At 72.4% G+C, this 54690-nt stretch carries 57 protein-coding genes and 2 riboswitches (2 of these 59 only partly in view); of the genes, 30 read left to right on the top strand and 27 right to left on the bottom strand.

Features of this window, described 5'->3' with window-relative positions:
* The 3 genes in view from qcrA to ctaE are tightly spaced (at most 44 nt apart) and all read right to left on the bottom strand, a layout consistent with a single transcriptional unit that may run on beyond the window.
* Positions 1–1087, bottom strand: partial view of a cytochrome bc1 complex Rieske iron-sulfur subunit gene (gene qcrA / locus BKA00_RS02920; protein ID WP_185023450.1) — the 5' portion only. It extends 11 nt beyond the left edge of the window; only the first 1087 of its 1098 coding nucleotides appear in the window; the start codon lies at positions 1085–1087; its stop codon lies beyond the left edge, outside the window.
* The gene (qcrC, locus tag BKA00_RS02915; RefSeq protein WP_185023449.1) at positions 1084–1995 is read right to left on the bottom strand and encodes a cytochrome bc1 complex diheme cytochrome c subunit; all 912 of its coding nucleotides are present in this window, start codon (positions 1993–1995) and stop codon (positions 1084–1086) included. The genes qcrA and qcrC overlap by 4 nt, the downstream gene beginning before the upstream one ends.
* Before the next feature lie 44 nt (positions 1996–2039).
* A complete protein-coding gene (gene ctaE / locus BKA00_RS02910; protein WP_185023448.1) occupies positions 2040–2687 on the bottom strand; it encodes an aa3-type cytochrome oxidase subunit III in 648 nt (215 codons plus the stop codon).
* 101 nt (positions 2688–2788) lie between these two features.
* Between ctaE and BKA00_RS02905 the strand changes: the two genes are divergently transcribed.
* On the top strand, positions 2789–3211 hold the full coding sequence (locus BKA00_RS02905; protein ID WP_185023447.1) for a type 2 periplasmic-binding domain-containing protein: 423 nt from the start codon (positions 2789–2791) through the stop codon (positions 3209–3211).
* Between the two features lie 54 nt (positions 3212–3265).
* On the top strand, positions 3266–4315 hold the full coding sequence (gene trpD / locus BKA00_RS02900) for an anthranilate phosphoribosyltransferase (protein ID WP_185023446.1): 1050 nt from the start codon (positions 3266–3268) through the stop codon (positions 4313–4315).
* Positions 4316–4334: 19 nt separating this feature from the next.
* On the opposite strand, the gene BKA00_RS02895 is transcribed toward trpD, so the two are convergent.
* The 4 genes from BKA00_RS02895 to BKA00_RS02880 are packed head-to-tail and all read right to left on the bottom strand — an operon-like array spanning position 4335 to position 8343.
* Positions 4335–5144, bottom strand: a complete 810-nt coding sequence (locus BKA00_RS02895) for an ABC transporter permease (RefSeq protein ID WP_185023445.1) — start codon at positions 5142–5144, stop codon at positions 4335–4337.
* On the bottom strand, positions 5144–6076 hold the full coding sequence (locus BKA00_RS40235; protein ID WP_221492992.1) for an ABC transporter permease subunit: 933 nt from the start codon (positions 6074–6076) through the stop codon (positions 5144–5146). Before BKA00_RS40235 ends, BKA00_RS02895 begins: the two co-directional genes overlap by 1 nt.
* The gene (locus BKA00_RS02885) at positions 6055–7260 is read right to left on the bottom strand and encodes an ABC transporter substrate-binding protein (protein WP_221492991.1); all 1206 of its coding nucleotides are present in this window, start codon (positions 7258–7260) and stop codon (positions 6055–6057) included. Before BKA00_RS02885 ends, BKA00_RS40235 begins: the two co-directional genes overlap by 22 nt.
* 48 nt (positions 7261–7308) lie before the next feature.
* The gene (locus BKA00_RS02880; RefSeq protein WP_185023444.1) at positions 7309–8343 is read right to left on the bottom strand and encodes an ABC transporter ATP-binding protein; all 1035 of its coding nucleotides are present in this window, start codon (positions 8341–8343) and stop codon (positions 7309–7311) included.
* 78 nt (positions 8344–8421) lie between these two features.
* Here BKA00_RS02880 and BKA00_RS02875 point away from each other — a divergent pair, with 78 nt between their 5' ends.
* On the top strand, positions 8422–9138 hold the full coding sequence (locus BKA00_RS02875; protein WP_185023443.1) for a FadR/GntR family transcriptional regulator: 717 nt from the start codon (positions 8422–8424) through the stop codon (positions 9136–9138).
* Between the two features lie 17 nt (positions 9139–9155).
* Positions 9156–9857, top strand: a complete 702-nt coding sequence (locus tag BKA00_RS02870) for a cache domain-containing protein (RefSeq protein WP_185023442.1) — start codon at positions 9156–9158, stop codon at positions 9855–9857.
* 39 nt (positions 9858–9896) lie between these two features.
* Here BKA00_RS02870 and BKA00_RS02865 read toward each other — a convergent pair whose 3' ends face one another.
* From BKA00_RS02865 to BKA00_RS02855, 3 genes are all read right to left on the bottom strand, one after another.
* Positions 9897–10184, bottom strand: a complete 288-nt coding sequence (locus BKA00_RS02865) for an Lrp/AsnC family transcriptional regulator (protein WP_185023441.1) — start codon at positions 10182–10184, stop codon at positions 9897–9899.
* A gap of 99 nt (positions 10185–10283) precedes the next feature.
* Positions 10284–11033, bottom strand: coding sequence for a rhomboid family intramembrane serine protease (locus tag BKA00_RS02860; RefSeq protein WP_185023440.1), 750 nt, complete (start codon positions 11031–11033; stop codon positions 10284–10286).
* A 34-nt stretch (positions 11034–11067) separates the two neighbouring features.
* Complete coding sequence (locus tag BKA00_RS02855) at positions 11068–12918, bottom strand: DEDD exonuclease domain-containing protein (RefSeq protein ID WP_185023439.1); 1851 nt, start codon at positions 12916–12918, stop codon at positions 11068–11070.
* A gap of 288 nt (positions 12919–13206) precedes the next feature.
* On the opposite strand from BKA00_RS02855, the gene BKA00_RS02850 reads away from it, so the two are divergent.
* From BKA00_RS02850 to BKA00_RS02830, 5 genes are all read left to right on the top strand, one after another.
* On the top strand, positions 13207–14484 hold the full coding sequence (locus tag BKA00_RS02850; RefSeq protein WP_338072091.1) for an NYN domain-containing protein: 1278 nt from the start codon (positions 13207–13209) through the stop codon (positions 14482–14484).
* A gap of 171 nt (positions 14485–14655) precedes the next feature.
* A complete protein-coding gene (locus BKA00_RS02845) occupies positions 14656–15696 on the top strand; it encodes a C40 family peptidase (RefSeq protein WP_230298494.1) in 1041 nt (346 codons plus the stop codon).
* Between the two features lie 494 nt (positions 15697–16190).
* A riboswitch (cyclic di-AMP (ydaO/yuaA leader) is annotated at positions 16191–16389 on the top strand.
* A 120-nt stretch (positions 16390–16509) separates the two neighbouring features.
* Positions 16510–16681, top strand: a riboswitch (cyclic di-AMP (ydaO/yuaA leader).
* Positions 16682–16690: 9 nt separating this feature from the next.
* Complete coding sequence (locus BKA00_RS02840; protein WP_230298495.1) at positions 16691–17536, top strand: CHAP domain-containing protein; 846 nt, start codon at positions 16691–16693, stop codon at positions 17534–17536.
* Positions 17537–17575: 39 nt separating this feature from the next.
* The gene (locus tag BKA00_RS02835) at positions 17576–18841 is read left to right on the top strand and encodes a hypothetical protein (protein WP_185023438.1); all 1266 of its coding nucleotides are present in this window, start codon (positions 17576–17578) and stop codon (positions 18839–18841) included.
* Entirely contained in the window at positions 18838–20241 is a 1404-nt protein-coding gene (locus BKA00_RS02830) for a M48 family metallopeptidase (RefSeq protein ID WP_185023437.1), read from the top strand. Before BKA00_RS02835 ends, BKA00_RS02830 begins: the two co-directional genes overlap by 4 nt.
* A gap of 7 nt (positions 20242–20248) precedes the next feature.
* On the opposite strand, the gene BKA00_RS02825 is transcribed toward BKA00_RS02830, so the two are convergent.
* The 4 genes from BKA00_RS02825 to ctaC form a co-directional block, all read right to left on the bottom strand.
* Positions 20249–21529, bottom strand: coding sequence for an Ig-like domain-containing protein (locus BKA00_RS02825; protein ID WP_230298496.1), 1281 nt, complete (start codon positions 21527–21529; stop codon positions 20249–20251).
* A 139-nt stretch (positions 21530–21668) separates the two neighbouring features.
* Positions 21669–22079 carry a cytochrome c oxidase subunit 4 gene (locus BKA00_RS02820; protein ID WP_179833731.1) on the bottom strand — a complete coding sequence of 137 codons (411 nt, stop codon included), beginning with the start codon at positions 22077–22079 and terminating at the stop codon, positions 21669–21671.
* Between the two features lie 3 nt (positions 22080–22082).
* The gene (gene ctaD / locus BKA00_RS02815; RefSeq protein ID WP_185023435.1) at positions 22083–23750 is read right to left on the bottom strand and encodes an aa3-type cytochrome oxidase subunit I; all 1668 of its coding nucleotides are present in this window, start codon (positions 23748–23750) and stop codon (positions 22083–22085) included.
* Positions 23747–24538, bottom strand: a complete 792-nt coding sequence (ctaC, locus tag BKA00_RS02810) for an aa3-type cytochrome oxidase subunit II (protein WP_185023434.1) — start codon at positions 24536–24538, stop codon at positions 23747–23749. Before ctaC ends, ctaD begins: the two co-directional genes overlap by 4 nt.
* A gap of 162 nt (positions 24539–24700) precedes the next feature.
* Here ctaC and BKA00_RS02805 point away from each other — a divergent pair, with 162 nt between their 5' ends.
* Positions 24701–25879 carry a cysteine desulfurase family protein gene (locus BKA00_RS02805; RefSeq protein WP_185023433.1) on the top strand — a complete coding sequence of 393 codons (1179 nt, stop codon included), beginning with the start codon at positions 24701–24703 and terminating at the stop codon, positions 25877–25879.
* Positions 25876–26184, top strand: coding sequence for a sulfurtransferase TusA family protein (locus tag BKA00_RS02800; RefSeq protein WP_185023432.1), 309 nt, complete (start codon positions 25876–25878; stop codon positions 26182–26184). The genes BKA00_RS02805 and BKA00_RS02800 overlap by 4 nt, the downstream gene beginning before the upstream one ends.
* 96 nt (positions 26185–26280) lie before the next feature.
* Here the strand turns inward: BKA00_RS02800 and BKA00_RS02795 are convergent, their stop codons facing one another.
* Both BKA00_RS02795 and BKA00_RS02790 read right to left on the bottom strand, forming a co-directional pair.
* A complete protein-coding gene (locus tag BKA00_RS02795) occupies positions 26281–27267 on the bottom strand; it encodes a PfkB family carbohydrate kinase (RefSeq protein WP_185033593.1) in 987 nt (328 codons plus the stop codon).
* A gap of 207 nt (positions 27268–27474) precedes the next feature.
* On the bottom strand, positions 27475–27837 hold the full coding sequence (locus BKA00_RS02790) for a HesB/IscA family protein (protein ID WP_067794315.1): 363 nt from the start codon (positions 27835–27837) through the stop codon (positions 27475–27477).
* Between the two features lie 235 nt (positions 27838–28072).
* On the opposite strand from BKA00_RS02790, the gene nadA reads away from it, so the two are divergent.
* Positions 28073–29227 (top strand): quinolinate synthase NadA, encoded by a 1155-nt coding sequence (gene nadA / locus BKA00_RS02785; RefSeq protein ID WP_185023431.1) that lies wholly within the window; start codon positions 28073–28075, stop codon positions 29225–29227.
* Positions 29228–29258: 31 nt separating this feature from the next.
* Here the strand turns inward: nadA and pspAB are convergent, their stop codons facing one another.
* From pspAB to BKA00_RS02765, 4 genes are all read right to left on the bottom strand, one after another.
* On the bottom strand, positions 29259–29828 hold the full coding sequence (pspAB, locus tag BKA00_RS02780; protein ID WP_185023430.1) for a PspA-associated protein PspAB: 570 nt from the start codon (positions 29826–29828) through the stop codon (positions 29259–29261).
* Between the two features lie 3 nt (positions 29829–29831).
* Positions 29832–30749 carry a zinc metalloprotease HtpX gene (gene htpX, locus BKA00_RS02775; protein WP_185023429.1) on the bottom strand — a complete coding sequence of 306 codons (918 nt, stop codon included), beginning with the start codon at positions 30747–30749 and terminating at the stop codon, positions 29832–29834.
* A 136-nt stretch (positions 30750–30885) separates the two neighbouring features.
* Complete coding sequence (pspAA, locus tag BKA00_RS02770) at positions 30886–31164, bottom strand: PspA-associated protein PspAA (protein ID WP_185023428.1); 279 nt, start codon at positions 31162–31164, stop codon at positions 30886–30888.
* Positions 31161–31967, bottom strand: a complete 807-nt coding sequence (locus BKA00_RS02765) for a PspA/IM30 family protein (RefSeq protein WP_221492988.1) — start codon at positions 31965–31967, stop codon at positions 31161–31163. Before BKA00_RS02765 ends, pspAA begins: the two co-directional genes overlap by 4 nt.
* A gap of 133 nt (positions 31968–32100) precedes the next feature.
* On the opposite strand from BKA00_RS02765, the gene BKA00_RS02760 reads away from it, so the two are divergent.
* Positions 32101–32676 (top strand): DUF3043 domain-containing protein, encoded by a 576-nt coding sequence (locus BKA00_RS02760; protein WP_230298497.1) that lies wholly within the window; start codon positions 32101–32103, stop codon positions 32674–32676.
* A 93-nt stretch (positions 32677–32769) separates the two neighbouring features.
* On the top strand, positions 32770–33771 hold the full coding sequence (locus BKA00_RS02755; protein ID WP_185023426.1) for an aldo/keto reductase family protein: 1002 nt from the start codon (positions 32770–32772) through the stop codon (positions 33769–33771).
* 63 nt (positions 33772–33834) lie between these two features.
* On the opposite strand, the gene BKA00_RS02750 is transcribed toward BKA00_RS02755, so the two are convergent.
* Both BKA00_RS02750 and BKA00_RS02745 read right to left on the bottom strand, forming a co-directional pair.
* Positions 33835–34032: a hypothetical protein gene (locus tag BKA00_RS02750; protein WP_185023425.1), complete on the bottom strand. Its 198-nt coding sequence runs from the start codon at positions 34030–34032 to the stop codon at positions 33835–33837.
* Positions 34033–34069: 37 nt separating this feature from the next.
* Positions 34070–34768: a DsbA family protein gene (locus BKA00_RS02745; RefSeq protein ID WP_185023424.1), complete on the bottom strand. Its 699-nt coding sequence runs from the start codon at positions 34766–34768 to the stop codon at positions 34070–34072.
* 248 nt (positions 34769–35016) lie between these two features.
* Between BKA00_RS02745 and BKA00_RS02740 the strand changes: the two genes are divergently transcribed.
* The 8 genes from BKA00_RS02740 to lipB all read left to right on the top strand — a co-directional run bounded on the left by BKA00_RS02740 (position 35017) and on the right by lipB (position 43993).
* Positions 35017–35961: a bifunctional adenosylcobinamide kinase/adenosylcobinamide-phosphate guanylyltransferase gene (locus tag BKA00_RS02740; RefSeq protein ID WP_185023423.1), complete on the top strand. Its 945-nt coding sequence runs from the start codon at positions 35017–35019 to the stop codon at positions 35959–35961.
* 16 nt (positions 35962–35977) lie between these two features.
* Positions 35978–36736: an adenosylcobinamide-GDP ribazoletransferase gene (locus BKA00_RS02735; protein ID WP_185023422.1), complete on the top strand. Its 759-nt coding sequence runs from the start codon at positions 35978–35980 to the stop codon at positions 36734–36736.
* 28 nt (positions 36737–36764) lie between these two features.
* Complete coding sequence (locus tag BKA00_RS02730) at positions 36765–38297, top strand: leucyl aminopeptidase (RefSeq protein ID WP_185023421.1); 1533 nt, start codon at positions 36765–36767, stop codon at positions 38295–38297.
* Between the two features lie 159 nt (positions 38298–38456).
* Complete coding sequence (gene lpdA / locus BKA00_RS02725) at positions 38457–39848, top strand: dihydrolipoyl dehydrogenase (RefSeq protein ID WP_185023420.1); 1392 nt, start codon at positions 38457–38459, stop codon at positions 39846–39848.
* Positions 39849–39884: 36 nt separating this feature from the next.
* Positions 39885–41393: a 2-oxoglutarate dehydrogenase, E2 component, dihydrolipoamide succinyltransferase gene (gene sucB / locus BKA00_RS02720; protein WP_185023419.1), complete on the top strand. Its 1509-nt coding sequence runs from the start codon at positions 39885–39887 to the stop codon at positions 41391–41393.
* A gap of 139 nt (positions 41394–41532) precedes the next feature.
* Entirely contained in the window at positions 41533–42420 is an 888-nt protein-coding gene (locus BKA00_RS02715; protein WP_185023418.1) for a TIGR01777 family oxidoreductase, read from the top strand.
* Between the two features lie 84 nt (positions 42421–42504).
* Complete coding sequence (locus tag BKA00_RS02710; RefSeq protein ID WP_185023417.1) at positions 42505–43242, top strand: Type 1 glutamine amidotransferase-like domain-containing protein; 738 nt, start codon at positions 42505–42507, stop codon at positions 43240–43242.
* A gap of 37 nt (positions 43243–43279) precedes the next feature.
* Complete coding sequence (lipB, locus tag BKA00_RS02705; protein WP_230298498.1) at positions 43280–43993, top strand: lipoyl(octanoyl) transferase LipB; 714 nt, start codon at positions 43280–43282, stop codon at positions 43991–43993.
* Here the strand turns inward: lipB and BKA00_RS02700 are convergent.
* Positions 43975–44475, bottom strand: a complete 501-nt coding sequence (locus BKA00_RS02700) for a DUF1877 family protein (protein ID WP_185023416.1) — start codon at positions 44473–44475, stop codon at positions 43975–43977. The genes lipB and BKA00_RS02700 overlap by 19 nt on opposite strands.
* A 204-nt stretch (positions 44476–44679) precedes the next feature.
* On the opposite strand from BKA00_RS02700, the gene lipA reads away from it, so the two are divergent.
* Both lipA and BKA00_RS02690 read left to right on the top strand, forming a co-directional pair.
* A complete protein-coding gene (gene lipA, locus BKA00_RS02695; RefSeq protein WP_185023415.1) occupies positions 44680–45606 on the top strand; it encodes a lipoyl synthase in 927 nt (308 codons plus the stop codon).
* Positions 45607–45653: 47 nt separating this feature from the next.
* Complete coding sequence (locus BKA00_RS02690; protein ID WP_179833709.1) at positions 45654–46349, top strand: DUF4191 domain-containing protein; 696 nt, start codon at positions 45654–45656, stop codon at positions 46347–46349.
* A 65-nt stretch (positions 46350–46414) separates the two neighbouring features.
* On the opposite strand, the gene BKA00_RS02685 is transcribed toward BKA00_RS02690, so the two are convergent.
* On the bottom strand, positions 46415–46891 hold the full coding sequence (locus BKA00_RS02685) for an RDD family protein (RefSeq protein WP_185023414.1): 477 nt from the start codon (positions 46889–46891) through the stop codon (positions 46415–46417).
* A gap of 154 nt (positions 46892–47045) precedes the next feature.
* On the opposite strand from BKA00_RS02685, the gene glnA reads away from it, so the two are divergent.
* The 4 genes from glnA (at position 47046) to BKA00_RS02665 (ending at position 49849) form a co-directional block, all read left to right on the top strand.
* Complete coding sequence (gene glnA, locus BKA00_RS02680; protein WP_185023413.1) at positions 47046–48470, top strand: type I glutamate--ammonia ligase; 1425 nt, start codon at positions 47046–47048, stop codon at positions 48468–48470.
* Positions 48471–48688: 218 nt separating this feature from the next.
* Positions 48689–49123 (top strand): SRPBCC domain-containing protein, encoded by a 435-nt coding sequence (locus BKA00_RS02675; RefSeq protein WP_185023412.1) that lies wholly within the window; start codon positions 48689–48691, stop codon positions 49121–49123.
* A complete protein-coding gene (locus tag BKA00_RS02670) occupies positions 49110–49463 on the top strand; it encodes an ArsR/SmtB family transcription factor (protein ID WP_185023411.1) in 354 nt (117 codons plus the stop codon). Before BKA00_RS02675 ends, BKA00_RS02670 begins: the two co-directional genes overlap by 14 nt.
* Complete coding sequence (locus BKA00_RS02665; protein WP_185023410.1) at positions 49460–49849, top strand: VOC family protein; 390 nt, start codon at positions 49460–49462, stop codon at positions 49847–49849. The genes BKA00_RS02670 and BKA00_RS02665 overlap by 4 nt, the downstream gene beginning before the upstream one ends.
* A gap of 42 nt (positions 49850–49891) precedes the next feature.
* On the opposite strand, the gene BKA00_RS02660 is transcribed toward BKA00_RS02665, so the two are convergent.
* The 3 genes from BKA00_RS02660 to BKA00_RS02650 all read right to left on the bottom strand — a co-directional run bounded on the left by BKA00_RS02660 (position 49892) and on the right by BKA00_RS02650 (position 52223).
* A complete protein-coding gene (locus tag BKA00_RS02660) occupies positions 49892–50569 on the bottom strand; it encodes a hypothetical protein (RefSeq protein ID WP_185023409.1) in 678 nt (225 codons plus the stop codon).
* Between the two features lie 57 nt (positions 50570–50626).
* Positions 50627–51862, bottom strand: a complete 1236-nt coding sequence (locus BKA00_RS02655) for a helix-turn-helix domain-containing protein (RefSeq protein WP_185023408.1) — start codon at positions 51860–51862, stop codon at positions 50627–50629.
* Positions 51863–52049: 187 nt separating this feature from the next.
* Positions 52050–52223 carry a hypothetical protein gene (locus tag BKA00_RS02650; protein WP_185023407.1) on the bottom strand — a complete coding sequence of 58 codons (174 nt, stop codon included), beginning with the start codon at positions 52221–52223 and terminating at the stop codon, positions 52050–52052.
* Between the two features lie 243 nt (positions 52224–52466).
* On the opposite strand from BKA00_RS02650, the gene BKA00_RS02645 reads away from it, so the two are divergent.
* Both BKA00_RS02645 and BKA00_RS02640 read left to right on the top strand, forming a co-directional pair.
* Positions 52467–54602 carry a DEAD/DEAH box helicase gene (locus tag BKA00_RS02645; protein WP_185023406.1) on the top strand — a complete coding sequence of 712 codons (2136 nt, stop codon included), beginning with the start codon at positions 52467–52469 and terminating at the stop codon, positions 54600–54602.
* Positions 54603–54663: 61 nt separating this feature from the next.
* A protein-coding gene (locus BKA00_RS02640) for an OsmC family protein (RefSeq protein ID WP_185023405.1) crosses the window boundary here: on the top strand, positions 54664–54690 show its start. It continues 366 nt past the right edge of the window; 27 of the gene's 393 nt are visible here — the first part of the coding sequence; it begins with the start codon at positions 54664–54666; its stop codon lies beyond the right edge, outside the window.

Raw genomic sequence — 54690 nt, 5'->3', positions numbered from 1 at the left:
CCCAGAAGCTCGGTCCGATGGGTTCGTGGTAGTCGCTCGTGGCGATGAGGTACCCGTCCTCCACGGACAGCGGCAGCTGCGGCAGCGACCGCGCCGCCGGCCCGAAGATCACCTTCGCCGCGTCGGTGGCGTCGAACGTCGACTGGTGGCAGGGGCACAGGATGTGGTGCGTGGTCTGCTCGTACAGGGCCGCGGGGCAGCCGACGTGCGTGCACACCTTGGAGTAGGCCACGATCCCGTTGACGTGCCAGTTCTCACGGCCCTTGGCGGGCTTGAACTGGTCGGCGGGGACGTTGATGAGGATGGTGACGGCCTTGGCGTTCTGGGTCAGCACCTGGTCCTCGGGAACCTCCTCCTCGATCCCCTCGGGCAGGACGGTGATCATCGAGCCCGGGGAGGAGAAGTCGCTGACCCGCAGCGGCTTGTTGGTGCCGTCCACGACCAGGCGGGCGCCCTTCTTGCCCTCCGCCTGCGCCTTCTTGACGGCCTCGCCCCAGTAGGTGTGGCGGAGGCGCTTCTCCGGCAGCGGGCCGAGGTCGCGCAGCAGCACCAGCGGGGCCAGGCCGAGCGGCGCGGCGGCCAGCAGCAGCGTGCGGCGCAGCAGGGGCCGCTTGGTGATGCCGCTGTCGGCGGCGCCTTCCAGGAAGTCCTCGGTGAAGGCCGCCCGGGTCTCCTCGTCGGCGGCCATCTCGTGCCGCTCCTGCACGATCGGCTTGCTGGTCATCAGGCGGCGCACCCAGATGGTGACGCCGAAGGCCAGCGCGAGGAACGACAGCGCCATCAGGCCGCCGAGCCACAGGTTGCTCTCGCGTGCCCGGGTGACGCCGTGCATGCCGCCGTCGCGGCCGCTCCAGCCGATGAAGTAGGCGATGAACGCCACGCTGGCGGCGAACGCGACCAGGAAGAGCGTCGCGACGATCCGCTCGGCGCGCTTGGCCGACGCCTCGTCGAGCTGCTCGCCCACGCCCGCGGGCGCCGAGATGTCGTCCTCGGCGAGCAGGGCCTTCTCGCGCGCCGGGGACGGCGTGCCGATCACGCGTTCGCGCGGGGCGGGCCGGCCCGCCGTGTCCTTGTTGTCGTCGCTCATGACTTCTTCAGCTTCTTCGGCTTCTTCGCGGTGATCCACATGGCGGCCAGGACCAGCAGGCCGATTCCGACCAGCCAGCCGGCCAGCCCCTCGGTCACCGGGCCGATGCGGCCGAGGCCGTTGCCGCCGGGGTTCGGCTCCTCACGCGTCTGGACGAGGTAGGCGATGATCGCCTGCTTGTCCTTGGGCGTGAGCGTCGTGTCGTTGAACACGGGCATCGCCTGCGGGCCGGTCAGCATGGCCTCGTACATCTGGGTGGGCGTGACGTCGGGGTTCGACAGCGAGGGCGCGTACTTGCCGCCCGTCAGCGCGCCGCCCTGGCCGGTGAAGTTGTGGCACTGCGCGCAGTTGGTGCGGAACAGCTTCCCGCCGAGCGCGACGTTGCCGGTCTTCGGGTCCACGGCCGACGCCGGGGGGACCTCCGGGCCGCCGCCGAGCGAGGCGACGTAGGCGCTGAGGTCGGAGAGGTTCTTCTCCGCCTGCGCCTTCTGCCTCTCGGCCGCCTCCCGCTTGTCCTTCTCCTCGTAGTCGGTCTTGATCGAGGTGTTGAACTCGGGGATCGGCGTCTTGCGCGGCATCTGAGCGCCGGGGTTCGCCGCGGGCATGCGGCCCGAGCCGACCTGGAAGTCGACGGACGCGGCGCCGACGCCGATGAGGCTCGGGGCGATCGGGTTGCCCTTGGCGTCCTTGGTGCCCTCGGCGTTCAGCCCGTGGCAGCTCGCGCAGTTCTTGTTGAACAGCTGCTGGCCGTTCTTCAGGTCCTGCGCCGCCTGGGCTGTGGTCTGCGCCTCGGCGCGGTCAGTCCGCGGCGAGAAGCCGGCGTAGATCGCGCCGATCGCCGCCAGGGCCGCCAGCACGACGGCGTAGCCCGCCCACGGGCGCCGTCGCCATGCGGTGATCCTTTTCACGGAAGTCCCCGTTCGGGTCATGTCGGTCGGGTCGGTCGGGTCGTTCAGATGTCGAGCAGGTAGACGACCGAGAACAGGCCGATCCACACCACGTCGACGAAGTGCCAGTAGTAGGAGACGACGATCGCGCTCGTCGCCTGCTCGTGCGTCCACCGCTTGGCGGCGTAGGTGCGTCCCAGGAGGAACAGGAACGCGACGAGGCCGCCGATGACGTGCAGGCCGTGGAAGCCGGTGGCCAGGTAGAAGACCGAGCCGTAGGCCGAGGACGAGAAGGTGAGGCCGTCCTTGGAGACCAGCTGGGAGTACTCGTAGGCCTGGCCGGCGACGAAGTAGGCGCCCATGAGGAACGAGAGCACGTACCACTCGCGCAGGCCCCAGCGCGCCACGTTGAACACGCTTCCGTCACGTCCGACCTTGCCGGCCTCGGCCTTGAACACGCCCATCTGGCAGGTCACCGAGGACAGCACCAGGATGGTCGTGTTGACGGCCGACAGCGGCAGGTCCAGCGGGGCGCCCGGCCACGCGTCGTGGCCGGACTGGCCGATCGTCACAGAGCGGATCGTGAAGAACATCGCGAACAGCGCCGCGAAGAACATCAGCTCGGACGACAGCCAAACGATCGTCCCCACGCTGACCAGATTGGGACGGTTCGCCCGTGCGTGAGGTGTTGTCTCTATCGCGGATGCTGTCACGCCAGCATTATTGCGCCCCTATCCAGTGACTGACGCATGACCCCCCTCCTTCGGTTCCCCGAGCGTGTCACCGGTGCCGCGACCCGGTACCCTTCAGGTCCATGAGCACCGCCCCGGAGAGCCCGATGAAGGTCCTCGTCTACAGCGACGACGCGAACACGCGCGCCGAGATCCGGATGGCGATCGGGCGCCGACCCGCCGCCGACCTCCCGAAGGTCGAGTTCGAGGAGTGCGCCACCCAGCCGGCGGTCGTCGCGCGGCTCGACCAGGGCGGCGTCGACGTCCTGATCGTCGACGGGGAGGCGCAGCCCGCGGGCGGCCTCGGCGTGTGCCGCCAGGCCAAGGACGAGGTGTACGACTGCCCGCCCGTCCTGGCGATCATCGGCCGCCGCGACGACGGCTGGCTCGCCACCTGGTCGCGCGCCGACGCCGTGGTGGGCCTGCCCATCGACCCGATGGGCCTCGCGAACGCCCTCGCCGGCCTCATGCGGCAGCGCGTCCAGAACCGCCTCCCGGCCCTGTAGCCCGCGGGCCGCACCGCTTCTCCGCAACGCACCCACCACGACCCTGTAGGCGACATGGACGCGCGCACCAGCTGGCCCGCACTGCTCAACGCCCTCGTGTCGGGCGACTCGCTGTCCAGCGAGGAGACCTCCTGGGCCATGAACAGCATCATGTCCGGCGAGGCCACCGACGCGCAGATCGCGGGCTTCGCCGTGGCGCTGCGCGCCAAGGGCGAGACGGTCGAGGAGGTCACCGGCCTCGCCCAGGGGATGATGGACAACGCCACCCCCATCGAGGTGCCCGGCCGCATCGCCGACCTCGTCGGGACGGGCGGCGACCGCGGCCACACCGTCAACGTCTCCACGATGGCCGCCGTGGTCGCGGCCGCGGCGGGCGTGCGGGTCGTCAAGCACGGCAACCGGGCCGCGTCGTCCTCGTGCGGCGCCGCCGACCTGCTGGAGCACCTCGGCGTCGCGATCGACCTGCCCCCCGAGGCCACCGCGCGGGTCGCCGACGAGGTCGGCATCACCTTCTGCTTCGCGCCGCTCTACCACCCGGCCCTGAAGTACGCCTCGCGCACCCGCAGCGAACTGGGCACGCCCACGGTCTTCAACTTCCTCGGCCCGCTGACCAACCCGGCGCGGCCCCTGGCCCAGGCCGTCGGGGTGTTCCACCCGCGGATGGCGGGCGTGATGGCGGGCGTGTTCGCCTCGCGCGGCTGCTCCTCGCTGGTCTTCCGGGGCGACGACGGGCTGGACGAGCTGACCACCACGGGCACCTCCACGGTGTGGGTGGTGCGCGACGGGACGGCGACCGAGACGACCTTCGACCCCTCCGACCTCGGCATCCCGCCGGCGAAGCCGGAGGACCTGCGCGGCGCCGACGCGGCGTTCAACGGGCGGGTCGCCCGCGAGACGTTCACCGGCCGGCGGGGGCCCGTCCGCGACATGGTCCTGCTGAACGCCGCCGCGCTCATCACCGCCTACGAGGGGGCGCCGCCCGCCGCCGACCTCACCGCGACGCTGGGGGCCGCCTACGAGCGCGCCGCCGCGGCGGTCGACTCGGGAGGCGCCGCCACCCTCCTGGACCGCTGGGTCGACGCCTCCCAGCGCCTGCGGGGCTGACGCTCAGCGCCCGCCCCGCTCACGCGACGCCGCGGGCGCCGCTGGACAGCCGCTGCGCGATCCAGATCGGGACGACCGACAGCACGATCAGGGCGGCGGCGAGCACGTTGACGACCGGGGCCTGGTTGGGCCGGAACAGGTTCTGGAAGATCCAGATCGGCAGGGTCTGGGCGCCCGGCCCGGCGGTGAACGTGGTCACGATGATCTCGTCGAAGGACAGCGCGAACGACAGCAGCCCCCCGGCGAGCAGCGCCGAGCGCAGCGCCGGGAACGTGACGTGCCAGAACGTCTGGAACGTGTCGGCGCCGAGGTCGGCCGACGCCTCCTCCAGGCTGGTGCCCGTGCGCCGCAGCCGGGCGAGCACGTTGTTGAAGATCGTGACGACGCAGAACGTGGCGTGCCCGACGATCACGGTGAACAGGCCGAGCCCGATCCCGAGCGGCTTCAGCACGACCTGGAAGGCGTTGCTGAGCGCGATGCCGGTGACGATTCCGGGCAGCGCGATCGGCAGCACGACGACCAGCGAGACCGTCTCGCGCCCGAAGAACCGGTGCCGCGCCACCGCGAAGGCGGCCATGGTGCCGAGGACGAGCGCGGCGGCCGTCGCGCCGAGGCCCGCCTTGACGCTGGTCAGGACGGCCTCCCGGGCGCCCTCGTTGTGCAGCGCCTGCGACCACCAGCGCCCGGTGAACCCCGACGGCGGCCACCCGAACGCGGTGTCGGCGTTGAAGGAGTTGACCAGCACGACCAGCAGCGGCACGTAGATGACCGCGAGGCCGAGGAACATCACGACGCGCAGGGCGATCCGCGCGGCGGGCGAGAGGGTCATCACAGCTCCCTGAGCGCGCCGGTGCGGCGGGCCGCGGCGAGGTAGCCGAGCATCACCACCACCGGGATCGTGGCGACCGCCGCCGCGAACGGCAGGTTGTTGGCGGCGCCGATGTTGTCGTAGACGACGTTGCCGAGCAGCTGGCTCCGGCCGCCGACGATCTTCACGGTGATGTAGTCGCCGAGCGACAGCGAGAACGTGAAGATCGACCCGGCCACCAGCGAGGGGAACACCAGCGGCAGCACGACGGACCGCAGCGTGCGCAGCGGGCGGGCGCCGAGGTCGCCGGAGGCGTCCAGCAGCGAGTCCGGGAGCCGCTCCAGGCCCGCGTAGACCGGCAGGATCATGTACGGCAGCCACAGGTAGGCCAGCACGAGCACCGTCGCCGTGAGGCCGTAGCCGGGGCTGGAGAGCCCGAACGGCCCCAGCACCTGGTCGACCAGGCCGCCCTCCGAGAGCATCACCCGCCACGCGTACGCCTTGACGAGGTAGGCGGCCCACAGCGGCGCCAGGATCGCGATCACCAGGTAGGGCCGGTGCCGCGGCCTGGCGACCTTGGCCATGTACAGCGCCATCGGGAAGCCGATCGCGGTGTCGATGAGGGTGACGGCCGCCGCGACGCCGAGGCTGCGCAGCGCGACCGTCCGGTAGACCGGCTCGTCGAGGAGGGTCTGGAAGTTGGCGAGCGTGAACTGCCGGACGACCTCGCCGGTGAAGACGTCGGTGGTCCAGAAGGCGGTCAGGAAGATCGCGGCGAGCGCGCCGAGATAGACGACGACCAGCCAGGCGAGCGGCGCCGACAGCAGCAGCGACAGGCGCAGCCGCGGGCGGCGGTGCAGCAGGGCCGCCGCCCGGCGCCGGGGACCCGGCGCCGGGCGGCCGTCCTTACCGCCGGTGAGGGCGGAGCCGGTCATCCCTTGATCGCGGTCCACGCCTGCGTCCACTTGGAGTAGTCGACGCACTTGACGTCCTTGCGCCCGTCGAGGCACTGCGCGATCGGCGTCGTCCAGAAGTGCACCTGCGAGAAGTAGTTCTCGTCGGTGGCGTGGAAGGTGTCGCAGAACTTCTTGTCCGAGGTCTCCTGGCACGCCTTCGCGTTCGCCGGGGCCTCACCGAACCATTCGGCGACCTGCGCGTTCGCCTTGGGAGAGACGATCCAGTCCATCCACTTGTAGGCGCAGTTGGGGTTCTTGGCCTTCGCGCCGACCATCCAGGTGTCCGACCAGCCGGTGGAGCCCTCCTTGGGCAGGGTCACCTTGACCGGGGCCTTCTCGGCCTCCGCGAGGTTGGCGATGACCTGCCACGTCGTCCCGAGGACGGAGTCGCCGCTCTTGAACGCCTGGACCTCCTTGGTGTAGTCGGACCAGTACTCGCCGACGAGCCCGCGCTGGGTCTTCAGCAGCTCGACGGCCGCGTCGAACTGCTTCTGGTCGAGCGCGTACGGGTTCTTGATGCCGAGTTCGGGCTTGGCCGTCTTCAGGTAGAGCGCGGCGTCGGCGATGTAGATCGGCGAGTCGTAGGCGGTGATCTTCCCCTTGTACGGGGAGTTGGCGTCGAACACCGCGCCCCACGAGTCGGGGGCCGTCTTGACCTTGTCGGTGCGCCACATGAGCAGGTTGGCGCCGCGGCCGTGCGGGATGCCGTAGGCGACGTTGTTCACCGAGTTCCACGGCTTCATCTTCAGCCCGGCGAAGACGTCGGCGTAGTTCGGCACGAGCCCGGTGTTGACCGGCGCGACCGTCCCGGAGGCGATCAGCCGCAGCGAGGCGTCACCGGAGGCGGAGACCGCGTCGTACTCGCCGGTCTTCATCAGGGTCACCATCTCGTCGGACGTGCCGGCGACCTTGGTGTTGACCTTGCAGCCGGTCTGCTTCTCGAACGGGGTGACCCAGTCGACCTTGGGGTCGTTGGAGCCGTCCTCGGCGTACCCGGCCCAGGCGACCAGGTTGACCTTGCCCTCGCCCTGGCCGAGCGACTTCTGCATCGGCACCTTGGGAACGGGGAAGCCGCCCTGCCCGGATGCGGTCGCCTTGTCGCCCGAGTCGCCGCAGGCGGCGGCCGCCAGTCCGATCGCCAGCGTCGCCGCGGCGGCGGCCGCCATGCGCTTGGACCACATGGGGAACTCCTTATTGTGGGGGTTTTTTCGGGGGTTCGTTGGGGTGGTTCAGGGGGCGGGCGCCGGCGCGGAGCCGGCGCCCGACAGGTGGAACTCGTGCGCCTCGTGCCAGCTGATCCGGACCCGGGCGCCGCGCCGGCCCATCACGTCCATGGAGGAGGTCCGCAGGTTCTGCTGCAGCGCGACGACCCGCTCCCCCGACTCCAGGTCGACGACGTAGCGGGTGACCGCGCCGGCGTAGACGACCTCGGCGACCGTGCCGAGCGCCTGCCGGTCCCCCGTGTCCGGCCCGCCCTCCCGCTCGCCCTCGCCGTCCACGTGGACGTGGATCTTCTCCGGCCGCACGCAGACCTCGCCGATGCGGTTGGTCGTGCCGACGAAGCCGGCCACGAACTCGGTGGCGGGCCGCTCGTACACCTCGGCCGGCGTGCCGACCTGCTGGACCCGGCCGCCGTCGAGGACCGCGATCCGGTCGCTGAGGGTCAGCGCCTCCTCCTGGTCGTGGGTGACGAACACGAAGGTGATGCCGGCCCTGCGCTGGATGCTCTTCAGTTCGACCTGCATCTCCTCGCGCAGCTTCAGGTCGAGCGCGCCGAGCGGCTCGTCCAGCAGCAGCACCTTCGGCTCGTTCACCAGCGCCCGGGCGAGCGCGACCCGCTGGCGCTGGCCGCCCGACAGCTCGGCGGGGCGGCGCGCCCGCATCCCTTCGAGCCGGACGCTGCGCAGCGCCTCCAGCGCCCGCTCGCGGCGCTCGGCCTTCGGCACCCGCCGCACCTTCATGCCGTACTCGACGTTGCGGAGCACGTCGAGGTGCGGGAAGAGCGCGTAGTCCTGGAAGACGGTGTTGACGTCGCGGTCGAACGGCGCGAGGCCGGTCACGTCCCTGCCGCCGAGTTCGATCGTTCCAGAGGTCGGCCGCTCGAAGCCCGCGATGAGCCGCAGCACGGTCGTCTTCCCGGACCCGGACGGCCCGAGCATCGAGAAGAACTCGCCGTCCCGGATGTCGAGGTCGACGCCCGCCACCGCCTCGACGGGGCCGAAGGTCTTGCGAAGATCGCGGATCCTCACCGCTGAAACCGGCATGACCGAAAACATATGGAGTCAGAGGTTTAAGTTCAAGTGATGTTCCGGTATCACTGTGTCGATACCGGGAGGGGGCCCATGGACAGCGCGCACCTCGTCGTGTTCGCTCCCGTCGACAACACCGCGCGGGTGCACGCGGTCGTGCGGCGCCTGAGCGACGCGATCGCGCTCGGCCTCCTCGCGGACGGCGAGCAGCTGCCCAGTGAGACCGACCTGTCGGCATATCTCGGTGTTTCGACGGTCACCCTACGCGAAGCGCTGATGGCCTTGCGTCAGCAGGGGCTCATCGAGACCCGCCGGGGACGCGGCGGCGGCAGCTTCGTCAGGGCTCCTGCCAGGGCGTTCGATCTCGACGAGCGGCTGCGTTCGCTCAGCGCGGAAGAGCTCCGCGACCTCGGCGACCACTACGCCGCCATCGCCGGGGCCTCCGCGCGGCTCGCCGCCGGGCGGTCGCTGCCCGGAGACGTCCGGCGGCTGCGGCGGTCGCTGGAGGAGATGGCCGGGACGGGGTCCGGCACCGGGATGTGCCGGCTGGACGGCCGGTTCCACCTGGAGGTCGCCGCCGCCTCCCAGTCCGGCCGGCTCACCCGGGAGGAGATCCGGCTCCAGGCCGAGATCGGGCCGCTGGTCTGGGCCGTGCACGAGCTGCCCGAGCGGCGCGGGCGCGTCGCCGCCGAGCACGCCCGGCTCGTCCGGGCGATCGAGGCCGCCGACGGCGCCGCGGCGCGCGATGTAGCTGAAAGTCACGTCTCGAATGCGGTAGAACGTCTGATTGAACGACGGCTCGCACTCTGAGACCCCGAGGGGGACCCATGCCCGCCGAGCCACCGGCCGTCGGCGCGGCGGCGGCACACGTCCGCGCCACCCTGGACGGCGTGTTCACCACCGTCGCGCAGGTGCGCGACGCGGCGGCGCGGCGCCTCGAGGACGTCCGCCGCGCCGGGCGCGCCCCCGCCCGCGACGACCTCGCCACGCTGCGCCCGCTGCTGCTCTCCCACCTCGGCCCGCTCGTGTGCGGCCTGGGATTCATCGCCGCGCCGGGCCTGCTCGCCGACGCCGCCTGGTACATGGAGTGGTGGCAGACCGGCCCGGCCGGGCGGCCGTCCCAGCTGCTGCGCGATCTGAACCCCGAGAGCAGCGTCCTGTACGACTACACCGACTGGGAGTGGTTCACGGGTCCGCAGAGCGGCGCGGAGAAGACCGTCTGCGGCCCCTACGTCGACTACCTGTGCAGCGACGAGTACGTCCTGACCCTGTCGGCGCCCGTGCGCGTGGACGGGGAGTTCGCGGGCGTCGCGGCCGCCGACGTGTTCGCCCGGACGTTCGAGAACGAGGTCGTCCCGGCGCTGCGCGAAATCCCCGCGCCCGCCTTCGTCGTCAACGCCCCCGGCCGCGTGATGGCCTCCAACACCGCCAGCTGGCCCCCGGGCGCCGTGTACCGCGAGCTGCCCGGCTACGCCGCCCGGCCCTGCGGGGGCGGCATCGACCGCATCGCCCTCGTCGTCGGCGGCTGACCCCGGCGCGCCGCGGCCCCGGGGAGGCTCTTATGGATGTCAGTCGGCGTCGGGGAGGCCGAGGGAGAAGGCCTGCTCAAGGTCGTGCTGGGAGTAGGTGCGGAACGCGATGTGGGTCTCGGTGCCGACGATGCCGGGGACCTTGTTGACGCGGCCCGGGATCACGTCGTTGAGCTCCTCGTGGCGGCGCACCCGGACCATCACCATGAGGTCGTGGTCGCCGGTGATGGAGTACACCTCGCTGACGCCGTCCAGCGCGGCGATCGTCTCGGCCACCTCGTGGATGCGCGCGACGTCGGCCTTGACGAACACGATCGCAGTGACCACTGCACCCCTCCCCAGAGAAACGGACGCTCCGACCCTATCGGGGCCCGGCGGCGCGAGTGCGGGGGGACGCCCCGCGGGGCCGGGGCGGCCGCGGGCGGGTCAGCCGCGGCTCAGCGCGGCCAGGCGGTGGGCCGGGCCGGCGCGGCGGGCCAGGAGCGCGAACACCACGCCCGCCACGAACCCGTAGATGTGCGCGGTGTAGGCGACGTTGCTCTTCTGGTCGCCCAGGGACAGCCATTGCAGGACGAACCAGTAGCCGAGCACCACCCACACCGGCAGGCGGATGAAGATGACCGGCGGCACCCAGCTGACGACGCGGCCCCGCGGGTTGAGGATCACGTAGGCGCCCATCACCCCGGCGATCGCGCCGGACGCGCCGATGAGCGGGACGGTGGAGCCGGGCGAGGTCCACGCGAACCCGTAGACGGCGACGAGCCCGAACGCCAGGTAGGCGAGCAGGTAGCGCCATCGGCCGAGCCGGTCCTCCACGCCCATGCCGACGACGAACAGGAACACCAGGTTGCCGAGCAGGTGCAGGGCGCTGGAGTGCAGGAACATCGAGGTGAACGCCGTCGTCCAGGGCGCCTTGCGGAAGTCCGCCGGCCCGCAGTCGTGCACGACCTCGGTCGGCAGCGGCTGCTGGTCGCCGGTGGTCAGCTCCTTCGGCACGGCGCCGTACTCGTACGTGAAGTGGGCCGCCTTGCACTCGCGGACCGAGCCCTTGCCGTACCAGGCGGCGAAGTTCGACATCGGGGTGATGAGGAAGACCACCACGTTCACGGCGATCAGCAGGTACGTCACCCAGGGGACGCGCCGCGCAGGCTGACTGTCGTAGAGAGGCAGTGCCATGCGGGGTCGTCCTCCGGTTGCCGGGTGTACACCGTCACCTTAGTGGGCGACCGGGCCCGCGCCGGGCCCCGTCGGGCCGCTCGTAGCTCCGGTCGTAGGCCTTGTCGATCCATTCGCGCAGACCCTCGGCCCCGTGCACCGGGCACGTCCACTGGCCGTCGACCTCGACCAGGCGGACGCCCGGCAGGTCGAGCCAGCGCAGGACGCACTCCATCTCCTCGGCGGTCGCGCCCTGCGAGGGGGGCGCGCCGAGCGCGACGCCGCCGGGCGCCTCCCCGGAGGGCGGGAACACCGTCTCGGCCGTCGCGATGAGCGCGTCGACGTAGGGCCGGGGCCGGGCGTTCGGCGGGACGGTACCGGCGGCGGCGAGCCGGCCGTAGCGCACGACCGACAGCTCCCATCCGCCGTCGAAGGCGGGACGGGCGGCCACCAGCTGCGGAAGCCGGGCCAGCGCCGCCAGCCGCTGCCCGCGCGCGGCGGCCCGGACGAACGCCGCGAGCCGGTCGCGCTGGGCGGCGGCCTCCTCGTAGCGCAGCTCGGCGGCCAGCCGGTCGATGCGGACCTGCGCGGCGGCCACGACGGGCCGCACGTCGCCCTCCATGACGGAGCGGGCCGTCCCGGTGTGGACGGCGTAGGCGTCGGCGGACTCGCGGCCGTCGCAGGGGGCGCCGCACCGGCCGAGCTCGGCGAGGGCGCACGACCGCGCCCTGCCGCTCTCCACCAGCCGGAGGGTCAGCCGCTGGGTGCACTGCCGCAGCGGCACGGCCTCGTGCAGCGCGGCGCGCGCCTCCTCGGCCTGCCGCCGCGAGGAGATCGGCCCGAGGTAGCGGGCGCCGTCGGCCCGGCACTCCCGCACGATGGACAGCCGCGGGAACGGCTCCACGGTCAGCTTCAGCCAGATCGCCCGCTCGGGGAACTTGGAGCGGCGGTTGTAGCGCGGCTTGTGCTCGGCGATCAGCCGCAGCTCGCGGACCTCGGCCTCCAGCCCCGTGGAGCACACGATCGTGCGGACGTTCTCGGCGAGGCCGACCATCTCCCGCACGCGCCGGCGCGTCTCCGAGCCGGTGAAGTAGCTGCGCACGCGCGAGCGCAGGTCGCCGCTCTTGCCCACGTAGAGCACCTCGCCGGCGTGGTCCTCGAACAGGTAGACGCCGGGGGTGGAGGGGACGTCGTCGGCGAGGTGCCGCTTGCGGCGCTGCTCGGGGGTGGGCGCCTTGGCGAAGCCGCGCATCTCCTCCAGCGAGGTGACGCCGAACGAGCCGAGCCGCTCGATGAGGCCGTGCAGGACCTCCACGGTCGCGCGGGCGTCGGCGAGGGCGCGGTGGGTCGGCTCGTTGGACGTCCGGAAGAAGCGGGCCAGCGTGCCGAGCTTGCAGTTGGGCACCTCGTCGCGGGACAGCACGCGCCGCGCCAGGTCGACGGTGTCGACGACGGCGAACGCGGGCCAGGCGTAGCCGTTCACGGCGCACGCGGCCTTGAGGAAGCCGATGTCGAACGAGGCGTTGTGCGCGACGAGGACGCAGCCGCGCGCGAACTCCAGGAACGCCGGCAGCACCGACTCGATCCGCGGCGCGGCCGTCACCATCGCCGTGGTGATGCCGGTGAGCGCGGTGATGAACGGCGGGACGGGGCCGCCCGGATCGACCAGCGTGCCGAGCTCGCCGAGCTCCCGGCCGCCGCGCACCTTCACCGCGCCGATCTCGGTGATGGCCGAGTCGGCCGCCGAGCCGCCGGTGGTCTCCAGGTCGACCACCACGAAGGTGACGTCGCGGAGCGGGGTGCCGAGGTCGTCCAGGGTGCCCTGGACACCGTGCCCTCCGACACCGTGCCCCTGGGCCCCGTGCCCCTGGGCTCCGCGCCCTTGGACACCGTGCGCAGCCGTCATGAGCGCGACCGTAGAGGACCCCACCGACAGAACTTCCTGCCGCTAGGGTTGAAGGGCGCCGGGACGTCCCGCCGGGCGGGGGCCGTGAGGACGGGCGGGAGGCATCCCGCCGAGGGCCGGGCGCGATCCGTCCGATCGCACGTCCGCCCCGGTTGGGGCGGGCCGCGCTCGGGAACACACAGCCCAGCGGCGCAGCCCGGAAGGAGCGGGATCATCGACAGCGGTCCCGAAACGACCCCCGGCGGCGGGGAGCCCGCGCAGGAGGCGACCCGCCCGCTGCCCGAGGCGGTGCGGCAGGGCGTGGTGGAGGCCGCCGCCGAGCTGATCGGGTCCCTGCCCTCCGACGAGATCCCCCTGCCGCTGCGCCGGTTCGCGCGCTTCGAGCGCCGCAAGCGCGCCAGGCTCGCGGGCCAGCACATCGCGGCGGTGCTGGAGAAGGACGAGGAGTTCCGGCACCGGGTCGCCGTGCCGCTCCGGGAGGCGCAGGCCGAACTGGTGGAGGCGGTCGAGGGCGGGCACGTGCCGCCCGCGGCCGACCCGGTGCGCGTCGCGGTGCTGGCCTACCTGCTGCGTCCGGCGGGCTGGGCCGGGCTGGTGGAGGCCGCGCGCGAGGAACTGGCGCGTTCGGCGAGCGCGTCGGAGGAGCAGGAGGCCGAGCGCCGCGTCGCCGCGCTGAAGGCCGAGCTGGCCGCGACCCGCGACGCCCGCGGCGCCGAGCTGGCCAAGCTGCGCGCCGAGCTGCGCGAGACCAAGGCCGAGGTCGCGGAGCTGCGGCGCAAGCTGCACGACGCGCGCACCCGGTTCCGGGCGGCGGAGGAGCGCGCCCACGCGGTCGCGGCGGAGACCGATCGCGAGCTCGCCGCCGCGCGCGAGTCGACCGCCGCGTCCGAGAAGGAGCTGCGCAGGCTGCGCGCCCGGGCCGCGCGGGCGGAGGAGGCGGCGGAGGCCGCCAAGCGGGCCGCGCGGGAGGGGCGCAACGTCGACGACGTGCGGCTGCGGATGCTCCTGGACGCGCTCGTCGACGCGGCGCAGGGCGTCCGCCGGGAGCTGGCCCTGCCCTCCACCATCGGCCGTCCCGCCGACGCGGTCGGCGGGCTGGAGCCGGACCGGCTGGCGCACCGGGCGCTGCCCGGCCGGGCCCTGTCCGACAGCGACCCGCAGCTGCTCGACCGGCTGCTGACGCTTCCGCAGGTTCACCTGGTGGTGGACGGCTACAACGTCACCAAGACCGGGTACGGGGAGCTTCCGCTGGCCGACCAGCGCAGCCGGCTGCTGTCGGGGCTCGGCGGGCTCGCCGCGCAGACGCGCGCCGAGGTGACGTGCGTGTTCGACGGCGCGGAGCTGGACGCGCCGGTCGCCATCGCGGCGCCGCGCGGGGTGCGGGTGCGGTTCAGCCACCCGGGCCAGACGGCCGACGAGCTGATCGGCGAGCTCGTGCGGGCCGAGCCGCCGGGCCGGTCGGTGGTCGTGGTGTCGTCCGACCGGGAGGTCGCCGACGCCGCGCGGCGCGCCAGCGCGCGCCCCTGCCCGTCCTCCCTGCTGCTGCGCAGGCTGGGCCGCTCCTAAGGCGCCCATAAGGCTCCGATAAGGCAGTCTTCGCCGTACGTGATCATGCCGTCACTAGAAGTGGACAATATCCACAGATGTCAATCAAAGAGTGATGAATCGGTTGTGACGGCTGTAGCCCCTCGCTAATGTCGTCCGCTGACGTCGTGGACGAGAGGGGCGAAACCGACCGTGGCCAATGATCACATCGGGGCACCGGCGCAGCGGCCCGGCCGCGGGGCGGGCTCCCGTCGCCTGGCGGCCGTCGCCGCACTGACCGTGGCGGTCTCCCTGACCTGCTCCCCGGTGGTGGCGCACGCCGAGCCCAGGCCGACCCGGGCGCAGGCCCAGAAGACGCTCGACAAGCTCAACGAGAAGATGGACCAGAAGGTCGAGCAGTTCAACCAGAACCGCGAGAAGCTCAAGGTCGCCAAGAAGAAGTTCGACGCCGCGACCAAGGCGAGCAAGCAGGAGCAGGCCGACTTCGAGGAGCAGCGCTCCAAGATCGCGCAGATGGCGGCCACCGCCTACAAGAACGGTGACTCGGCCGACGTCACCGGCTTCGTCGGCAGCAACGACCCGCAGTCGATCCTCGACCAGGCCGCCGTCTTCTCGCACCTGTCGCACGAGCGCAGCTCCCAGCTCACCCAGTTCCTCGCGACCGCCCAGCGGCTCCGCCGGGAGCAGTCGCAGGCGAAGGCGGCCTACGACGAGGTGAAGTCCAAGCAGGACGAGCTGAAGAAGCAGAAGCAGGACCTCGACAAGCAGGTGCAGAAGCAGAAGGCGCTCGTGCGCCGGCTCGGCGGCGGGAGCACGCCCTCCCGCCCGGGCGGCGGCGGCCCCACCGGCGGCACCTACAACGGCCCGGCGAGCGGGCCGGCCCGCACGGCGCTCAACTTCGCCTACGCCCAGCTCGGCAAGCCCTACTCCTACGGCGCCGAGGGGCCGAGCTCCTACGACTGCTCCGGCCTGACCATGAAGGCCTGGGCCGCCGCGGGCGTCAGCATCACCCGCACCACCAACACCCAGTACGCCTACACCAGCTCCAAGCGGGTCGCCTGGAACAACATGCAGCCCGGTGACCTGGTGTTCTTCAGCAACCTCGGCCACGTCGGCCTCTACGTGGGCGGCGGCAAGATGATCCACGCCCCGCACACCGGCGACGTCGTCAAGATCAGCGACATCAGCTCCGGCTACTACAAGAGCAACTTCTACGGCGCCGGGCGCCCCTGACGCACCCCCTGACCCCCTGCTCCACAGGCGTCACGGGACCTCCATCGACAACGGACCAGGCTTGACCTGGTCCGTTGTCGATTTTGGGGGGGTTTGCCTTCTTTTGGGGTTTTGGTACCTTTGCACCACTCACGGCGCCCTCCAGACGCCGTGGACCCGCGGCGCCCACCAGGCGCCCCGGTCCCACGCGGCGCATCCAGCACCCGCGTGACGGCGGCGCGAGCCACGCGCCCCACCCCCAGGCGGCACGCCCCACGTGCCGTCCCGCGGCGCCCGAAGGCGCCGCACGGTCTCGACGCAGACCCGGCCGGCCCCGTCCACCGTGCGCACGCCCGCAGCGTGCATGGCGCTGAGCGCGCAGCCACGATGGCGTACACGGGGCAGGCCCCGGACGGTCCCCGGAGACGGGCCGCCGTCCGCCCACAACACAAGGCGCCGCTCGTTCGCACGCGGGAGACAGGTCCCGCGCCGGGCCCCATCTCGCCCCCAGGATCGCAGCGGCAGCGCCGAATCCGCTTCAGCGCGGAACCGGGGACCCATATTCGCCGGAGTCCGGAGAACCCCTCCGGACGGGCATTCCGGCACCCGGGGTGAATCGGCGCGTCTCTCCCGGCAGTCCGGCGAGAGCCGCCGTAGGGCCACTTCCACGCCCGAACCCGTCAGCTAACCCGGTAGGCGTCTGGAAGAGAAGGAGTGAATCCCGCAGCGTTACCTGGGGCGTGGCCGCCACGCGGCCACGCCCCCACCCCCTTCACTCCGCGGGCGCTTCCGCCCGCCGAGAATTCCCCATCCGAACCGGCGTGCCCGCCCCCGGGCACGTCACCGCCGAATCCGCGGACCGCCGTGCCCCGCATGCGCGGCCGCCGTGGAACCGGGGACCCACTGCGTCCTTTTCGGGGTGAATCGGCCTGCCTTCGCGGGCCGTAGGGCGGCTTCCACGCCCGAACCCGTCAGCTAACCCGGTAGGCGGCATGGAAGTCGAGGAGATCCCCCCGTGCCACGCGCGCACTGCAAGAAGAACCCCGGCAGGCACCGCAAGCCGAATCCCCTGTCCCTCACGTGGCGGACGACCGGCGGCATGATCGTCGGCGCCGCCGTGCTCGGCACCGCCGCGGCCACCGCGCAGGCGTCGGTCCTGCCGTTCGGCTCCGCCCCGGTGAGGTCCGCCGCCGCGGCCGACCTGGTCCCCGGCCCGGCGGCGCCCGGCGCCCCAGCCGGGCGCACACCGGGGCGGGCGTCCGAAGGCGAGCCCGAGACCACCGGCTCGAAGGCCCCGGCGAAGAGGGCCCGGCCCGAGCAGCCGGCGGCGAGGACCTCGCAGAAGGCCGCCGCGAAGGCCCCCGCGAAGTCGCGGCCCACCGCCGCGCAGGCCATCGAGCTCGCCCGGTCGCAGGTGGGCATCGAGGAGGACGGCGGCGGCGAGACCAAGTTCCAGGAGTGGTACATGGCCACGTCCCGCGCGCGGGAGACGCTCGCGCGCGACGGCGGCTCCCTCAGCGGCTACGGCGACGCGAACTGGTGCGACATGTTCGTCTCCTGGGTGGGCGAGCAGATCGGCTTCAGCGACCAGGTCGGCAGCGACGCCTGGACGGTCGCCCACGCCCAGTGGTTCCAGGAGCACGGCCGCTGGGGCACCGAGCCGAGGCCCGGCGCGATCGTCTTCTTCGCATGGGACGGCGGCGAGTCCGTCGACGACATCGAGCACGTCGGCATGGTGATCAAGAAGGTCGACGACGGCACGATCGAGACCGTCGAGGGCAACACCGACAACGCCGTCCGCATAAAGGAACGTTCCACAGACGTCGTCGTCGGCTACGGCTACCCCGACTACCGGTCGTGACGGCGCCCCCCGCCCCGCGCCCTGCATAGGATCGCGCCCATGGAGGAAGGCCCCGGGCAGGACGCCCCCGTGACGCGGCGCAGGGTCCTCGCGCTCGGCGCGGGCGGGGCCGCCGCCCTCCTCGCCGGAGGCGCCGGCCTCGCCGGCCGGCGCTCCGGCGGCGGCGCGGCGGTCGCCGGCGCTCCCGGCTCCCCCACCGCCGGGACGTTCAGCTCGGCCATGGCCTCCGCCGTTCTCGCCAACCGCGCCCGCGCCGTCCGCGACGGCGACCGCGTGGCGTTCCTCGCCACGGTGGGCAGCGCCCCCGCCGCCTTCCAGGACACCCAGTCACGCGTGTACGGAAACCTTCGCAAGCTGCCCCTGGAAGGCTGGCGGGAGCGCGTCGTCACCACCGAGGCCGTGGACGGCGAGACCGCCGTCGTCCGCGTCGAGGTGCGCTACAGGCTGCGCGGCTTCGACCGGGGCGACGTGGCCCGCACCCGCTACCTCACGCTGGCCCCGCGGGGCGGCGCGTGGACGATCGTCGGCGACGGGACGTCCCGCGGCCTCGCCGACGACACCGACATCTGGGACTGCGGCCCCCTGGCGGTGGTCAGGGGCCGCACGAGCCTGGTCATCGGCGACGGCCCCGGCCTCGGCGGCATCGCCGCGCGGCTGGACGCGGCCGTCCCGGTCGTGACGTCCGTGGTCGGCACGGGGTGGGCGCAGCGGGTCGTCGCGCTCGTCCCCGCCGACGCGACCCTCGCCTCCGCGCTCGCCGGCCCCGGGCAGAGCCTCGGCCAGATCGCCGCGCTCGCCGCCGTGGCCCCGGCCGCCGGGAACGGCCGGGGCGAGGACCGCGTCATCGTCTCCCCCGGCACCTTCGGCCGCCTCAACGAGCTGGGCCGCGACGTCGTCCTCGCCCACGAGCTCACCCACGTCGCCACCGGCGGCGCCCGCGACGGGCGCACCCCGCTGTGGCTGATCGAGGGCTTCGCGGACTACGTCGGCTACCGGCGCGTCAAGATCAGCACCCGGTCGGCGGCGGGCGAGCTGCGCCGCGAGGTCTCCGCCGGGCGCGCGCCGTCCGCGCTGCCGTCCGCCGACGCGTTCGCCGGCGGCTCCCCCCGCCTCTCGCAGGCCTACCAGGAGGCCTGGCTCGCCTGCCGGATGGTCGCCGACCGGTACGGTGAGGCGGCGCTGGTGCGGCTCTACCGGGCCGCCGGGCGCGCCCCGGAGGCCGCGGCGCTGCGCGACGTGCTCGGCCTCACCCGGGAGCGCTTCACGGCACTGTGGCGCGACTACGTGAAGGAGGAGCTCGCATGAGCGAGGCGGAGACCGACCAGGACCGCGCCGGGCACGCCGCCGGGACGTCCGGCGCGGTCCCCGCGCGGCGGCCCCGGATCGCCGCCGCCGTCACCGCCGCCGTGCTCTTCGCCGGCGTCGCGACCGTCCTCGCGAGGACCACGCCGTGGAACCCTCTGCCCGGGCACGTCCCCGGCGGGCACGTGAGACCCGATCCGGCGCTGGACTTCACCCCCGCCGAGATCGCCCGTTCCCGGGCGTTCGACTCGGCCGTCACCCCGCCCGCCTACAGCGGGCTCCTCGTCGGCCTCGCCCTGATCCTGGTGCTGGGCCTCACGCCGCTGGGCGCCCGCTTCCTCGGCCGGGCCACCGCGAAGCTCCGCCGCCGGCCGTTCCTGATCGTCCTCGGGACGATGGCCCTGACCACGCTCCTGCGCGTCGCCGGGCTGCCGTTCGACATCTGGGGCGAGTCCGTGCTGCGCCGGTACGGGCTGTCCACGCAGAGCTGGCCCGCGTGGCTCGTCGACCAGGCGAAGTCCCTCGCCGTCACGTGGGTCATCTACACGATCGCCCTGCTGCTCCTCTACGCCCTCACCCGGCGCTTCCCGCGCTACTGGTGGACCGGCGCCGCCGCGGGCGGATTCGTCCTCGTCGTCTTCGCCTCGTTCGTCTACCCGCTCGCCGTGGAGCCGGTCTTCAACAAGTTCCACTCGCTGCCGGCGGGTCAGCTGCGCGGCGACCTGCTGGCGATGGCCAGGCGCGACGGCGTGCCCGTCAAGGACGTCCTCGTCGCGGACGCCTCCCGCCGGACGACATCGCTCAACGCCTACGTCTCCGGGTTCGGCTCCACGCGCCGCATCGTCCTCTACGACACGCTGCTGAAGTCGCCGCCCGCCCAGGTCGAGTCCATCGTCGGGCACGAGCTCGGCCACGCCAAGCGCGACGACGTGCTGTGGGGCACGCTCGTGGGCGCGCTCGGCGTGGCCGGGGCCATGTGCCTGCTGTACCTGCTGATGACGTCCCCGCGCCTGCTGCGGGGCGCCGGGCTCGACCCCGGCGGGCCCGGCGCCGGCGGGACGGGACCGGACGCGCGCCGCGGCGGCGGGGCGGCCGACCCGAGGTCCATCGCGCTCGTCCTCGCGCTCGTGACGGCCGGGACGACCCTCGCCGCCCCCGTCCAGAACCTCGTGAGCCGCCACATCGAGGCCCGCGCCGACGCGCACGCGCTGGACCTCACCCGCGACCCGTCGACGTTCGTGTCGATGCAGCACGCGCTGTCCGTCCGCAACATCTCCGACCTGGACCCCGACACCGCCGAGTACGTGCTGTGGCTCACGCACCCCTCGGCCCCCGACCGGATCGCCATGGCCCGCGACTGGGCGCGCCTGCACGGCGTCCAGGCCCCGCCGCCGCTTCGCTAGCCGCGGCTCAGTCGCCCTCGGCCCGCTGCTTCTCCGGAGCCTTGGGCTGAGCGCCCCGCTGCGCCGACAGGGTCGCCGCGTCCACGTGCGCAGCCGTCGTGACCGACCGCTTCAGGGCGCTGCCCTTCACCCAGTCCTGCCACTTCACCTGCCAGTACCCCCAGCCGTTCTCCGCCTCCAGTTCCCGGTCGCTGCCGGTCACCGTGATGGGGTCGCCCCGCTGGGCGAGGCTGTAGAACCACTTGGCGTCGGACGGGCTGACGTTGATGCAGCCGTGGCTGACGTTCTCGCTCCCCTGCGATCCCACCGACCAGGGCGCGCTATGGACGTACTCGCCGCTGTCGGAGATCCGCACCGACTTGTACACGGTGAGGCTGTAGTACCCGGCGCAGCCGGGGCCGCAGCCGTCCCACTCCGACGTCATGATGGTCGGGTCCTCCTTGCCCATCGCGAGGTGGACGCCGTTGGTGGTGGTGTACTTGCGCTCTCCGCCCTTCCCCATGCTCGTCGGGATCGTGCGGGCCTTCTTGCCGTTGATCCTCACGACCATCTTGTGGCTGTCCTCGCCGGCGGTGGAGACGTGCGAGTCGCCGACCTTGAAGTCGACGCCGTAGTCCTTCCCGCCGTACACGCCCTGCCCGGTGCGCACGCCGCTCAGATGCGCCCGGAACGACACCTTCGTCTGCGCCGGCCAGTAGCTCTTCGTCCGGAACACGGCCTCCTGGCTGCCGAACCAGCTCCAGCCGCCCTCGACGGTCTTGTCGGCGGTGACCTCCAGGGCCCGCTCCACGGCCGCCCGGTCCTTCACCGGACGGGCGAAGTGCATGATGATCGGGATGCCGACGCCGACGGTCTCCTTGTTGAACGGCGCCTCGATCGTGACGTCGTTGGTCTTCTTCACCTCGGCCGTGGAGAAGCCGCTGCGGACCGTGCGGGTCCTGCCGTCCCGGCCGAGGGCGGTGGCGCCGACCGTGTACGCCGTGCCCGGCTTCAGCGTCCACCGGGACCGCCACCGCGTCCTGTCGGCGCTCAGGTCCCCCTCGACCACGCCGTCCTTCGTCGCCACCGTCACGTTCTCGATCGTGCCCTGCCGCGCCTCGACGGCGATGGGGCTGTCCGGACGCAGCTTCCCGCCGCCCCCGGCCGGCGACACGGCGAGCTTCACCTCGTCCCCGCCGTCCGGCCCGGCGCCTCCCGAACACGCGGCGGCACCCGCGCCGACGAGCACGCCGCCGACGACGAGCACGGCCGTGTACCGCCCCCGGTCTCCCGGCCTTGAGCCACTCACCCGCATGTGGACCCCCCGGTCGTTCCACTGGGCGATCTGTCGGTTCCAGCCCGGTCGCTGGAAAGGCGCCCAGTATGTTCGAAAGGGCCGGTACCCGCTAGAAAGCGGACACCGGCCCCCGATGGGGTTCTTTTACTGATCAGTGGGCGAAATGACCCCGGTAGTACTCGAACACCAGACCGACGGACGTGAGGATCGCCGCGGCGGCACCGAGGATCACCAGCCACCAGCCGAACACGACGCCGAGCGCCACGGCGGTGGCCGACAGCGCCACGAACAGCGGCCACCAGCTGTGCGGGCTGAAGAAGCCCAGCTCGCCGGCCGCGTCCGCGATCTCGCCTTCCGGGTCGTCCTCGTACAGCGGGCCCGCGTTGGCGCGCTCGAGGCGCCGGACCGTGAAATGGATGTAGAACCCGATGAGCCCGGCGAGGCCGACCGCGAGCGCGAGCGCCGTCGTGCCCGTCCAGTCGTTGGACCAGAGCCAGTACACGACGTCGGTGGCGAGGAAGAAGACCGCGCAACCGTAGAACATGAACGCCTGGACGCGCATCGGCTACTCCCCCTTCGCCCCGGCCAGCTCGCCCTTGGCACCCACGTGGGGGTGGTGCAGGTCGAACGCCGGCCGCTCGGAACGGATCTTCGGGATCGAGTTGAAGTTGTGCCGCGGCGGCGGGCAGGACGTCGCCCACTCCAGCGAGTTGGAGTAGCCCCACGGGTCGTCGACCTCGACGCGCGTGCCCCGCTTCCACGTGATGTACAGGTTGTAGAAGAACGGCAGCATCGAGGCCCCGAGGATGAACGAGAAGATGCTGGAGATCTCGTTCAGCCCGTGGAACTCGCTCGGGTAGTCCGCGTACCGGCGCGGCATGCCCGCGGCGCCCAGCCAGTGCTGGAGCAGGAACGTGCCGTGGAAGCCGATGAACAGCAGCCAGAAGTGGATCTTGCCGAGGGTGTCGTTCAGCATCTTGCCGGTGAACTTCGGCCACCAGAAGTAGAAGCCGGCGAACATCGCGAACACCACGGTGCCGAACACGACGTAGTGGAAGTGCGCCACGACGAAGTAGGAGTCCGACAGCTGGAAGTCCATCGGCGGCGACGCCAGGATGACGCCGGTGAGCCCGCCGAACAGGAACGTCACGAGGAAGCCCAGCGACCACAGCATCGGCGACTCGAACGTCAACTGCCCTCGCCAGATGGTCCCCACCCAGTTGAAGAACTTCACCCCCGTGGGAACGGCGATGAGGAACGTCATGAAGGAGAAGAACGGCAGCAGCACCTGGCCGGTGACGAACATGTGGTGCGCCCACACGGTGATGGACAGGCCCGCGATGGTGATGGTCGCGAAGACCAGGCCGATGTAGCCGAAGACGGGCTTGCGGCTGAACACCGGGAGGATCTCGGTCACGATGCCGAAGAACGGCAAGGCGATGATGTAGACCTCCGGGTGGCCGAAGAACCAGAACAGGTGCTGCCACAGCAGCGCCCCGCCGTGCGCGGCGTCGAAGATGTGCGCGCCGAGCTTGCGGTCGGCCTCCAGCGCCAGCAGCGCGGCGGCGAGGACCGGGAACGCCAGCAGGACGAGGATCGAGGTCAGCAGCGCGTTCCAGGTGAAGATCGGCATCCGGAACATCGTCATGCCCGGGGCCCGCATGCACAGGATCGTGGTGATGAAGTTGACCGCGCCCATGATGGTGCCGAAGCCCGACATCGCCAGGCCCATCACCCACATGTCGCCGCCGACGCCCGGCGAGCGGACCGCGTCCGACAGGGGGGCGTAGGCGAACCAGCCGAAGCTGGCCGCGCCGCCCGGGGTCAGGAAGCCCGCGATGACGATCAGGCTGCCGAACAGGAACAGCCAGTAGGCCAGCATGTTCAGCCGGGGGAACGCCACATCGGGCGCGCCGATCTGCAGCGGCATGATGACGTTGGTGAAGCCCGCGAACAGCGGCGTCGCGAACATCAGCAGCATGATCGTGCCGTGCATGGTGAACAGCTGGTTGTACTGCTCGTTGCTGACGAACTGCAGCCCCGGTTCGAACAGCTCCATCCGGATCAGCAGCGCGAGCACGCCGCCGAACAGGAACATCACGAACGAGGTGATCAGGTAGAGGTAGCCGATCACCTTGTGGTCGGTGGACGACATCCAGGAGGCGATGAGGCGCCCCTTGCTCGTCCGCGGCGCGGCGATCGGCGCGCTCGGTGCGTGACTCGTGGCGGTCACTTGGCACCTCCCGCGGCCAGTGCTTGCTTCGAATCGGCGATGAACTTCTGGTACTGCTCGGGCGTCACGACCTTGAGCTGGAACAGCATCCGGCTGTGGTCGACGCCGCAGAGCTCGGCGCAGCGGCCCTCATAGGTGCCGAGCTTGTTCGCCGTGAACTCGAACTCGTTGGTGTAGCCCGGCATGACGTCCTTCTTGTAGATCAGTGCCGGCACCCAGAACGAGTGGATGACGTCGTTGGCGTGCAGCCGCACCCGCACCGTCTTGCCCGAGGGGATCGTCATCACCGGCTTGGCGGGAGCGGGCCCGTTCGGGGCCACGGGCTGGCCGACGACGGAGGCGACCGTCTTCTCCTTGCCCGCGGCGTCCTTCTCCTTGTAGTCGAACTGCCAGCTCCACTGGAAGCCGATCACGTCGACGACCACCGCGGGATCCTTGGTGGTCTTCTCGACGAAGTTCTCGTCCCTGGCGGTGAAGTAGAACAGGACCGCGATGATGACGAACGGGACCGCCGTGTAGAGGATCTCGATCGGCATGTTGTAGCGGACCTGCGGCGGCAGGTCGTTGGAGCGCTTGCGGTGGAACAGCACCGCCCAGATGATCAGCCCCCAGACCACGGCCCCGACCGCGAACGCCGCGATCCAGGAGCCCTGCCAGAGCTTCAGCATGCGCTCGCCCTGGACGCTGATCGGCTCGGGCATGCCGAGACGGCTGCCGCTGCACGCGGTGGCGGAGAGCGCCAGCAGCCCCAGCGCGCCGGCGCTTTTCAATGCGCGGCGACTGCGCACAGGCGTACGCCGCTCCCTAGAGCGGGTCGGACTCACGGAATGCCTTCCCCACGGATGAAGCCCGGTCTGCCGGGCGGAGAGATCAGTGATTACACGTGTGGTGGACACCCTAGCGCGAGGGTCGCGCGAACCCCCGATCGGGTGCCCGGTTAGTGTTCTCGCGTGGCAGGACCGAGTTATCCGGGCGGCTACTTCGACGCCGCGTCCACCGAGCCGCCGCACCCGGCGGCGCGCGCCGCGCTGCTGGAGGCGCTGGACGCGGCCTGGGCCGACCCCGCCCGGCTGTACGGGGCGGCCCGCGGCACCCGGATGCTGCTCGACCGGGCACGCGCGCGTGTCGCCGGCGTCCTGGGCGCCCGTGCCGACGAGGTGTCGTTCACGTCCTCGGGCACCCAGGCGGTGCACCTGGCGGTCCTCGGGGGGCTCCAGGCGCGCCGGCGCACCGGGCGGCACCTGGTGGCGAGCGCCGTCGAGCACTCCAGCGTCCTGCACGCCGCCGAACTGCACGAGCGCGACGGCGGCGAGGTCACCCTCGTCGGCGTCGACCGGTCCGGCCGCGTCGACGCCGAGGAGTTCGCGGCGGCGCTGCGCCCCGACACCGCGCTGGCGTGCCTGCAGTCCGCCAACCACGAGGTCGGCACCCTGCAGCCCGTCGAGGAAGTGGCGCGGGCCTGCCGCGCGGCCGGCGTTCCGCTGTTCGTCGACGCGGCGCAGTCCCTCGGGCGCGCCGAGGTCCCCGGCGGGTGGTCGCTGCTCGCCGGCAGCGCCCACAAGTGGGGCGGGCCCGCCGGCGTCGGCGTGCTCGCCGTCCGCAAGGGCACCCGGTGGCGCTCCCCGCTGCCGGACGACGAGCGCGAGGCGCGCCGGGTCCCCGGGTTCGAGAACGTCCCCGCCATCGCGGCGGCCGCGGCCGCGCTGACGGCCTACCGCGCCGACATGGCCGCGGACGCGCCGCGCGTCTCCGCCCTGGTGGACCGCATCCGGACGGAGGTACCGCGGAGCGTCCCCGACGTCGAGGTGATCGGTGACCCGGTCCGCCGGCTCCCCCACCTGGTCACGTTCTCCTGCCTGTACGTGGAGGGGGAGGCGCTGCTGACCGAACTCGACCGGCTGGGTTTCGCCGTTTCCTCCGGCAGCTCCTGCACGGCGGATACGCTGCGTCCGAGCCATGTGCTGGAGGCGATGGGAGTGATTACGCATGGGAACGTGCGGGTATCGCTGCCGCGAGGCGTCGGTTCGGAGGACGTCGACCGCTTCCTCACCGCGCTCCCCGATGCCGTCGCCCGCCTCCGCCGGACGACGATGAACACCTTCGAGACAGGGAGGCGGTCGCGCCCATGAGGTTCCGAGGCCGCGCCAGGACCGGCACACCGCCCGCCGACGCGCCGCCGCCCCCCGCGGAGCCGGAGGGGCCGCCGCCCGTGCTCGTCATCGACGCGCTCGGCCGCAAGTGCCCCATTCCGATCATCATGCTGGCCGAGCGGATCCGGGAGGTGCCGGTCGGGCAGGTCGTCGCCGTCCTCGCCGACGACGCCGCCGCCCGCACCGACGTCCCCGCCTGGTGCCGCATGAAGTCCCAGGACTTCGTCCGCGAGGAGACCCTCCAGCAGGGCGGCTGGGGCTTCCACATCCGCCGCACCTACTAGGAGCGCGGGCGCCGAACGCCCGGAGAGCCCGGAGAGAAGAGGAAGGCCGCGCCGGTCCGGCGCGGCCTTCTCAGTGTGCCCGTGTCACGGGCGGGCTCACGGGGTCGGGCAGACGATGTGGGGCTCGATGTCGGCCGCGGCGTCGGCGCCGTAGGCGGCCGCGAAGCGGTCGAGGAACGCCCGGCGGCCGAGGGTGTACTCCTGCGGCCCGGCGGCTTCGAGGGCGTGCGCGGCGATGGCGTTGCCGACCTGGGCGGCGCGTTCGAGCGGCAGCTCCCAGGCGGTCGCCGACAGGAAGCCGGCGCGGAACGCGTCGCCGACGCCGGTCGGGTCGACGACGGAGTCGACCTGGACGCAGGGGACGTGCACGCCCTCCTCGCCCTCGCGGTCGATGACGACGCCCTTGGCGCCGAGGGTGGTGACGCGGACGCCGACGCGCGAGAGGATCTCCTCCCCCGACCAGCCCGTCTTCTCCTCGGCCAGCGCCTTCTCGTACTCGTTGCTGAACAGGTAGGAGGCGCCGTCGATGAGGCGGCGGACGTCGGCGCCGTCCATCCGGGCGAGCTGCTGGGAGGGGTCGGCGGCGAACGGGATGCCGCGCTCGCGGCACTCGTCGGTGTGCCGCAGCATCGCCTCCGGGTCGTTCGGGCTCACGACGACGAGGTCGAGGCCGCCGACGCGGTCGGCCACGGGCCGCAGCTCGATGGAGCGGGCCTCGCTCATCGCGCCGGCGTAGAAGGTGGCGATCTGGTTCTGGTCCTGGTCGGTGGTGCACAGGAACCGCGCCGTGTGGTGGATCTCGGACACGTGCACCGAGGCGGTGTCGACCGTGTGCCGTTCGAGCCAGGAGCGGTAGTCGGCGAAGTCGTCCCCGACGGAGCCGACGAGGATGGACTCCTTGCCGAGGCTGCCCATGCCGAAGCAGATGTTGGCGGCGATGCCGCCGCGGCGGATCTCCAGCTCGTCCACCAGGAAGGACAGCGACACCCGGTGGAGCTGGTCGGGCAGGAGCTGGTCAGTGAACCTTCCGGGGAAGGTCATCAGATGGTCGGTCGCAATGGAACCGGTCACGGCGATGCGCACGGCGTCGCTCTCCTCGTCGTGGTCGTCCGGCTGTTTCACCGGCTGTTCGAACCCGTCAGGCTACCCACCATCGCACCACACATCACCGCCGCACGACAGTTCACCGTGGAACGCCCGCGGGCAGCGCTGAGGGGCGGCTCGGACCACAGGTCCGGACCGCCCCTCCCGAGCGCCCGCGCCGATCGCCGCCGGCGCGCCGGGCGCCCGTCAGTTGAACGAGTCGCCGCAGGCGCAGGAGCCCGACGCGTTCGGGTTGTCGATCGTGAAGCCCTGCTTCTCGATCGAGTCGACGAAGTCGATGGTGGCGCCCGTGAGGTAGGGGGCGCTCATCCGGTCGACGCGCACCGACAGGCCGCCGAAGTCCTGGATCTGGTCGCCGTCCATCTCGCGCTCGTCGAAGAAGAGCTGGTAGATCAGACCGGAGCAGCCGCCCGGCTGCACGGCGACACGCAGCGCAAGGTCATCGCGGCCCTCCTGCTCAAGCAGGCCCTTGGCCTTCTCGGCGGCGGCGTCGGTGAGGACGACGCCCTGCTGCGTGGTCTCCTGCGTGGTCTCGCCTGAAACCGTCATGTGTTCAGCTCCCGGGTCTCGCTGCGCCGCGCTAGCGGCGGACTGTCGCTTGTCCTCGAAGACGTCTGTGCCTCTTCCCGTAGGACAACGTACCTCGCTACATGGCCATTCCGCTTATCGGCCGTGTTTAACGCCCCGCGGGGGTGCGGTCTACGTCACACCGCCAACCCCCCGCGGCGTGTGCCATCATTAGTCGTCAAAGCGACGATAAGTCCCGTCGCGAAGGGAGACCGCCGTGACCACCCCAGTGCGCGACCTACCGCTGCTCCTGCTCGGCAGCGGCGCCGACCCCGCGAGCGAGCGCGGCGTGGACTGCCCCGGCGAGCTGCCGGCGGCGTCCGACCCCGCCCTCGTCGAGCGGGCCCGCGCCGCCAAGGCGGAGCTCGGCGACCGCGTGTTCGTGCTCGGCCACCACTACCAGCGCGACGAGGTCATCCAGTTCGCGGACGTGACCGGCGACTCGTTCAAGCTGGCCCAGCGGGCCGCGGGCCGCCCCGAGGCGCCCTACATCGTGTTCTGCGGCGTCCACTTCATGGCCGAGTCGGCCGACATCCTGACCGCCGCCCACCAGCGGGTGATCCTGCCCGACCTCGGCGCGGGCTGCTCGATGGCCGACATGGCGACCTTCGACCAGGTCGAGGAGTGCTGGGACGTCCTGGAGGACGCCGGGGTCGCCGACGACGTCGTCCCCGTGACCTACATGAACTCCTCCGCCGACATCAAGGGCTTCGTCGGGCGGCACGGCGGGGTGGTGTGCACCTCGTCCAACGCCAAGCGCGCCCTCGACTGGGCCTACGGCAAGGGCAAGAAGGTCCTGTTCCTGCCGGACCAGCACCTCGGCCGCAACACCGCCGTGCTGGAGATGGGGTTCTCCCTGGACGACTGCGTCGTCTACAGCCCGCACCGCCGCGAGGGCGGCCTCACGCACCGGCAGCTGCGGGACGCCAAGATGATCCTGTGGCGGGGGCACTGCTCGGTGCACGGCCGGTTCACGAAGGAGTCGGTGGACGACGTCCGCGCGCGGGTGCCGGGGGTGAACGTCCTCGTCCACCCGGAGTGCCGGCACGAGGTCGTCACGGCCGCCGACCAGATCGGCTCCACCGAGTACATCATCAAGGTGATCGAGGCCGCCGAGCCCGGATCGTCCTGGGCCGTGGGGACGGAGCTGAACCTCGTGCGGCGGCTGGCGAACGCCCACCCGGACAAGAACGTGATGTTCCTCGACAAGACCGTCTGCTACTGCTCGACGATGAACCGGATCGACCTGCCGCACCTGGTGCTGTCGCTGGAGTCGCTGGCCGCCGGGAAGGTGGAGAACGTCATCGAGGTGGACGAGGAGACCGCGCACTACGCGCGCGCCGCCCTCGACCAGATGCTCGCCCTGCCCTGACCGGGCGCGGCCGGCCGCCGGACGGACGGGATCACAGGCCGGGGGCGCCCCAGACGGGGAACCACCGGCCGAGGTCCTGCTCGAACGGCAGGTCGGCGCCGATCGCCCCGCGCACCTGGAGTTCGAGCGCGTTGTCGCGCTTGTCTCCTGGGAGGGGGGCGAAGGGGTAGAACGTCCCGCGCTTGTACAGGTAGACGAGCGCGAGGCGGCGGTCGTCCGGGCCCTTGAAACCGGCCAGGGAGCACAGCAGGTGCGGGCCGAACCCGCCCGCCTCCAGCGTCGCGTTCACCGCGTGCAGGTCGGTGACGAGGTCGGGCAGCTGGTCGGGGCGCTGCTCGGCGAGCAGCCACGTGTAGCCGTAGCCGTCGGTGCTGATCTGGACCTTGGGGCCCACGTCGGCGTCCAGCAGCTCCTGGACGTCGGCCTGGAGCCGCGCGAACGCGCCGCCCTCGGCCGCGCGGAAGCACACCGAGCCGAGCCCGGTCGGGGTGAACCCCGTCGCCGCCTCCAGGGTGACGGCCGCGGTCGACAGCCCGAAGATCTGGTCGAGGTCGGGCTTGGCCGGCTTGGACCGGCCGAGCAGGGTGTCCAGGAACCCCACGGGTCACACTCCCCTGCTGAGCTGGTCGGAGATCTTCGACAGCTGGGCGAGCCGCCGGTCCAGCGACGGGTGGGTGGAGAACAGCGAGGAGACGCTGAAGCCCCTGCCGAGCGCCGGGGTGAAGAAGAAGGCGTTGAACGCCTGCGAGGAGCGCAGGTCGTTGGTCGGGATCCGCGCGATCTCGCCGCTGACCTTCGTCAGCGCGCTGGCCAGGGCGGAGGGGCGGCCGGTCAGCAGCGCGGCGGCGCGGTCGGCCGACAGCTCGCGGTAGCGCGACAGGGCCCGGGTGAGCAGGAAGCTGACCGCGTAGGCGAGCGCGCTCGCCGCGACGACCGCGAGCAGGATCAGCCCGGTGTTCTGGTCGTTGCTGCGGCGCCCGAACCCGCCCCACAGGCCCCACTGGAGCCCGAACCGGGTGATCAGGCCGGCGAGGATGCCGAGGAACGAGGCGATCGTCATGACCGCGACGTCCCGGTGCGCGACGTGCGCCATCTCGTGCGCGAGCACGCCCTCCAGCTCGACCGGGTCGAGCCGGCGCAGCAGGCCGGTGGTCACGCAGACCACGGCCTTCTTCTGGTTGCGGCCGGTGGCGAACGCGTTCGGCACGTCGGTGTCGGCGATCGCGACCCGCGGCTTCGGGGCGTCCGACATCGCGCAGATGCGGTCGATGACGCCGTGCAGCTCGGGCGCCTCCTGGGGGGAGACGACCCGGCCGTGCATGGCGAACAGCGTCATCCGGTCGGAGAAGAAGTACTGGGCGAGGAGGAACAGCACCGCGACGACCAGCGCGACGCCGGCCCAGTTCGGCACGAAGACGAAGAAGGCCCCCACGAAGACGACGTACACCAGCCCCAGCAGGAACATCGTCACGAGCATCCGCGATGTGAGCCCCCGGTCGGAGGCGTAACGCGTCCTGGCCATCCGGCCACCCCCAGTCCTTACTGCTCTTCACTTGGACGAACGTCCAAGGCGCGGGTTTTGTGCCCGGATGTCCATAACGCGACCCGGACCCGCGCGGGCGGGGACGTCCCGGGGACCGGCCCGGGACCCCGGCCGGTCAGTCCGGGATGAGCCCCTCGTCGCCCAGCATGGAGCGAACCTCGTCGATGTGCGCGTCGGCCGGGGGCAGGATCAGCCCGGACGGCTCCAGGCTGTCCGCCGGCAGCGGCCTGCCCACCTTGCGGACGTTGTCCAGAAGGGCGTGCAGCGCGGCGCGGAACGCGGCCTCGTCACCCGACTCGATCGCCGCCTCCAGCTCGGCGTCGAGGGTGTTGAGCGAGGACAGGTCCTCCTCGGCCACGTCCAGCTGGCCCTCGCCCATCAGGCGGACGATCACTGGGCACCCCCGGGGTTCTGCGGCCACGGGGCCTGCTGGGGGGTGTCCTGCTGCTGGTGCGGCTGGGCCGTCGGCGAGCCCTGGTTCAGCTCCTTGGGCGCGGGGCCCTGGCCGAGTTCGGCCTTGAGCCGCTCCAGCTCCATGTCGACGCCGGGACCGGACCCCATCCGGTCGAGCTCGGCCTGGATGTCGTCCTTCGGACCGGAGAAGTCCTCCAGGGCGCCGGAGGCCAGGAGCTCGTCGATGGCGCCCGCGCGGGCCTTCATCGTGTCGGTCTTCTCCTCGGCGCGCTGGATCGCGAGGCCGACGTCGCCCATCTCCTCGGAGATGCCGGAGAACGCCTCGTTGATCTTGGTCTGCGCCTCGGCGGCCGTGTAGGTCGCCTTGATCGTCTCCTTGCGGGTGCGGAAGGAGTCGACCTTGGCCTGCAGGCGCTGGGAGGCGAGCGTGAGCTTCTCCTCCTCGCCCTGCAGCTGCTGGTACTGCCCGCGCAGGTCGCCCAGCTGGCTCTCCAGGCCGGAGCGGCGGGTCAGCGCCTCGCGGGCGAGGTCCTCGCGGCCCACCTGCAGGGCCTTCTTGCCCTGGTCGGTCAGCTTGCTCTGCTGCTGTTCGAGCTGGTTGATCTGCAGTTCGAGACGCTTGCGCGAGGTGGCGACGTCGGCGACCCCGCGACGGACCTTCTGCAGCATCTCCAGCTGGCGCTGGTAGGAGTAATCGAGGGTCTCCCGAGGGTCTTCCATCCGGTCCAGGGCCTTGTTCGCCTTGGACTTGAAGATCATCGACATTCGCTTCATCACGCTCATCGCGCGGCGCCGGTCCCTTCGTGCTGTCGCCTCAGTCATGAACTGGGCTCAATGACCACTGCTGGGGTTCTTATCACCCTACGCGTTAACGCGCGAGGCAGCCACGATGTTCGCAGCCGGTAGGCTGATCCCTGTGTTCAAGCGTCGTACCCCGGAGGCCCCGCCGGATCCTCCTCAGGTAGTAAAGCCCGGCGGCAAGGGCCGACCCACGCCCAAGCGGAGCGAGGCCGAGAAGCGCCGCCGGCAGCCGATCACGGCTCCGGCGACCCGCAAGGAGGCCTACAAGAAGGTGCGGGAGCGGCAGGCCACCGACCGCGCCCGGGCCCGCGAGGGCATGGCCAAGGGCGACGAGAAGCACCTGCTCAAGCGCGACCGGGGCCCCGTGCGCCGGATGGCCCGCGACTACGTCGACTCGCGCCGCACGGTCGGCTCGTACCTGATGTACGCGATGTTCGCGATCGTGCTGCTCAGCCTGCTGCCGATCCCGGCGGCCCGGCTGCTGGTCCTGTTCGCGCCGCCGCTGCTGCTCGTGGTGGTGTTCGCCGAGGGCTTCCTGCTCAGCCGCGGCATCAAGCGGCTGGCCGCCGAGCGCTACCCCGACGAGGACGCCAAGGGCGTGGGCATGTACGCCGCCATGCGCGCGATGCAGATCCGCCGGCTGCGGATCCCGAACCCGCGGGTGCGCCTCGGCGAGAAGGACAAGGTCTGACGAGGACGGGGGCCTGAGGGCGGGGCCGGGGCCCGTCCGGCGGGCGCGGTCCGCCGCGCTCCGCACGGCCGGGGCGGGGCTAGGGTCGGGGCCATGGAGTTCCGAAACCTGGGCCGGAGCGGTCTGAAGATCAGCGAGATCGCGTACGGCAACTGGCTCACCCACGGTTCGCAGGTCGAGGAGGACGCGGCGCGCGCCTGCGTGCGGGCCGCCCTCGACGAGGGCGTGACCACGTTCGACACCGCCGACGTCTACGCCGGCACGCGCGCCGAGGAGGTCCTCGGCCGGGCGTTGCGGGGGCAGCGCCGCGAAGGCCTGGAGATCTTCACCAAGGTCTACTGGCCGACGGGTCCCGGAGTGAACGACCGGGGCCTGTCCCGCAAGCACGTCTTCGAGTCGATCCACGGTTCCCTGCGCCGCCTCGGGACCGACTACGTGGACCTGTACCAGGCCCACCGGTTCGACTACGAGACTCCGCTGGAGGAGACCCTCCGGGCCTTCGACGACCTCGTCCGGCAGGGCAAGGTCCTCTACGTCGGGGTGTCGGAGTGGCGGGCCGAGGAGATCGAGCGCGCCCTGAAGATCGCCGACGAGATGGGCTTCGACCGGATCGTCTCCAGCCAGCCGCAGTACTCGATGCTGTGGCGGGTCATCGAGGAGGAGGTCGTCCCGCTCTGCGAGCGCGAGGGCGTCGGCCAGATCGTGTGGTCGCCGATCGCGCAGGGCGTCCTGACCGGCAAGTACAAGCCGGGGCAGCCCCTTCCGGAGGGCTCGCGCGCCACCGACGACAAGGGCGGCGCCGACATGATCAAGCGCTACCTGGACGACGACCTGCTGACCCGCGTGCAGAACCTGCGGCCGGTCGCGGACGACCTCGGCCTGTCGATGGCGCAGCTCGCGATCGCCTGGACGCTGCAGAACCCCAACGTCTCGGCGGCGATCGTGGGCGCGTCCCGCCCCGAGCAGGTCGCCGACAACGTGCGGGCGGCCGGGGTCAAGCTGGACGCCGACGTGATGAAGCGGATCGACGAGATCCTCGGCGAGACCGTCATCCGGGACCCGGCCAAGACCGTCAGCCCGCGCAGGCGCCCCTGAGCCCGGCGAGCACCCGGGGGCCGCGGAGCGCGACGCTTCGCGGCCCTCTCCCTTCCCCGCCGGTCACTCCGGGTCGTGCAGGCTCATCCCGTACACGATGGTGTCGCCGTCCAGGAGGGTCACCTTGTCGACCTCCTCGGTGCGCAGTCCCCGCCAATTCTCCCCCAGCCAGCTCTCCGCGTCCGCCTGGGTGGAGAAGGTCTCCTCCGACATGCCGATCGTCCGCCCGTCGGCCTTCTCCAGCCGCCAGCTCCACGCCATCGCCCTCGACCTCCCTCGTCGCGGTGAGACTAGCCGGTCAGGCGGCGGCCTCTATGGCACGGCGCAGCGCGTCCGGGCTCTCGGTGTCGGACTGGCTGAGCGTCCGCCCGTTGACCCGCACGCTGGGCGTCCCCTGGATCCCGGACGATATGTAGCCCTGGCTGACGGTCTTCACGCTCGCGGCGTGGCGCTGGTTCTTCACGCACGAGGTGAACTCGTCGCCGGTGAGCCCCAGCGGTTCCGCGTAGGAGAGCAGGTCCTGGGTCAGGTAGCCGGTGGCGTTCTCGTTCGCCGGCTGATGGGCGTAGAGGGCGTCCTGGTAGGACAGCCAGTGGGCGCCGTCGGTGACGCAGCGCAGCGCGGCCGCGGCCCGCAGCGAGTTGTCATGGGCCGGCTGCGTGCCCTCACCGAAGATCAGCATCGGGTGGAAGACGACCTTGGCGCGGCCCTCGACGGCCAGCCGCTTGAGCATCGGGTCGTGCTTGCGGTCGAAGGCGCCGCAGGGCGGGCAGGCGAAGTCCTCGTAGATGTCGACGACCGGGGACGTGACGCCCGGCCGGGCCATGGTGAGGCCGCCGTCCGCGAGGGGCGTGGCCTCCGCGCCGCCGGCGATCTTGCCGACCCTCAGCTGCTCCTCGCCGCCGCCTCCCCCGTCGTCGCCTCCCTGGACGAGGAAGACGAAGACGGCGGCCACCGCCAGCACCAGGACGAGCCCGGCCCCGACCAGTGCGATCACCAGGCCGCCACCGCCGCGGCGGCCCGGCGGGGGCGCTCCCGGCATGCCGGGCGGCCCCGGCCGCCATCCCGGCGGGGGGCCCGGCGCGGGTCCGCCAGGCGGGAAGGCAGGCGGGCCGTAGGGCGGCTGCTGTCCGCCCTGGCCCGGTCGCGGGGGCCAGGGCGCGTTCGGGGGGTTACCCACCGGAAATCCTCCAGGGGGACGTCGTGATCCTTCCAGGCGAGGGTAACCGTAGAGTTCGCGGTGGGATGAACATCGAGCTTCGCGGCGTCGCCGCCGCACAGGGCTGGCCGGCGCCGGGATGCCGGTGCGCGTCGTGCGGCCGGCTGCGCGCGGCGGGAGTCCGGTACGAGCCGTTCGCCGCCGAGGTCGACGGCGCCGCGCTGGAGGACCTGCCGCGGACGGACGTGCCCGGCGGCTACGAGGTCCGCGCGCCGGGCGGGGGGCGTGCGCTGGTGGCGGCGGGCCCGGGGGCCAGGCCGGAGCCCTCCGGGGGCGCCGAGTACGAGGCCGTGCTGCTGGACATGGCCGGGTCGCCGGACCATCTGGGTTACCTGCGCCATATCGGGGCGGTGACGCCGCAGACGCGGGTCATGGCCGTCCACGTCGACCACCGCCTGTCCTCGCCGTCCGAGCTGGACCGGCGCATGGCCTTCTGGAACCGCCCGGAGCAGGGCCCGTTCCGGACTCTGCTCCTCGGCGGGAGCCGGTCGGGCAAGTCGGCCGAGGCCGAAACGCGCCTGGCCGCGTGTTCGGACGTCCTCTACGTCGCGACCGGCCCCGTCCGAGGCGACGACCCCGAATGGGCCGAGCGCGTCGCCGCGCACCGGCTGCGCCGCCCGGCGTGGTGGCGCACCGTGGAGACGACCGAGCTCGCCGGCGTGCTCGCGTCGGCGGCCGGCCCGGTCCTGGTGGACGGCATCGGCACCTGGCTCGCGGCCGCGATGTCCGAGACGGACGCCTGGGAGGAGCCGGCGCGGGTGGGGCCGCTCGTGGACGGCCTGGTCGCGGCCTGGCGGGGCACGGCGGCGCGGGTCGTCGCGGTGAGCGACGAGGTCGGCCTGTCGCTGGTGCCGACGACGGTGTCCGGGCGCGCCTTCCGGGACGTCCTCGGCCGGGCCAACCAGCGGCTCGCGGCCGAGTCCGAGGAGGCGGCGCTGGTCGTCGCGGGCCGCGTCATGGAGCTCCCGTGACCTTCCCGGACCCGCGATGACCGCCGGCCTGCGGCTGGCGGTCACACTGCTCACGGTCGTCCCGCTGGGCACGGGCCGGGTCGACCGGGACGCCGCGCGCTCGGCGATGCTGCTCGCCCCCGCCGCAGGGCTGATCCCGGGCGGGGCCGCCGCGCTGGTCCTGCTCGCGGGCGGTCCGCTCGGCCTGTCCGGCCTGCTCGCCGCGGCGCTCGCGGTGGCCGCGGCGGCGGCGGTCACCCGCGCCCTGCACCTGGACGGCCTCGCCGACCTCGCCGACGGCCTCGGCAGCGGGCGGCCCGCCGCCGAGGCACTGGCGATCATGAAGCGGTCCGACATCGGCCCGTTCGGCGTCGTCACCCTGCTGCTGACGCTGCTGGTCCAGGTGGCCGCCCTCGCCTCGGCGCCGCATCCCGCCCTCGCCGCGCTCATCGCGTCGGCCACCGGCCGGCTGGCGCTCGCGTGGGCGTGCCGCACGGGGGTCCCGTCCGCCCGTCCCGGCGGCCTCGGGGCCCTGGTGGCGGGCACCGTGCCGACACGCGCGGCGCTGGCCGCCACGGCCGCCGTCCTGGTGGCCGCGACGGCCGCGGGACTGGCCGCAGGCGGCCCCGGCGGCGCCCTGCACGGCGCGGCGGCGGTGGCCGCCGGGCTCGCCGCCGCCCTGCCGGTGCTGCGCCGCGCCGTGCGCCGCCTCGGCGGGGTGACCGGCGACGTGCTCGGCGCCCTCGTCGAGGTCGCCGCGACGGCCGCGCTGGTCGCCCTCGCGGCGCTGCCCTGACGACGCGGCGGCCGCCCCCGGGAGGGCAATGCTTGATCCAAAAGGGCGAAAGCGGTCACCAGGAGGACTAACATCGGGCTACGTGACGAGCATCAGCCTTGACAGCGCAGACCTGGCCGGCCTCGACGTCGACGCGATCGTGATCGGCGTCGCACCCGCTGCGGCGGGCGCCTCGCCGGCCGAGGGCGCGCAAGCCCTGGACCGCGCGATGGACGGCAGGCTCGCGGACGCGCTCGGCGCGCTCGGCGCCACCGGCAAGGCCGGCGAGGTGACCCGGCTGCCCTCGCTCGGCGCCGTCCCCGCCAAGGTCATCGTGGCCGCCGGGCTGGGCGAGGACCCGTCCGCCGAGGACCTGCGCCGCGCCGCCGGCGCCGCCGTCCGCTCCCTGGCGGGCACCGCCCGGGTCGCGGTCGCGCTCCCCGCCTCCGGCGCCGAGGCCGTCGAGGCCGTCGCGCTGGGCGCGCTGCTCGGCGCCTACTCCTTCGACGCCTTCCGCACCGGCGACGGCCACAAGAGCCCGGTCGAGGAGATCCGCCTGGTCGCGCCCGTCTCCGAGGAGGCCGCCCTCGGGCGCGCCCGCACCCTCGCCGCGTCGGTCAAGCTCGTCCGCGACCTGGTGAACACCCCGCCCTCCCACCTGTCCCCCGAGGACTTCGCCGGCGAGGCCGAGCGGGTCGCCGGCGAGACCGGCCTCGCCATCGAGGTGCTGGACGAGAAGGCCCTCGTCGAGGGCGGGTACGGCGGCATCGCGGGCGTCGGGCAGGGCTCTGTCAACCCGCCGCGGCTCGTCCGGCTCGCCTACACCCACCCGGAGGCGGGAAGGACGCTCGCCCTCGTCGGCAAGGGCATCACGTTCGACTCCGGCGGTCTGTCCCTCAAGCCCGCCGACGCGATGGACTGGATGAAGTCCGACATGGGCGGCGCGGCCGCCGTGCTCGGCGCGCTCGCCGCCATCGCCGAGCTGCGCCCCGCGGTCAACGTCGTCGGCTACCTCGCCATCGCCGAGAACATGCCGAGCGGCACCGCGCAGCGCCCGTCCGACGTGCTGCGCGTCTACGGCGGCAAGACCGTGGAGGTCCTCAACACCGACGCCGAGGGCCGGCTCGTCATGGCCGACGCCCTCGTCCGCGCCGGCGAGGACTCCCCCGACCTCATCGTGGACGTCGCCACGCTGACCGGCGCGCAGCTCGTCGCCCTCGGCACCCGCACCTTCGGCGTCATGGCCAACGACGACGGCGTGCGCGAGAAGGTCGTCGCGGCGGCCGACCGCGCGGGCGAGGCCTCCTGGGGCATGCCGCTGCCCCCGGAGCTGCGCAAGGGCCTCGACTCGGCGGTCGCCGACATCGCCAACATCAGCGGCGAGCGCTGGGGCGGCATGCTGGTCGCCGGGACGTTCCTCAAGGAGTTCGTGCCCGACGGCGTCAAGTGGGCCCACCTGGACATCGCGGGCCCCGCCTTCCACAAGGGCGAGCCGTACGGGTACACGCCGAAGGGCGGCACCGGCGCCGCGGCGCGCACACTGGTCCAGATCGCCGAGGACGTCGCCGCGGGCGTCCTGTAGGGGGCCACGGGAATTCCACGGGGGTCCCGCCCGCTGTGAGCGGGCGGAGGACAGAATAGGTTTTCTTGTGGCGGTGGGGGCCCGGACTGCCGGTGCGCCCCGCCCCGCCCAGGGCGCCGCGATCCACGCGGCGCCACAACCGGGGAAAGGGAGCGTCCAGTGGCCAACAACGGCCCCTTCGACATCGTCGTCCTGGGTGCCGGCAGCGGCGGTTACGCGTGCGCGCTGCGCGCCGCCGAGCTCGGCAGGTCGGTCGCGCTCATCGAGCGCGACGAGTCGCTCGGCGGGACGTGTCTCAACCGCGGCTGCATCCCCACCAAGGCGCTGCTGCACGCGGCCGAGGTGGCGGACCAGTCCCGCGAGGCGGCGAAGTTCGGCGTGAAGGCCACCTTCGAGGGCATCGACGTGGCCGGGGTGAACGCCTACAAGGACAAGGTCGTCTCGACGACCGTCAAGGGCCTCACCGGGCTGATCAAGTCCCGGGGCATCGAGGTCGTGCACGGCACCGGCCGGCTGGCCGGCCCCACCGCGGTCGAGGTCGAGACCGCCGAGGGCACCCGCCGCATCGAGGGCGGGCACATCGTGCTCGGCACCGGGTCGGCGCCGAAGTCGCTGCCCGGCCTGGACATCGACGGCGAGCGCGTCATCTCCAGTGACCACGCGCTGCGGCTGGAGCACGTCCCCGGCTCGGTCGTGATCCTCGGCGGCGGCGTCATCGGCGTCGAGTTCGCCAGCGTGTGGCGCTCGTTCGGCGCCGACGTCACGATCGTCGAGGCGCTGCCGCACCTGCTCCCGCTGGAGGAGGAGTCCAGCTCCAAGCGGCTGGAGCGCGCCTTCCGCAAGCGCGGCATCAGGTTCGAGCTCGGCACCCGGTTCCAGAGCGCCAAGACGACGCAGGGCGGCATCTCGGTCACCCTCGAGGACGGCAAGACCATCGACGCGGAGCTGCTGCTCGTCGCGGTGGGCCGCGGACCGGTCTCCGACGGCATCGGCCTGGCCGAGGCCGGCGTCGAGACCGAGCGCGGGTACGTCAAGGTCGACGAGTACTGCCGGACGAGCGTCCCCACCATCTCCGCGGTCGGCGACCTGATCCCGACCCCACAGCTGGCCCATGTCGGCTTCGCCGAGGGAATCCTCGTCGCCGAGCGGCTGAGCGGGCTCACCCCGCCGCCGATCGACTACGACGGCGTCCCTCGCATCACCTACTCCGACCCCGAGGTGGCCTCGGTCGGCATCACGTCCGCCGTGGCCCGTGAGCGCGGGTACGAGATCAAGGAGGTCACCTACGACCTGGCCGGCAACCCCAAGAGCAAGATCCTGGGGACGCAGGGCGAGGTCAAGGTGATCGCGGCCGTGGACGGCCCCGTCCTCGGCCTCCACATGGTCGGCGCACGCGTCGGCGAGCTCATCGCGGAGGGGCAGCTCATCTACAACTGGGAGGCCCTGCCCGGCGAGGTCGCCCAGCTGATCCACCCCCACCCGACCCAGTCCGAGGCGGTCGGCGAGGCGCATCTCGCCCTCGCCGGCAAACCACTGCACGTGCACGGCTGAGAAGCCGCACAAGTATTCCGAAGGAGTCGCTGAGACATGCCGGTCTCCGTCACCATGCCCCAGCTCGGCGAGAGCGTCACCGAGGGCACCGTCACCCGCTGGCTCAAGAAGGAGGGCGAGCGCGTCGAGACCGACGAGCCGCTCCTCGAGGTGTCCACCGACAAGGTCGACACCGAGATCCCCTCCCCCGCCTCGGGCATCCTCACCAGCATCACCGTCGCCGAGGACGAGACCGTCGAGGTCGGCGCCGAGCTGGCCGTCATCGGCGACGAGGGCGAGGCGCCGTCCGGCGGCGGCGCCCCGGTCGCCGAGGAGAAGGAGGCGGAGCCCCAGCAGGAGGCCCCGCAGCAGGAGGCCCCGCAGCAGGAGCAGCAGCCCCAGGCCCAGGCCCAGCAGCAGGCCCCGCCGCCCGCCGCGTGGCCGCCGCCCGCGCAGCAGCAGCCCGCGGCCCCGCCGTCCCCGGCGCCCGCCCCGGCGCCGCAGCCGCAGGCCCAGCAGCAGCCGCCCGCGCCGGCCCCGGCCGCGCAGCAGCCCGCCCAGCAGCAGACGGAGCCGGGCGAGGGCCCGTACGTCACTCCGCTGGTCCGCAAGCTGGCGGCCGAGCACAGTGTGGACCTCGGCACGGTCAAGGGCACCGGCGTCGGCGGCCGCATCCGCAAGCAGGACGTCCTGGAGGCGGCCCGCGCCGCCCAGCAGGCCGCTCAGCAGCAGGCCGCGCCCGCCGCCGCCCCGGCCGCACCCGCGCCCGCCCCGGCGCAGGCCCCCGCCGGACGGCACGCCGCCCCCGCGCCCGCCGGCGCCCCCGCCGAGCAGATGGCGCTGCGCGGCCGGACCGAGAAGATGTCGCGGATGCGGCAGACGATCGCCCGCCGCATGGTCGAGTCGCTCCAGGTGTCCGCGCAGCTCACCACCGTGGTCGAGGTGGACATCACCAAGATCGCGCGGCTGCGCGAGCAGGCCAAGGCCGACTTCCAGGCCCGCGAGGGCGTCAAGCTGTCGTTCATGCCGTTCTTCGCGCTGGCGACGGTCGAGGCCCTCAAGACCCACCCGAAGCTGAACGCGGTCATCAACGGCGAGACCAACGAGGTCACCTACCACGAGGTGGAGAACCTCTCCATCGCCGTCGACGTGCCCGAGCGCGGCCTGATGGTCCCGGTCGTGCACAACGCGGGCCAGCTCAACCTGGGCGGCCTCGCGCAGCGGATCGCCGACATCGCCGAGCGCACCCGCACCAACAAGGTGAGCCCGGACGAGCTGGCCGGCGGCACGTTCACGCTGACCAACACCGGCAGCCGCGGCGCCCTGTTCGACACCCCGATCCTCAACCAGCCGCAGGTCGCCATGCTCGGCACCGGCGCCGTCGTCAAGCGCCCGGCCGTCATCGACGACCCGGAGCTGGGCGAGGTCATCGCGGTCCGGTCGATGGTCTACCTGGCGCTGACCTACGACCACCGCCTGATCGACGGCGCGGACGCGGCCCGCTTCCTCGCCACGGTCAAGCACCGCCTGGAGGAGGGCAACTTCGAGGCCGACCTCGGCCTCTGACCCCTCCCGCACGTCCGCCGGACCCCGCCGCGCCCGCAAGGCCGGCGGGGTCCCGCGCGTCCGGGGAAACGCGGGACCCGCCGCGGAGTGTCGGCGTCCGGCGGTGCCGTCCCTCTACGCTGGGGGTATGGCTGGGGCTATGAGGATCACCGTCACGGGCTCGTCGGGCCTCATCGGCTCGGCGCTGGTGCGGTCCCTTCGCGAGGACGGCCACGACGTCGTCCGGCTGGTGCGCAGGGAGCCGTCCCGCCCCGACGAGGCGCGCTGGTCGCCGGCCGACGGCTGCGTCGACAGGGAGTCGCTGGAGGGAGCCGACGCCGTCGTGCACCTGGCGGGCGCCGGGGTCGGCGACCGGCCGTGGACGAAGGCGTACAAGCAGAAGATCCGCGACAGCCGCCTGACCGGCACCCGCACGCTCGCCGAGGCGATCGCGGCGGCCTCGCCCCGGCCCCGCGTGCTGGTCTGCGGGTCGGCGATCGGCTACTACGGCGACACCGGCGACCGTGAGGCCGACGAGGACTCCCCCGCCGGAGAGGGCTTCCTCGCCGACCTCGTCCGCGACTGGGAGGCGGCGGCCGCGCCCGCGCGGGAGGCCGGGGTCCGGGTCGTGCACCCGCGGACGGGCGTCGTGCTGGCCCGCGAGGGCGGCGTCCTCGGGCGCACCCTCCCGCTGTTCAGGTTCGGCCTCGGCGGCGACCTCGGCGACGGCCGGCAGTGGACGAGCTGGATCTCCCTCCCCGACGAGGTCGCGGCGCTGCGGTTCCTCGTCGGCACCGAGATCGCCGGGCCGGTCAACCTGACCGCCCCGAACCCGGTGACCAACGACGCCTACACCAAGGCGGTCGGCCGCGCCCTGCACCGCCCCGCGCGGCTGTCGGTCCCGAAGTTCGCGCTGCGCGCCGCCCTCGGCGGCTTCGCCGACGAGGGGCCGCTGGTCAGCCAGCGGATCCTGCCGCGCCGGCTGCTGGACGCCGGGTTCCGGTTCGCGCACGAGGACGTCGAGTCGGCGATCGCCGCCGTCCTGTGAGTCCCAAGAATCGTCAAAATCCCAGCCGATCCCGTTCGGTAGTCATACGGTGACAATGAGACGGATGGCCTACGAGGGGGATGCATGAGCACCGACGGACAGCCGCACATCCTCGCGATCGGCGGGGGCACCTTCCTGCCGGACGGCCGGGAGGGCCTGGCCCCGAGCCCGCTGCTGCGCTACGCGTTCGACCTGACCGGCCAGGACCGCCCCCGCGTCTGCTTCCTGACGACGGCCGTCGGCGACGGCGCCGAGTACATCGCGCGCTCCTACGCCGCGTTCTCCTCGATGGACGCCGAGGTCAGCCATCTCGCGCTGTTCCCGATGCCGAACGTCGCCGACGTCCGGGCGCACCTGCTCGGCCAGGACCTGCTGTACGTGTCGGGCGGCAGCGTCGCGAACCTGCTGGCGCTGTGGCGGCTGCACGGCCTCGACGAGATCCTGCGGGAGGCGTGGCAGGAGGGCGTCGTGCTTTCCGGGCAGAGCGCGGGCGCGCTGTGCTGGCACGCCGGCGGCAACACCGACTCCTTCGGGCCGCAGCTGCGCCCGCTGACCGACGGCCTCGGATTCCTGCCGTACTCGTGCGGCGTCCACTACGACAGCGACCCGCAGCGGCGGCCGCTGCTCCAGCAGCTCGTCGGCGAGGGCACCCTGCCGGGCGGGTACGCGGCCGACGAGGCGGTCGGCCTGCACTACGTCGGCACCGAGTTCGTCCAGGCCGTCTCCTACCGGCGGGAGGCGGGCGCCTACCGGATCGAGCCGGACGGGCCGGGGACGGCCAAGGAGTACCGGCTGGAGCCCCGCCTGCTCGCCGCCTTCTGAGGAGCGGTCCGGGCGATCACGGCATAAGCTGGCCCGTGTGAGCGATGTGGACGTACGCGAGCTGGTCGTGGTGCACGCGGGGTTCGGCGCGGCCGCCGTCCCCTACGAGGACGGGTGGGAGCTGCAGAAGCGCACCCACGCGCTGCGGGTGGACGACGCGATCCCCGACACCGTCCTGCTGCTGGAGCACCGGCCCGTCTACACGGCGGGCAAGCGGACGGAGGCGCTCGACCGCCCGTTCGGCGACCCCGGCGCCCCGGTCGTGGACGTCGACCGCGGCGGGAAGATCACCTGGCACGGCCCCGGGCAGCTCACCGGCTACCCGATCGTCCGGCTGCCCGACCCGGTGGACGTCGTCGGCTACGTGCGGCTGCTGGAGCGGATGATGATGGACGTCTGCGCCGATCTCGGGCTGGAGACGGCGACGGTGGAGGGGCGCAGCGGACTGTGGGTCCGCGGGACCCCTGACCGCAAGATCGGCTCGATCGGGATCCGGGTGGCGCGCGGCGTCGCGATGCACGGCTTCATGCTCAACTGCGACAACGACATGGGCTGGTTCGACAAGATCGTCGCCTGCGGGATCCGCGACGTCGGGTCGACCAACCTCAGCCGCGAGCTGGGCCGCGCGGTGACGGTCGCCGAGGTCGTCCCGCTCGTGGAACGGCACCTGGCGGAGGCGCTGGGCGCGGCGGAGACGTTCCACCGCACCACGGCGCAGCTCGGGATCCTCGGTCAGGCCATCACCTTGTAGACGGCCTGGCCCTCGGTCGCGGCGAGCCGGAAGAACTCGCCCAGCCCCCCGTAGGCGGGCTGGAAGACCCGCTCGCGGGCGGCGTCGTCCAGCCTCCCCGCGTCCTGGACGCCCGCCCGGACCATCGCGGGCGGGTCGTAGCGTCCCGCGATCGCGGCGAACGGCGTCGCGGCCAGGTGGTCGGCGGCGGGCTTGACGCGCTCGGGGGCGAGGTAGATGACGTCCATGCCGAGCTCGTCGGCGCCGTCCTCGGTGAGCAGCCGGCCGCCGCACACGACGTCGGCCTCGGGCTGGCGGCCCTCCCACGGGTCGCCGGTGACGAGGTAGTGCATCGCCTGCCACGCCCAGCCGAGCTCGAACAGCACGGCCGAGCCGCGCCGCCGCCAGTTCGCGTCGCCGAAGACGTGGCGCGCGATCCGGCCCGGGTCGGCCTCTCCCTCCAGCACGGGCGGCACCCTGAGGTACGACATTGCCAGACCCACGGTGGTCCTCCTGCTGAGCTGTTGCGTGACGACAGGGAGTCACCCTAGAGAGATCCATTGACGGAGATGGCCGAAACACGCGAATCGGCCGCACCGCCGGAGTACCGTCATACGTTCGAGATCGGTCCGATACGGCTTCGATGCTGCTCCCGCGGCGGGCCGCCGGTGTGCCGGTACCGCTGATCGGGACGTACCCTGGGACCCGTGACGACGGTGACACCTGAGGGACGCAAGCTCCTGCGCGTCGAGGCGCGCAACAGCCAGACCCCGATCGAGCGCAAGCCCGAGTGGATCAAGACCCGGATGAAGATGGGCCCGCAGTACCGCGAGCTCACCGGCCTGGTGAAGTCCGAGGGCCTGCACACGGTGTGCCAGGAGGCCGGCTGTCCCAACATCTTCGAATGCTGGGAGGACCGCGAGGCCACCTTCCTCATCGGCGGCGACCAGTGCACCCGGCGCTGCGACTTCTGCCAGATCGACACCGGGAAGCCCGCCGCGCTCGACCGCGACGAGCCGCGCCGCGTCGCCGAGTCCGTCGCCACGATGGGGCTGAAGTACGCGACCATCACCGGCGTCGCCCGCGACGACCTGGAGGACGGCGGCGCCTGGCTGTACGCCGAGACCGTCCGGCGGATCCACGCCGCGGTCCCCGGCTGCGGCGTCGAGCTGCTCATCCCCGACTTCAACGCCGTCCCCGAGCAGCTCGCCGAGGTGTTCTCGTCCCGGCCGGAGGTGCTCGCGCACAACGTGGAGACCGTCCCGCGGATCTTCAAGCGGATCCGTCCCGGGTTCCGCTACGAGCGGTCCCTGGAGGTCATCACCCGGGCGCGCGAGGAAGGCCTGGTCACCAAGTCGAACCTGATCCTCGGCATGGGCGAGACCCGCGAGGAGGTCTCGCAGGCGCTGCGCGACCTGCACGAGGCCGGCTGCGAGCTCATCACGATCACCCAGTACCTGCGGCCGAGCCCCCGGCACCACCCGGTGGAGCGGTGGGTCAAGCCGGAGGAGTTCGTCGAGCTGTCGGCCGAGGCCGAGGAGATCGGCTTCGCGGGCGTGATGTCGGGGCCGCTGGTGCGCTCCAGCTACCGCGCCGGCCGCCTCTACAAGCAGGCCGTCTCCGCGCGCGGCTGACGACCTGGCTGTCGGGAGGGCCGCCCGACCGGACTATCCTGGGACGCATGTCGAAAAAGCCCACGGACGGGGCCCAGGAGAGTCCAGGGCGCCTCAAGCAGATCCGCATGGTCGCCCAGGTGCTCCGCCAGGCCGACCCGAAGGCCCTGCCGATCGTGTTCGCCTCCGCGATCGGGGCGCTGGTCGTCGTCATCCTCATCGGGCTGCTCATCGGCCAGCTGTGGTTCTTCATCCCGCTGGGCATCCTCGCCGCGTTCGCCGTCGGCATGATCGTCTTCGGGCAGCTGGCGCAGCGCGCGCAGTACAAGGTGATCGCCGGGCAGCCCGGCGCCGCCGCCGCGATCCTGAAGAACATGCGCGGAAACTGGTCGGTGACCGAGGCGGTCAGCGGCAACCGCAACCTCGACATGGTGCACCGCGCGGTGGGGCGCCCGGGCGTGGTGCTCGTCTCGGAGGGCCCGCGCAGCCGCGTCGGCCCGCTGCTCGGCGCGGAGAAGAAGCGCATCTCCCGCGCCGCCCAGCAGGTGCCGATCTACGACGTGCAGGTCGGCGACGACGAGGGCCAGGTCCCGGTCGACAAGCTCCAGCGGCACCTGATGAAGCTTCCCCGCAACCTCACCAAGGGCCAGGTCGCCGAGCTGAACGACCGCCTCCAGGCGCTCCCCCGCTCGATGCAGATGCCGAAGGGCCCGATGCCCAGGGGCGCGAAGATGCCGAAGGGCCCGAAGCCCAAACTGCGCTGACGCCCAACGAAAAAAGCGCCCCTTCGGGGGCGCTTTCTCGTTTCCGGGCCGGCTTTTCCGTCCGCCTAATTGGAGACGACGACCGTGTTGCTCGCCCGGTCGTGCATGCCCCGGTAGTCACGGTCCCAGATAAGCGCGGGAATGACCAGGAGGAGAAGCAGCGTCCTCGCGAGGGCCCAGCCGAGGCCGACGGGGCGGCCGTCCAGCCGGACCACCCGGATGCCGCACAGCCGCTTGCCGATCGTCGTGCCGAGGAACGCGGTGAGCACCCATGCCTGGAGGCCGAAGATGAGCAGCGTCCAGCTGCTGCGCTCGGCGGGCTCCCACCCGAACGAGCGCGCGAGCAGGCTCGCCACCAGCATCGACAGGCCCCAGTCGACGAACAGGGCGAGGAGCCGGCGGCCGTAGGGCGCGACGGAGCCGCTGCCGCTCTCGGGCAGGCCGATCCGCTTGCCGGGCTCGCCGAGGTCGGCCCCGGCCGAGCGCGCCCCGCCGAGCCATGTCTGCGTCCACCGCGGCCCGGCCGCCTTACCACCGCTCATGCCCCTACGCTATCCCGTCCTTCCGAAGGTTCGGACGCGGCTCCGGAGGGGAGGCCCGAAGTGACCCGTAACACACTGGAAACACATGAGACATGGTCGGGAAACGGCGCGGACATAGCGTCGTGGAAGCCGAGAACCGCCCTGAGGAGGCTGGATGTTCAGCAGCGCCGAAGAGGTCCTGAGCTACATCAGGAACGAAGGTGTTCGATTCGTCGACTGCCGGTTCGTGGACCTGCCGGGCAAGATGCAGCACTTCACCTTCCCCGTCGAGAGCTTCGGCGAGAACGTCTTCACCGACGGGCTGATGTTCGACGGGTCGTCGGTCCGCGGTTTCCAGGAGATCCACGAGTCCGACATGCTCCTGCTGCCGGACCCGGCCACCGCCGTCCTGGACCCCTTCCGCCAGCACAAGACGCTGATCCTGAACTTCTTCGTGCACGACCCGCTGACGGGCGAGCCCTACAGCCGCGACCCGCGCAACATCGCGCGCAAGGCCCAGGACTACCTGCGCGGCACCGGCATCGCCGACACCTGCTTCTTCGGGCCCGAGGCCGAGTTCTACATCTTCGACGACGTCCGCTTCGAGACGAAGCAGAACGCCGGCTACTACTACCTCGACTCGATCGAGGGCGCCTGGAACACCGGCCGCGAGGAGCCCGGCGGCAACCTCGGCGCCAAGCCCCCCTACAAGGGCGGCTACTTCCCCGTCCCGCCGATGGACCACTACACCGACCTGCGCTCGGAGATGGTGGCCCAGCTCATCGAGTCGGGCATCCACGTCGAGATGCAGCACCACGAGGTCGGCACCGCCGGCCAGGCCGAGATCGACTTCCGCTTCGACACGCTGCTGAAGACGGCCGACAACCTGATGCTCTACAAGTACATCGTGAAGAACGTCGCGCGCGCCGCGGGCAAGACCGTCACGTTCATGCCGAAGCCGATCTTCGGTGACAACGGGTCGGGCATGCACTGCCACCAGTCCCTCTGGAAGGACGGCTCGCCCCTCTTCTACGACGAGGTCGGCTACGCGGGCTTGTCGGACAACGCCCGCTACTACATCGGCGGCCTGCTCCGGCACGCCCCGTCCCTGCTGGCGTTCAGCAACCCCACGGTGAACAGCTACCACCGCCTCGTCCCCGGCTACGAGGCCCCGGTCAACCTGGTCTACTCCCAGCGCAACCGCTCCGCCTGCATCCGCGTCCCGATCACCGGCTCGAACCCGAAGGCCAAGCGCATCGAGTTCCGCGTCCCGGACCCGGCCTGCAATCCCTACCTGGCCTTCTCCGCGATGCTGATGGCCGGCCTGGACGGCATCAAGAACAAGATCGAGCCCCCGGAGCCGGTCGACAAGGACCTCTACGAGCTGCCGCCCGAGGAGGCCCGCGCCATCCCGCAGGTCCCCGGCAGCCTCCCCGAGGTCCTCACCGCCCTGGAGGCCGACCACGACTACCTGCTGGAAGGCGGCGTCTTCACCCCGGACCTCATCGAGACCTACATCTCGATGAAGAACGAGTTCGAGATCGACCCCATCCGCCTCCGCCCCCACCCCCACGAGTTCGAGCTGTACTACGACATCTAGGCCGCGGAGGCGCGCTGACGGAGTGATCCGACAGCGCGCCTCGCCTGTTTCGGCCCTTGCTCCACGCGAGCGACGAGCCCGACCTCCGCGCCGGTGTTTCCATGGCCTCGGCGATCGGGTCGCCCCGGTGCGTCCATAACCGATCGCGATGGAAAGTATCGCAACCTGTCGGTTGTGATAGCTTCTATGGCAACCGATTAGTTGCCATAGGGGGTGCCGTGCCCGTCCCGGATCGCATCGAGCGGACGCTCGAACTCGCCCACCCGCCCGAGCGGGTGTGGGCGGCGTTGACCACCGCCGAAGGGCTCGGCGGCTGGTTCGGCTCCCACGCGGAGATCGACGACCTGCGGCCCGGTGGCGAGGCCCGGGTGCGGTGGGACGGCCAGGGCGAGTTCACCCTCTGGATCCAGGTCGTCGAGCCGCCCCGCCGGTTCGCCTACACGTGGGCGATCGAAGGGCTGCCGGCGGGCGATCCGCGGCGCACCTACGTGGAGTTCACATTGGAGCCGACCGGATCGGGCACCCGAGTGACGGTCGTGGAGAGCGGCTTCGCCCAGCTGCCGGACCAACTGGCCGGCGCCTACGAGAGCAACGCCCACGGGTGGCGGATGGAGCTGGCCGAGCTGGCCGGGTACCTCGATGCCGCACCCTGACCAGGCCGAACCCGTCGCCCAGGCGGTCTTCACCGCGCTGGCCGACCCGACCCGGCGGGGCATCCTCGCCGAGCTCGCGGCGCGCGGCCCGGCGACCGCGACCGACCTGGCCGCCCGGCTCCCCATCTCGCGCCAGGCGATCGCCAAGCACCTCGGCCTGCTGTCCGATGCCGGACTGGTCCGGGCGGAGGCCGGGGAGCGGCGCCGGATCCGCTACCGGCTGCAGACCGGACCGGTGGCCGTGGCCCAGTCGTTCCTCGCCGCGCTGGCGCGCGACTGGGACGGCCACCTCAGCGCACTGCACGACCATCTCGAACGCAACAGGGGGAACGACATATGAGTCCGACATTCCGCGGCGGCCACAACATCGCCATGAAGCTGCCCAAGGCGCAGTTCGACCGCACCGTCGCCTTCTACCGCGACGTCCTGGGTATGGAGGTCACCGACGAGAACAGCGGAGGCGTCGTGGACCAGTGCGCCAAGGTGCAGCTCGGCCCGGTGACGCTGTGGTTCGACCGCGTCGACAACTACGCGCGGGCCGACCTGTGGCTTGAGCTTTTCACCGATGACGTGGACGCCGCGACCAGGCACCTGGCCGCGCACGGTGTCGCCGTCCAGGACGAGCTGGAGCCGTTCCCCGCCGGCATGGACGCCCACTGGATCAGCAACCCGGTCGGCATCCCGCACATCGTCCGCCTCGCCGACGAGGACCAGGCCCCCTCCTGACCGGTGGCGGGCCAGGCGTACGTGCCCCGGACCGGTTCCGGCTCATCGCCGGGCCGTCAGGAGACCGACGAGCACGACCTCCGCGCCGGTGATGTCCATGGCCTCGGCGATCGGGTCGCCCCAGTGCGTCCAGAACCAGTCGCGGTCCTCGTCGGTGGGCCGCGCCTCACAGGTGATCCGCACGGCGCGCGGCGTCCCGCCGCCGTCGGCGGTCACGGTGATCTCGGGGGCGCCGATGTCCACGCGGTAGCCGCGCACACCCATGCGCCGGGCCAGCGCGGCGAGCTGCGGGTGCAACCCCAGGCCGAGCAGCCGCACGATCTTCACGGCGACCTCGTCCACGGCGTCGAGAGGGCCGAGGTCGAGGCCCGAATCCCAGATGAAGCGCCTGCGGGACGCGCCGACCGTCCGGGCGGTCCCGGTCCGGGTCCTTGTGACGATGCTGGCGCTGTGCCGGATGGCCGAGGCGCCGCGCGCCCTAAGCTCCTTGCTCAGCGCCAGTAAGGCGCGCTCGCAGTCGGCCGTGTCGGCCTCGTACAGCAGCCGCCGCAGAGCGGAGTACGAGCCCGCGCCGAGACGCTCTCCCTCACCGCTCGACCGGACGGCGCGGTAGAGGGGCGAGGTGTCGGCGCATTCGATCGTCCAGGCGGGGAACTCCGCGCGCAGCGCGGCAAGCCGCCCCTCGGAATCCTCCGGGATCAGCGCTTTCGAGTGAGTCATGCATCGCAGGATCGCTGGGTGCGGTGTCCCGAACGGACAGGATTCCTGTCCCCTGCCTCAGACGAGCAGGCCGATCCGGTCGGCGAGATTTCGCGCACCTTGGCGAGTCTGCGGCGAACCCTCCTTGGCGAACTCCAGCGTCATACGCCGCGCGTATCCGTTGTAGCGGATCGTTTCCGGCGCCGCCGTGTAGGCCCTGCCCAGGGCACCGAGAGCGGCGGCCGGGCCGTCCGCCAGCTGCCATGCGCGCGCCACCTCGATCAGGTGCCGCCCTAGTCGCGGTTGCGACGGGATGGCCGCGCGCTCGGCCCGCCGCGCCTGCTTGCGCGCCTCGCCGCCTTGCCGGAGCTCGACGGCGATGGTGACGCTGTGGGCGTCCATGATGACCCGCGAGAACGACGTCATCGGGTCGAAATGGCCCGGCGGGAGGGATCGGGCGATGCGGTCGGCGCGGTCCCACCACCGCCATGCCGTCCCGGACTGGCCCGCGCGCGCCGCGGTGTAGGCGACCTCATGATGCAGCGCACCCCAGATGGCGCGCAGGTCGTCGTCGGCGCCGTCCAGATGCGGGCGGATCACGTCGAGGCCCTCGCGGTTGACGACCTCTGCCGCGTCGAAATCCCCGGCGTCGCGGTGCGCCTGCGCGGCGAGCCAGACGGCGCTGCCGAACGCGCGCGGGTCCTCGGACTCCTCGGCCGCCATGATGGACCGCTCGACGATTCTCCAGAGGAGATCGGCGGACGGTTGGTAGGCGACGAAGAACTGCGCGAGGTTGTAGACCCCGGCGAGTATCGCGAGGGCGCGCCGCCGGTCGGCGCCCTCGTACGCGCGGACGGCGCGCTTGGCGTCCCGGATCATGTCCGGGAGCAGCGTCCCGAGGACGGTCCGGTGATCGGGGGCCGCGTGCCGGGCCCGCCACGCGGCGTCGAGCCGGGCTTGCAGGTGCGCCAGCGGCGGGGGCGCCTCCGCCGTCGACGCGGACACGGCGTTGATCGCGTCCCGGACGGCGGGCAGGGCGGGGTGCCCGGGGCCGCGGAACATGCTCATCGGAACGGGGTCGCCGCCCGTGAGCCTGGCGACGTCGCGGAGTTTGAGCGCCTCCGCGATGCTCAGCAGGGTGGGGAGTTTCGGCTGCAGGATCTCGCCGCGCTCGACGGCCTTCACCCATCGCCCGTTCCGGCCGATGAGCCCGCCCAGAACATCCCGGGACATGCCCCGTCGGCGCCGGTAGTACCGGATGCGCTGCCCGACAGTCAGGTTCGGGTCGGCCGGATCGAGGCTGCGGTCGCTCATAGGCCCTGCACCTTCCTGAGAACTCGACGCTCCCAGGCTAGGCGCGGGGCGCTTCGCGTGTCATGAGAGCGCCCGCGAGGCCGCATTCTCTTCACTGCGGCGGGTCTGCCGACGCGCGGCCCGAAAAGAAAACGAGAGGCGGCCCGGGGGCCGCCTCTCGTGGCTCAGTGATCAGAGGATCAGCCGATCATCCCCATGAGAGGGGGTGCGGCGGCTCCTCCGGGGTCACCGTGCCGTTCGCGACGCCCGCGTCGTGCTCCGCGGCCCGTCGTTGCTCGTAGGCGGAATCACCGGCCACGGTCGACTGGTTCTCCTGGGGAGCCTGCTCCTCGGGCTTCTGCCCGGAAGGGTTAGCAGTCATCTGTGTTGCTCTCCTTTGGTTACGTGAGACCGAAACTGCCATGACAACCCGGCTGAGCCGGGTCGCCGGAGACCGTCCGGGGAAGCGGGTGGCCCGCAACCGGCTTTCCGGGTCGCCGGGCCGGGGGTGTCGGTGGGGCGGCCTACGGTGGGGGGTCGTGAGAGGTCGGCTTGCGCCGGGGCGGCCGGCGCACCGGTGGGCGGCTGGCATCATGTGGGCCGAGCGCGCGGGTTAGGGGTCGGGATGGCGCATGAGGCCAAGGACGTCCTGAGGGGCGGGTTCGCGCTGCTGGAGGCCGCGCGGGACCTGGTCGCCGACCATCGGCGGGCGCTGGCCGACGTGCACGCGGCGCTGGCGCCGCTGCGGGCCGAGGCGGCGCGCGAGCAGTTGGGGTCGATCCCGCTGGCGCGGCTGAAGGACGTCACCGACGGGCGGCTCCGGCTCGGGCCGCTGGAAGAGGCCGGGTTCACCAGCGTCGTGGACGTGCTGGACTCGACCCCGTACAAGCTCCAACTGCTTCCCGGGATCGGGCCCCAGACGGCGCGGCAGCTCCACGCGGCGGCCGGGAGCCTCGCGGAGGCGGCGGAGAGCTCGGTCACGGTGCGGATCGACGTCGACCGGCGGGACGAGGCGATGACGCCCGCCGTCGTGGCGCTGCACCGGCTGGTGAACGCGGGGCCGGAGCTGCCGCGGGCGCGGGCCGCCGCCGAGGAGGTGGACGAGCGGATCGCGCCGCTGGTGCAGGACGCGCGGCCGGCCGGGTCGTGGTGGCGCAGGCTCCTCACGCCGCCGGCGCGGCGCGAGCGGGCGCGAGCGGCCGTCGGCGAGCTGGCGGAGGCCCTCGCCGGCGAGGAGGCGCGCGGCGCCCGGCTGCTGATGTCCCAGGCGTCGGTCGACCTGCTGCGCCCGCACGTGTCGCCGGACGAGGCGTGGATCGACTTCGAGCTGCGGGCGGCCGAGTACCAGACCCTCCTCGCGGAGCTCGCGGCGGCGGACCCGGAGCGGGAGGCCGCCGAGGGGTTCCTGCCGGGCGACCTCGCGGCGCGGGTCAAGGCGCAGCCTCTCGACGACGAGTTCCGGCGGGTGTCGCTGCGCGGGTACCAGGCGTTCGGGGCGCGGTTCGCGCTCGTCCAGAAGCGGGTGATCCTGGGCGACGAGATGGGGCTCGGGAAGACGGTCCAGGCGATCGCGGCGATGGCCCACCTGCGGGCGCGGGGCGCGACGCACTTCCTGGTGGCGTGCCCGGCGAGCGTGCTGATCAACTGGGTCCGGGAGATCGAGACCCGCAGCGCGATCGCCGCGCACCCGCTGCACGGGTCCGGGCGCGCGGCGGCGCTGCGCAAGTGGGCCGGCGACGGCGGCATCGCCGTGACGACGCTCGCCACGCTGCACAGCCTGAACGTCCCGGAGGACGTGGAGATCGGCATGTTCGTGGTGGACGAGGCCCACTACGCCAAGAACCACGAGACGCGCCGCGCCCGCGCCGTGGCGCAGTGGTGCCGCAGGACGGAGAACGTGCTGTTCCTCACCGGGACGCCGATGGAGAACCGGGTCGAGGAGTTCCGCAGCCTCGTGGCGCACCTGCGGCCCGACCTGGCCGAGCGGGTCCGCCCGCACGACGCGGCGATGGGCGCGCGGGCGTTCCGGTCGGCGGTCGCGCCGGTGTACCTGCGGCGCAACCAGCGGGACGTTCTCGTCGAGCTGCCCGAGGTCGTTCACGTGGATGAGCTGGAGGAGTTCAGCCGGGCGGACGCCGCCGCCTACCGCAAGGCCGTGGCGGCGGGGAACTTCATGGCGATGCGCCGGGCGGCCTACGCCGTGCCGAAGCGGTCGGCCAAGCTCGACCGGCTGAAGGAGCTGGTGGACGAGGCCGCCGAGAACGACCTGAAGGTCGTGGTGTTCTCCTACTTCCGGGACGTGCTGGCCGCGGTCGGGGAGGCGCTCGGGCCGCGGAGCCGCGGGCCGATCTCGGGTGAGACGCCGCCGGCGCGGCGGCAGGAGATCGTGGACGCGTTCGCCGCCGAGCCGGGGCACGCCGTGCTGCTCGCGCAGATCCAGGCCGGCGGGGTCGGGCTGAACCTCCAGGCGGCGTCCGTGGTGATCCTCTGCGAGCCGCAGGTGAAGCCGACCATGGAGACGCAGGCGATCGCGCGGGCGCACCGGATGGGGCAGGTGCGGACCGTCCAGGTGCACCGGCTGCTGACGCCCCGCAGCGTGGACGAGCGGATGCTGGAGATCCTGCACGTCAAGACCATGCTCTTCGACGAGTACGCGCGGCGCAGCGACCTGGCGGAGCAGACGCCCGACGCGGTCGACATCTCCGAGCGCGATCTCGCCCGGCAGATCGTGGCGCAGGAGCAGGAGAGGCTCGGGACGTAGGGAAGAACGCGGGAGGCGTCCGCGTTCATGCGGGCGAGACCAGCCGAACTAAGGGGATTTCATGGCGGACGTCAGGGTGGAGCGCACC

It is taken from the genome of Actinomadura coerulea (assembly GCF_014208105.1).
GTDB classification, from domain to species: Bacteria; Actinomycetota; Actinomycetes; order Streptosporangiales; family Streptosporangiaceae; genus Spirillospora; species Spirillospora coerulea.
Note: the sequence above shows the minus strand (reverse complement) of the source record. Positions and strands in the feature narration are given on the sequence as shown.

Excerpts from the sequence above, each read along its gene's own strand:
- BKA00_RS02905 (WP_185023447.1), top strand. The coding sequence starts at position 2,789 with ATGAGCACCGCCCCGGAGAGCCCGATGAAGGTCCTCGTCTACAGCGAC.
- trpD (WP_185023446.1), top strand. The coding sequence starts at position 3,266 with ATGGACGCGCGCACCAGCTGGCCCGCACTGCTCAACGCCCTCGTGTCG.
- BKA00_RS02895 (WP_185023445.1), bottom strand. The coding sequence starts at position 5,144 with ATGACCCTCTCGCCCGCCGCGCGGATCGCCCTGCGCGTCGTGATGTTC.
- BKA00_RS02885 (WP_221492991.1), bottom strand. The coding sequence starts at position 7,260 with ATGTGGTCCAAGCGCATGGCGGCCGCCGCCGCGGCGACGCTGGCGATC.
- BKA00_RS02880 (WP_185023444.1), bottom strand. The coding sequence starts at position 8,343 with ATGCCGGTTTCAGCGGTGAGGATCCGCGATCTTCGCAAGACCTTCGGC.
- BKA00_RS02875 (WP_185023443.1), top strand. The coding sequence starts at position 8,422 with ATGGACAGCGCGCACCTCGTCGTGTTCGCTCCCGTCGACAACACCGCG.
- BKA00_RS02870 (WP_185023442.1), top strand. The coding sequence starts at position 9,156 with ATGCCCGCCGAGCCACCGGCCGTCGGCGCGGCGGCGGCACACGTCCGC.
- BKA00_RS02860 (WP_185023440.1), bottom strand. The coding sequence starts at position 11,033 with ATGGCACTGCCTCTCTACGACAGTCAGCCTGCGCGGCGCGTCCCCTGG.
- BKA00_RS02855 (WP_185023439.1), bottom strand. The coding sequence starts at position 12,918 with ATGACGGCTGCGCACGGTGTCCAAGGGCGCGGAGCCCAGGGGCACGGG.
- BKA00_RS02835 (WP_185023438.1), top strand. The coding sequence starts at position 17,576 with ATGGAGGAAGGCCCCGGGCAGGACGCCCCCGTGACGCGGCGCAGGGTC.
- BKA00_RS02830 (WP_185023437.1), top strand. The coding sequence starts at position 18,838 with ATGAGCGAGGCGGAGACCGACCAGGACCGCGCCGGGCACGCCGCCGGG.
- BKA00_RS02820 (WP_179833731.1), bottom strand. The coding sequence starts at position 22,079 with ATGCGCGTCCAGGCGTTCATGTTCTACGGTTGCGCGGTCTTCTTCCTC.
- BKA00_RS02800 (WP_185023432.1), top strand. The coding sequence starts at position 25,876 with ATGAGGTTCCGAGGCCGCGCCAGGACCGGCACACCGCCCGCCGACGCG.
- BKA00_RS02790 (WP_067794315.1), bottom strand. The coding sequence starts at position 27,837 with ATGACGGTTTCAGGCGAGACCACGCAGGAGACCACGCAGCAGGGCGTC.
- htpX (WP_185023429.1), bottom strand. The coding sequence starts at position 30,749 with ATGGCCAGGACGCGTTACGCCTCCGACCGGGGGCTCACATCGCGGATG.
- BKA00_RS02765 (WP_221492988.1), bottom strand. The coding sequence starts at position 31,967 with ATGAGCGTGATGAAGCGAATGTCGATGATCTTCAAGTCCAAGGCGAAC.
- BKA00_RS02755 (WP_185023426.1), top strand. The coding sequence starts at position 32,770 with ATGGAGTTCCGAAACCTGGGCCGGAGCGGTCTGAAGATCAGCGAGATC.
- BKA00_RS02750 (WP_185023425.1), bottom strand. The coding sequence starts at position 34,032 with ATGGCGTGGAGCTGGCGGCTGGAGAAGGCCGACGGGCGGACGATCGGC.
- BKA00_RS02740 (WP_185023423.1), top strand. The coding sequence starts at position 35,017 with ATGAACATCGAGCTTCGCGGCGTCGCCGCCGCACAGGGCTGGCCGGCG.
- BKA00_RS02735 (WP_185023422.1), top strand. The coding sequence starts at position 35,978 with ATGACCGCCGGCCTGCGGCTGGCGGTCACACTGCTCACGGTCGTCCCG.
- BKA00_RS02730 (WP_185023421.1), top strand. The coding sequence starts at position 36,765 with ATGCTTGATCCAAAAGGGCGAAAGCGGTCACCAGGAGGACTAACATCG.
- sucB (WP_185023419.1), top strand. The coding sequence starts at position 39,885 with ATGCCGGTCTCCGTCACCATGCCCCAGCTCGGCGAGAGCGTCACCGAG.
- BKA00_RS02715 (WP_185023418.1), top strand. The coding sequence starts at position 41,533 with ATGAGGATCACCGTCACGGGCTCGTCGGGCCTCATCGGCTCGGCGCTG.
- BKA00_RS02710 (WP_185023417.1), top strand. The coding sequence starts at position 42,505 with ATGAGCACCGACGGACAGCCGCACATCCTCGCGATCGGCGGGGGCACC.
- BKA00_RS02690 (WP_179833709.1), top strand. The coding sequence starts at position 45,654 with ATGTCGAAAAAGCCCACGGACGGGGCCCAGGAGAGTCCAGGGCGCCTC.
- BKA00_RS02685 (WP_185023414.1), bottom strand. The coding sequence starts at position 46,891 with ATGAGCGGTGGTAAGGCGGCCGGGCCGCGGTGGACGCAGACATGGCTC.
- glnA (WP_185023413.1), top strand. The coding sequence starts at position 47,046 with ATGTTCAGCAGCGCCGAAGAGGTCCTGAGCTACATCAGGAACGAAGGT.
- BKA00_RS02670 (WP_185023411.1), top strand. The coding sequence starts at position 49,110 with ATGCCGCACCCTGACCAGGCCGAACCCGTCGCCCAGGCGGTCTTCACC.
- BKA00_RS02665 (WP_185023410.1), top strand. The coding sequence starts at position 49,460 with ATGAGTCCGACATTCCGCGGCGGCCACAACATCGCCATGAAGCTGCCC.
- BKA00_RS02660 (WP_185023409.1), bottom strand. The coding sequence starts at position 50,569 with ATGACTCACTCGAAAGCGCTGATCCCGGAGGATTCCGAGGGGCGGCTT.
- BKA00_RS02655 (WP_185023408.1), bottom strand. The coding sequence starts at position 51,862 with ATGAGCGACCGCAGCCTCGATCCGGCCGACCCGAACCTGACTGTCGGG.
- BKA00_RS02650 (WP_185023407.1), bottom strand. The coding sequence starts at position 52,223 with ATGACTGCTAACCCTTCCGGGCAGAAGCCCGAGGAGCAGGCTCCCCAG.
- BKA00_RS02645 (WP_185023406.1), top strand. The coding sequence starts at position 52,467 with ATGGCGCATGAGGCCAAGGACGTCCTGAGGGGCGGGTTCGCGCTGCTG.